The organism is Gilvimarinus sp. 1_MG-2023 (assembly GCF_030548285.1).
Window position 1 is genome coordinate 115,344 of record NZ_JAUOSC010000003.1, and the last position, 57,671, is coordinate 173,014.

The 57,671-nt window shown below is 50.1% G+C and carries 55 protein-coding genes (2 of these 55 cut by a window edge); 22 read left to right on the plus strand and 33 right to left on the minus strand.

Annotation, left to right across the window (positions count from 1 at the left end; all coding sequences use genetic code 11):
• The 4 genes in view from rfbA to Q4563_RS06000 are tightly spaced (at most 1 nt apart) and all read left to right on the plus strand, a layout consistent with a single transcriptional unit that may run on beyond the window.
• Nucleotides 1-68 carry the end of a glucose-1-phosphate thymidylyltransferase RfbA gene (gene rfbA / locus Q4563_RS05985; RefSeq protein WP_303603949.1) on the plus strand. It extends 817 nt beyond the left edge of the window, so only the last 68 of its 885 coding nucleotides appear in the window; its start codon lies beyond the left edge, outside the window; the stop codon is at nt 66-68.
• On the plus strand, nt 65-658 hold the full coding sequence (gene rfbC / locus Q4563_RS05990) for a dTDP-4-dehydrorhamnose 3,5-epimerase (protein ID WP_303603950.1): 594 nt from the start codon (nt 65-67) through the stop codon (nt 656-658). The genes rfbA and rfbC overlap by 4 nt, the downstream gene beginning before the upstream one ends.
• Nucleotides 648-1,520, plus strand: coding sequence for a dTDP-4-dehydrorhamnose reductase (gene rfbD / locus Q4563_RS05995; RefSeq protein WP_303603951.1), 873 nt, complete (start codon nt 648-650; stop codon nt 1,518-1,520). The genes rfbC and rfbD overlap by 11 nt, the downstream gene beginning before the upstream one ends.
• Before the next feature lies 1 nt (nt 1,521).
• Nucleotides 1,522-2,271, plus strand: a complete 750-nt coding sequence (locus Q4563_RS06000; protein ID WP_303603952.1) for a glycosyltransferase — start codon at nt 1,522-1,524, stop codon at nt 2,269-2,271.
• On the opposite strand, the gene Q4563_RS06005 is transcribed toward Q4563_RS06000, so the two are convergent.
• From Q4563_RS06005 to rpe, 18 genes are all read right to left on the minus strand, one after another.
• Complete coding sequence (locus tag Q4563_RS06005) at nt 2,201-2,998, minus strand: glycosyltransferase family 2 protein (protein ID WP_303603953.1); 798 nt, start codon at nt 2,996-2,998, stop codon at nt 2,201-2,203. The two genes, Q4563_RS06000 and Q4563_RS06005, sit on opposite strands and share 71 nt — an antisense overlap.
• 5 nt (nt 2,999-3,003) lie before the next feature.
• Entirely contained in the window at nt 3,004-7,755 is a 4,752-nt protein-coding gene (locus Q4563_RS06010) for a glycosyltransferase (protein ID WP_303603954.1), read from the minus strand.
• 406 nt (nt 7,756-8,161) lie between these two features.
• The gene (locus tag Q4563_RS06015; RefSeq protein ID WP_303603955.1) at nt 8,162-8,551 is read right to left on the minus strand and encodes a hypothetical protein; all 390 of its coding nucleotides are present in this window, start codon (nt 8,549-8,551) and stop codon (nt 8,162-8,164) included.
• A gap of 20 nt (nt 8,552-8,571) precedes the next feature.
• Complete coding sequence (gene gspD, locus Q4563_RS06020; protein WP_303603956.1) at nt 8,572-10,752, minus strand: type II secretion system secretin GspD; 2,181 nt, start codon at nt 10,750-10,752, stop codon at nt 8,572-8,574.
• Nucleotides 10,752-11,303, minus strand: coding sequence for a hypothetical protein (locus tag Q4563_RS06025; RefSeq protein WP_303603957.1), 552 nt, complete (start codon nt 11,301-11,303; stop codon nt 10,752-10,754). The genes gspD and Q4563_RS06025 overlap by 1 nt, the downstream gene beginning before the upstream one ends.
• 13 nt (nt 11,304-11,316) lie before the next feature.
• A complete protein-coding gene (gspM, locus tag Q4563_RS06030) occupies nt 11,317-11,871 on the minus strand; it encodes a type II secretion system protein GspM (RefSeq protein WP_303603958.1) in 555 nt (184 codons plus the stop codon).
• Nucleotides 11,868-12,878: a PilN domain-containing protein gene (locus Q4563_RS06035; RefSeq protein WP_303603959.1), complete on the minus strand. Its 1,011-nt coding sequence runs from the start codon at nt 12,876-12,878 to the stop codon at nt 11,868-11,870. The genes gspM and Q4563_RS06035 overlap by 4 nt, the downstream gene beginning before the upstream one ends.
• The gene (locus Q4563_RS06040) at nt 12,865-13,665 is read right to left on the minus strand and encodes a hypothetical protein (protein WP_303603960.1); all 801 of its coding nucleotides are present in this window, start codon (nt 13,663-13,665) and stop codon (nt 12,865-12,867) included. The genes Q4563_RS06035 and Q4563_RS06040 overlap by 14 nt, the downstream gene beginning before the upstream one ends.
• A gap of 1 nt (nt 13,666) precedes the next feature.
• On the minus strand, nt 13,667-14,248 hold the full coding sequence (locus Q4563_RS06045; RefSeq protein ID WP_303603961.1) for a prepilin-type N-terminal cleavage/methylation domain-containing protein: 582 nt from the start codon (nt 14,246-14,248) through the stop codon (nt 13,667-13,669).
• Nucleotides 14,238-14,621, minus strand: coding sequence for a prepilin-type N-terminal cleavage/methylation domain-containing protein (locus tag Q4563_RS06050; protein WP_303603962.1), 384 nt, complete (start codon nt 14,619-14,621; stop codon nt 14,238-14,240). The genes Q4563_RS06045 and Q4563_RS06050 overlap by 11 nt, the downstream gene beginning before the upstream one ends.
• A 2-nt stretch (nt 14,622-14,623) precedes the next feature.
• Complete coding sequence (locus Q4563_RS06055; protein WP_303603963.1) at nt 14,624-15,085, minus strand: type II secretion system protein; 462 nt, start codon at nt 15,083-15,085, stop codon at nt 14,624-14,626.
• Between the two features lie 9 nt (nt 15,086-15,094).
• Nucleotides 15,095-15,520 (minus strand): type II secretion system major pseudopilin GspG, encoded by a 426-nt coding sequence (gspG, locus tag Q4563_RS06060; RefSeq protein WP_303603964.1) that lies wholly within the window; start codon nt 15,518-15,520, stop codon nt 15,095-15,097.
• 20 nt (nt 15,521-15,540) lie between these two features.
• Complete coding sequence (locus tag Q4563_RS06065; RefSeq protein WP_303603965.1) at nt 15,541-16,740, minus strand: type II secretion system F family protein; 1,200 nt, start codon at nt 16,738-16,740, stop codon at nt 15,541-15,543.
• 156 nt (nt 16,741-16,896) lie between these two features.
• Nucleotides 16,897-18,588, minus strand: a complete 1,692-nt coding sequence (locus tag Q4563_RS06070; protein ID WP_303603966.1) for a GspE/PulE family protein — start codon at nt 18,586-18,588, stop codon at nt 16,897-16,899.
• Between the two features lie 31 nt (nt 18,589-18,619).
• A complete protein-coding gene (locus Q4563_RS06075) occupies nt 18,620-19,543 on the minus strand; it encodes a peptidylprolyl isomerase (RefSeq protein WP_303603967.1) in 924 nt (307 codons plus the stop codon).
• 107 nt (nt 19,544-19,650) lie between these two features.
• On the minus strand, nt 19,651-20,901 hold the full coding sequence (locus tag Q4563_RS06080) for an Ig-like domain-containing protein (protein WP_303603968.1): 1,251 nt from the start codon (nt 20,899-20,901) through the stop codon (nt 19,651-19,653).
• Nucleotides 20,902-21,157: 256 nt separating this feature from the next.
• Entirely contained in the window at nt 21,158-22,834 is a 1,677-nt protein-coding gene (locus Q4563_RS06085; RefSeq protein ID WP_303603969.1) for a hypothetical protein, read from the minus strand.
• 463 nt (nt 22,835-23,297) lie between these two features.
• Nucleotides 23,298-23,963: a ribulose-phosphate 3-epimerase gene (gene rpe / locus Q4563_RS06090; RefSeq protein ID WP_303603970.1), complete on the minus strand. Its 666-nt coding sequence runs from the start codon at nt 23,961-23,963 to the stop codon at nt 23,298-23,300.
• 134 nt (nt 23,964-24,097) lie between these two features.
• Between rpe and Q4563_RS06095 the strand changes: the two genes are divergently transcribed.
• Genes Q4563_RS06095 through Q4563_RS06115 form a run of 5 tightly spaced genes read left to right on the plus strand, consistent with a single transcriptional unit; the run spans nt 24,098 to nt 28,594 of the window.
• Nucleotides 24,098-24,676, plus strand: a complete 579-nt coding sequence (locus Q4563_RS06095) for a hypothetical protein (protein ID WP_303603971.1) — start codon at nt 24,098-24,100, stop codon at nt 24,674-24,676.
• A gap of 19 nt (nt 24,677-24,695) precedes the next feature.
• Nucleotides 24,696-25,541 carry a polysaccharide deacetylase family protein gene (locus tag Q4563_RS06100; RefSeq protein ID WP_303603972.1) on the plus strand — a complete coding sequence of 282 codons (846 nt, stop codon included), beginning with the start codon at nt 24,696-24,698 and terminating at the stop codon, nt 25,539-25,541.
• Nucleotides 25,541-26,284, plus strand: a complete 744-nt coding sequence (locus Q4563_RS06105; protein WP_303603973.1) for a glycosyltransferase family 2 protein — start codon at nt 25,541-25,543, stop codon at nt 26,282-26,284. The genes Q4563_RS06100 and Q4563_RS06105 overlap by 1 nt, the downstream gene beginning before the upstream one ends.
• On the plus strand, nt 26,281-27,912 hold the full coding sequence (locus Q4563_RS06110; protein ID WP_303603974.1) for a hypothetical protein: 1,632 nt from the start codon (nt 26,281-26,283) through the stop codon (nt 27,910-27,912). Before Q4563_RS06105 ends, Q4563_RS06110 begins: the two co-directional genes overlap by 4 nt.
• A gap of 1 nt (nt 27,913) precedes the next feature.
• On the plus strand, nt 27,914-28,594 hold the full coding sequence (locus Q4563_RS06115; RefSeq protein ID WP_303603975.1) for a TVP38/TMEM64 family protein: 681 nt from the start codon (nt 27,914-27,916) through the stop codon (nt 28,592-28,594).
• 197 nt (nt 28,595-28,791) lie between these two features.
• On the opposite strand, the gene Q4563_RS06120 is transcribed toward Q4563_RS06115, so the two are convergent.
• The 3 genes from Q4563_RS06120 to Q4563_RS06130 all read right to left on the minus strand — a co-directional run bounded on the left by Q4563_RS06120 (nt 28,792) and on the right by Q4563_RS06130 (nt 31,425).
• Entirely contained in the window at nt 28,792-29,574 is a 783-nt protein-coding gene (locus Q4563_RS06120) for a 2OG-Fe(II) oxygenase (RefSeq protein ID WP_303603976.1), read from the minus strand.
• A gap of 109 nt (nt 29,575-29,683) precedes the next feature.
• A complete protein-coding gene (murU, locus tag Q4563_RS06125) occupies nt 29,684-30,364 on the minus strand; it encodes an N-acetylmuramate alpha-1-phosphate uridylyltransferase MurU (RefSeq protein WP_303603977.1) in 681 nt (226 codons plus the stop codon).
• Nucleotides 30,361-31,425: an aminoglycoside phosphotransferase family protein gene (locus Q4563_RS06130; protein WP_303603978.1), complete on the minus strand. Its 1,065-nt coding sequence runs from the start codon at nt 31,423-31,425 to the stop codon at nt 30,361-30,363. Before Q4563_RS06130 ends, murU begins: the two co-directional genes overlap by 4 nt.
• 232 nt (nt 31,426-31,657) lie before the next feature.
• On the opposite strand from Q4563_RS06130, the gene Q4563_RS06135 reads away from it, so the two are divergent.
• Genes Q4563_RS06135 through Q4563_RS06160 form a run of 6 tightly spaced genes read left to right on the plus strand, consistent with a single transcriptional unit; the run spans nt 31,658 to nt 38,550 of the window.
• Nucleotides 31,658-34,195, plus strand: a complete 2,538-nt coding sequence (locus tag Q4563_RS06135) for an LPS-assembly protein LptD (RefSeq protein ID WP_215977908.1) — start codon at nt 31,658-31,660, stop codon at nt 34,193-34,195.
• Nucleotides 34,196-34,207: 12 nt separating this feature from the next.
• Nucleotides 34,208-35,539, plus strand: a complete 1,332-nt coding sequence (locus Q4563_RS06140; RefSeq protein WP_215977909.1) for a peptidylprolyl isomerase — start codon at nt 34,208-34,210, stop codon at nt 35,537-35,539.
• Complete coding sequence (pdxA, locus tag Q4563_RS06145; protein ID WP_215977910.1) at nt 35,536-36,537, plus strand: 4-hydroxythreonine-4-phosphate dehydrogenase PdxA; 1,002 nt, start codon at nt 35,536-35,538, stop codon at nt 36,535-36,537. Before Q4563_RS06140 ends, pdxA begins: the two co-directional genes overlap by 4 nt.
• Complete coding sequence (rsmA, locus tag Q4563_RS06150; protein WP_215977911.1) at nt 36,534-37,355, plus strand: 16S rRNA (adenine(1518)-N(6)/adenine(1519)-N(6))-dimethyltransferase RsmA; 822 nt, start codon at nt 36,534-36,536, stop codon at nt 37,353-37,355. Before pdxA ends, rsmA begins: the two co-directional genes overlap by 4 nt.
• Nucleotides 37,352-37,720: a Co2+/Mg2+ efflux protein ApaG gene (apaG, locus tag Q4563_RS06155; protein ID WP_215977912.1), complete on the plus strand. Its 369-nt coding sequence runs from the start codon at nt 37,352-37,354 to the stop codon at nt 37,718-37,720. Before rsmA ends, apaG begins: the two co-directional genes overlap by 4 nt.
• A gap of 17 nt (nt 37,721-37,737) precedes the next feature.
• A complete protein-coding gene (locus Q4563_RS06160) occupies nt 37,738-38,550 on the plus strand; it encodes a symmetrical bis(5'-nucleosyl)-tetraphosphatase (protein WP_303603979.1) in 813 nt (270 codons plus the stop codon).
• A 50-nt stretch (nt 38,551-38,600) separates the two neighbouring features.
• On the opposite strand, the gene Q4563_RS06165 is transcribed toward Q4563_RS06160, so the two are convergent.
• Nucleotides 38,601-39,902, minus strand: a complete 1,302-nt coding sequence (locus tag Q4563_RS06165; protein ID WP_303603980.1) for a GGDEF domain-containing protein — start codon at nt 39,900-39,902, stop codon at nt 38,601-38,603.
• 403 nt (nt 39,903-40,305) lie between these two features.
• Between Q4563_RS06165 and Q4563_RS06170 the strand changes: the two genes are divergently transcribed.
• The 3 genes from Q4563_RS06170 to Q4563_RS06180 are packed head-to-tail and all read left to right on the plus strand — an operon-like array spanning nt 40,306 to nt 42,784.
• The gene (locus Q4563_RS06170) at nt 40,306-40,758 is read left to right on the plus strand and encodes an ATP-dependent zinc protease family protein (RefSeq protein WP_215977915.1); all 453 of its coding nucleotides are present in this window, start codon (nt 40,306-40,308) and stop codon (nt 40,756-40,758) included.
• A 50-nt stretch (nt 40,759-40,808) separates the two neighbouring features.
• Complete coding sequence (gene rimK / locus Q4563_RS06175; RefSeq protein WP_215977916.1) at nt 40,809-41,714, plus strand: 30S ribosomal protein S6--L-glutamate ligase; 906 nt, start codon at nt 40,809-40,811, stop codon at nt 41,712-41,714.
• Nucleotides 41,711-42,784, plus strand: coding sequence for a succinylglutamate desuccinylase/aspartoacylase family protein (locus tag Q4563_RS06180; RefSeq protein WP_215977917.1), 1,074 nt, complete (start codon nt 41,711-41,713; stop codon nt 42,782-42,784). Before rimK ends, Q4563_RS06180 begins: the two co-directional genes overlap by 4 nt.
• Before the next feature lie 57 nt (nt 42,785-42,841).
• On the opposite strand, the gene Q4563_RS06185 is transcribed toward Q4563_RS06180, so the two are convergent.
• The gene (locus Q4563_RS06185; protein ID WP_303603981.1) at nt 42,842-45,118 is read right to left on the minus strand and encodes a putative bifunctional diguanylate cyclase/phosphodiesterase; all 2,277 of its coding nucleotides are present in this window, start codon (nt 45,116-45,118) and stop codon (nt 42,842-42,844) included.
• Nucleotides 45,119-45,594: 476 nt separating this feature from the next.
• On the opposite strand from Q4563_RS06185, the gene Q4563_RS06190 reads away from it, so the two are divergent.
• On the plus strand, nt 45,595-46,134 hold the full coding sequence (locus tag Q4563_RS06190) for an STAS domain-containing protein (protein WP_215977919.1): 540 nt from the start codon (nt 45,595-45,597) through the stop codon (nt 46,132-46,134).
• Here Q4563_RS06190 and hisC read toward each other — a convergent pair.
• Nucleotides 46,115-47,194 carry a histidinol-phosphate transaminase gene (gene hisC, locus Q4563_RS06195; protein ID WP_215977920.1) on the minus strand — a complete coding sequence of 360 codons (1,080 nt, stop codon included), beginning with the start codon at nt 47,192-47,194 and terminating at the stop codon, nt 46,115-46,117. The genes Q4563_RS06190 and hisC overlap by 20 nt on opposite strands.
• 130 nt (nt 47,195-47,324) lie before the next feature.
• On the opposite strand from hisC, the gene Q4563_RS06200 reads away from it, so the two are divergent.
• From Q4563_RS06200 to Q4563_RS06210, 3 genes are all read left to right on the plus strand, one after another.
• Nucleotides 47,325-48,512, plus strand: coding sequence for an amino acid aminotransferase (locus Q4563_RS06200; protein WP_215977921.1), 1,188 nt, complete (start codon nt 47,325-47,327; stop codon nt 48,510-48,512).
• A gap of 27 nt (nt 48,513-48,539) precedes the next feature.
• Complete coding sequence (locus Q4563_RS06205; protein WP_215977922.1) at nt 48,540-49,709, plus strand: EAL domain-containing protein; 1,170 nt, start codon at nt 48,540-48,542, stop codon at nt 49,707-49,709.
• Nucleotides 49,710-49,797: 88 nt separating this feature from the next.
• Complete coding sequence (locus Q4563_RS06210) at nt 49,798-50,484, plus strand: glycerophosphodiester phosphodiesterase (RefSeq protein WP_303603982.1); 687 nt, start codon at nt 49,798-49,800, stop codon at nt 50,482-50,484.
• Here Q4563_RS06210 and Q4563_RS06215 read toward each other — a convergent pair.
• The 9 genes from Q4563_RS06215 to mrdA form a co-directional block, all read right to left on the minus strand.
• Nucleotides 50,479-51,000 (minus strand): GNAT family N-acetyltransferase, encoded by a 522-nt coding sequence (locus Q4563_RS06215; protein ID WP_215977924.1) that lies wholly within the window; start codon nt 50,998-51,000, stop codon nt 50,479-50,481. The two genes, Q4563_RS06210 and Q4563_RS06215, sit on opposite strands and share 6 nt — an antisense overlap.
• Nucleotides 50,984-51,994: a lipoyl synthase gene (gene lipA, locus Q4563_RS06220; protein ID WP_215977925.1), complete on the minus strand. Its 1,011-nt coding sequence runs from the start codon at nt 51,992-51,994 to the stop codon at nt 50,984-50,986. The genes Q4563_RS06215 and lipA overlap by 17 nt, the downstream gene beginning before the upstream one ends.
• 10 nt (nt 51,995-52,004) lie before the next feature.
• Nucleotides 52,005-52,688, minus strand: a complete 684-nt coding sequence (gene lipB, locus Q4563_RS06225; protein ID WP_303603983.1) for a lipoyl(octanoyl) transferase LipB — start codon at nt 52,686-52,688, stop codon at nt 52,005-52,007.
• The gene (locus Q4563_RS06230; protein WP_215977927.1) at nt 52,688-52,960 is read right to left on the minus strand and encodes a YbeD family protein; all 273 of its coding nucleotides are present in this window, start codon (nt 52,958-52,960) and stop codon (nt 52,688-52,690) included. The genes lipB and Q4563_RS06230 overlap by 1 nt, the downstream gene beginning before the upstream one ends.
• 97 nt (nt 52,961-53,057) lie before the next feature.
• Complete coding sequence (locus Q4563_RS06235) at nt 53,058-54,206, minus strand: D-alanyl-D-alanine carboxypeptidase family protein (RefSeq protein WP_215977928.1); 1,149 nt, start codon at nt 54,204-54,206, stop codon at nt 53,058-53,060.
• A 127-nt stretch (nt 54,207-54,333) separates the two neighbouring features.
• Nucleotides 54,334-55,143, minus strand: a complete 810-nt coding sequence (locus tag Q4563_RS06240; RefSeq protein ID WP_303603984.1) for a septal ring lytic transglycosylase RlpA family protein — start codon at nt 55,141-55,143, stop codon at nt 54,334-54,336.
• Entirely contained in the window at nt 55,140-56,153 is a 1,014-nt protein-coding gene (mltB, locus tag Q4563_RS06245; protein ID WP_303603985.1) for a lytic murein transglycosylase B, read from the minus strand. Before mltB ends, Q4563_RS06240 begins: the two co-directional genes overlap by 4 nt.
• The gene (gene rodA / locus Q4563_RS06250; protein WP_215977930.1) at nt 56,150-57,295 is read right to left on the minus strand and encodes a rod shape-determining protein RodA; all 1,146 of its coding nucleotides are present in this window, start codon (nt 57,293-57,295) and stop codon (nt 56,150-56,152) included. Before rodA ends, mltB begins: the two co-directional genes overlap by 4 nt.
• Nucleotides 57,295-57,671 carry the 3' end of a penicillin-binding protein 2 gene (gene mrdA, locus Q4563_RS06255; RefSeq protein WP_303603986.1) on the minus strand. The gene runs 1,465 nt beyond the window's last position, so 377 of the gene's 1,842 nt are visible here — the last part of the coding sequence; the start codon falls outside the window, past its right edge; the stop codon is at nt 57,295-57,297. The genes rodA and mrdA overlap by 1 nt, the downstream gene beginning before the upstream one ends.

Below are 57,671 nucleotides of genomic sequence, written 5' to 3' on the forward strand. Positions count from 1 at the left end.
CTCCGCTGGCAAAAAACCAATACGGCCGATACCTGCTGCAGCGCGCGCAAGAGGAGTGGATTAAGTGAAGATTACGCCGCAAGCCATTGCCGATGTACTGCTAATCGAACCCAAGGTGTTTGGGGATGAACGCGGCTATTTTTTCGAGTCTTTCCGTCAGGACATATTCGAGCAGGCCACCGGCCACCCGGTTAACTTTATACAGGATAACGAATCGCGCTCCAGTCGCGGTGTGCTGCGCGGCCTACACTTCCAGCGCGCCCCCTACGCACAAAGTAAATTGGTGCGGGTAATCGACGGCGAAGTACTGGATGTAGCGGTCGATATACGCATGGGCAGCCCTACTTTCGGCCAAAGTATCAGCGCGGTATTAAGCGGTGACAATAAACACCAACTGTTTGTGCCGCGTGGCTTCGCCCACGGTTTTGTCGTGCTCAGCGAGACGGCTATTTTTGCCTATAAAGTCGACAATCCATACGCGCCCGAACACGACTGCGGTATTCATTTTGCCGACGAGCAATTAGCCATCGACTGGCAATTGACCCAGAGCGAGATTCAAACATCCGCCAAAGACAGCACGCTCCCTAGTCTCACACAATTGCAAACCGGCACGCCGGACGCCCTCTTCCAATACGGGAGTTCACTCTATGAGCAGTGAGATACGCATTCTGGTACTCGGCTGCAACGGACAAGTTGGCAGCGAAATTAAATACTTGCAGCGCCAACAGCCAGACCACAATGAGTGGATATTCTGGCAGCGCTCCGATTTGGATTTAACCGATACCGACGCCATCGAAACGGCGCTTACGCAATGCCGGCCAACGGTGGTTATTAACTGCGCCGCCTACACGGCGGTTGATAAAGCCGAGCAAGAGCCCGAACTTGCCGATCAAATCAACCATCTAGCCGTTAAGGCGCTGGCCCAAACCTGCCAGGCCTTAGGGGCTTGCTTAATCCACACCTCCACCGATTACGTTTTCTCAGGCACACACTGCCAGCCCTATCGCCCGCAGGATGCCACTGCCCCCGCTGGACACTATGGCTTGAGCAAATTGCGTGGCGAACAAGCGCTACGAGCATCTGGGGTGAACGGGGTCATTGTGCGCACCAGTTGGGTTTACAGCACATTTGGCAATAACTTTGTAAAAACCATGCTGAGGTTAGGCGCCGAAAAGTCGGCCTTAAATATCGTTGTTGACCAAGTGGGCAGCCCCACCTGGGCGCGCGATTTGGCAAGCGCTTTAATGCAAATCGCTCAACACCCAAACCTGATCCGAAAAACAGGCGAGATTTATCACTACAGCAACCGCGGTGTGTGCAGTTGGTACGATTTTGCCGCGCATATTTTTCTCAGGCAAAAAATTCACTGCCAGCTCACTCCGATTAGCAGTGAAGAATACCCAACCCCTGCAGCTAGGCCGCACTATAGTGTGCTCGAGTGCCGCAAAATCGAGCAAGATTTTGGTGTACGCATTCCACACTGGCACCAATCGTTACTCAACGCTTTACCCGATTTTTAACATGAAAGTCAGCGTCTGTCTTGCCAGCTTTAACGGAGCTCGTTTTATCGACGAGCAAATTGCCAGCATATTGGCTCAGCTTGGAATAAACGACGAGCTGATCATCGCCGATGACCATTCGCAAGACGCTACGCGAGATATTATTCAAAAATTTCAGGACCCGCGTATTACTGTCCTACTTTCCAGCAAACAGCGCGGGCACGTAGCCAGTTTTGCCAAGGCTATAGCCCACGCCACCGGCGACATTATCGTGTTAAGTGATCAGGATGACATATGGCTGGAAGGCCGACAAGACATTATCCGCAATGCGCTGGCAGACAAGCAATGCGCCCTTGTCGCCGGCAACTTTAGTTGCATTAACCGCAGTGGCACGCCCTTAGAAAGCCCTGCCAGCCAGTTGCACCCTAAAGATTCAGCCCGCCCCCTAAGTAATATTATTGGTATTTTCTTAGGTAAGCGCCCCTACTACGGCTGCGCCATGGCGTTTCGGTGCGAGTTAAAGTCTGTGATTTTGCCAATACCCGCTCTGGTGGAGTCACATGATTTATGGATTGCGATGGCCGCCAACTTAACCGCCCACGTAAAGCACATAGAGCAGCCTTTACTCGCCAAACGTTTTCACTCGGATAACCTTTCCAGCCAGGCTCGCCGCCGTTGGCCGGTACTGATTCAAAGCCGGGTTAAATTTTTAGCCGCGTTGCTAATTCTTTCCTACCGCGCCATACGGCAAAAAGTAAATAGCGCGCGGTAAAATAAACCGAGGTTAAACGGGAATACCTCAACTGCCTGAAATAGATATTCCAGAAATAAGCCACCACCTTCAATTTATTGGCAGAGACTGAACCGGCATGTTGACGATACCAACCCAACACCTCCGGCATCACACCCAAGACTGCTCCAGCCCGAGCCAACTCTAACCACAACAGATAATCTTCGTGCCCAAGGGGTTTGAAACGGCGCTCACCTAAAAAACTTTTTTTCAGCAACACTGTCGAGAGAATTAGAGGGTTGTGTTTTAGAAGCGATTGATAGGTCACCTTAGCCGTTGGTGCTCTGCGGCCGACAACTTCATTGCGAATATTCACCACATCTACCGCGGTCGCGCAGACCTCCAATGAATGCGATTGAACGAACTGTAACTGACGCTCAAGCTTGGCCGGCGTCCACTTATCATCGGCATCCAGAAATGCAATATACTCACCGCGAGCCCGGCCTATACCATGATTGCGAGGCGTTGCCGGCGACCCGCTATTGGATTGCAAGGTAATACAATGAATACGCGCATCAAGGCGACTGCAAGACTGCACCACACTCGCGGTAGCGTCGACCGACCCATCGTCAATAACAATAAGCTCCCAGTCGCAAAAGCTCTGTTGCAATACTGACTCAATCGCCTGTTCGATGGTGAGCTCGGCATTATAGGCCGGCATAACAATACTGACACACGGATTATTCTCGCTTACAGTATCCGCCGGCATCACAATCAACCTTGCATAATTCGGCACAGAGCCGGGCGAGCAGCATCGGGAGAAAAGTACGACTCCAGGTTGCGCACGCCTCCCGCGGATATCTTACGCCACAGTTCAGCGTTCCGGTAAACATCAGCGATATTTTGGGCGAAGGCTTGCGGCTCCTCGGCGACCAGTACATCTTCGCCGTGAACGGCGTGCATCCCCTCCACCGCACACCCGGTAGCCACCACAGGAATACCGTAATTCATGGCCTCATTCACCTTGCCTTTAACGCCGGCACCGTAACGCAGGGGCGCAATAGACACACGCGCCGATTGCAGTTCGGGTTCTATGTCTTCCACAAAACCCAACACCCTGACATCATCCGTCGCCAGGGCTTTAATGTCATCGGGCATATGGCTGCCAATAATCGTCGTGACAACACCGGGAAGTATTTTACGCAATTCGGGCAACACCTCACTTGCGTACCAATGCACGGCATCGATATTTGGCGGATGACGGAATCCACCCACAAACAGTATACCTTCACGCTGTTCATAATCTGGTCGCTCGGGGGTATGAGCATGAATGTTCGAGACAACCTCTACCCTCGCATCGGGTTTTATGTCAGCCAACAATGCCTTCTCGTATTCCGACACCACAATAGTAACGTCGGCATTATCAATCAAACCAAGTTCTTTGCGTTTAGTAATAGCAGCCTGAGCTTTTAGAGTTGAGTCATTAGCGATTTCGGCTTCGCGCTCTTCGCGTATATAGTGCAAATCAACCGTATCAAACACCAGTTTGGCCTGTGGCGCCACTGTGCGTACCAATGCCGCATACTGCGATGCAATATAGTGGCGGCTGATAAATACCGCATCCAAAGAATCACCGCGTTTGCGCAGCACATTGCGCACCGAACCGGCCCACTGGTTAAACAACACCTCTACGCCCATAGCGTTGAGCTGCTTAACTACTTTTTCCCGATACTCCAGGTTGTCGGCCACAAAAGTTACGTGGTAGCCCTCTTGGCGCAGCACTTTGAGTAGATTGAGCATGCGAATGGAGCCCGAATCCTGATCGGGCGTAATCATGCAAGCCTCGATTACCAACACATTGCCTTTACACTGGCGATGCGCCTCGTTATCTGGGTCAATCGCATTATCGTTATGGCTAGCCAGTACCTCTTGCCAACGGGTAAAAAACTTTTTACCGTTGGTTACCTGATGGGCTTTTATACCGGTGTTTTCATCTGTGCCGTGGCTCACGCCTTCAATATGGAAAACCTCAGCGGCAGGCTGATACAAAACCCGCAAACCCCGCTGCCGGATTCGAAACGCCAGATCCGTGTCTTCGTAATAGGCCGGCACATAGTGATCATCAAAACCGCCTAAAGATTGAAACAGAGACTGCTTAATGGCCAATACCGCACCGGAACAGTAATCCACATCGCGCACAAAATTAAATTTCGGGTCGGTCGAGTCTAAGCCGCGCCCCCAATTCCAACCACTGCCATCGCGCCAAATAATACCGCCGGCCTCTTGCAATGTGCCGTCCTGATTCAGCAATTTAGCACCCACTAAACCAACATTTGTGTGCTCGTTAAAAGTTTCAAGCAAACGATCAAAAGCATGCTTGCATACGACCGTATCGTTATTTAACAGCACCAAATACTCACCTTGCGCCTGCTCGGCGCCAAAGTTCATATTAAGCACAAAGCCCTGGTTGTTCTCGGCGCGAACCATTCTTACCCCGCCAACCACAGACAGTGCCTCGGCTGCCGAGTCGGGAGAACAGTCATCCGCAATCACTACCTCATAGGGAACACTTGGCGGATGTTTAGCAATACTTTGCAAACACTGATAAGTCACCTCGTGTTGGCCATAAACAGGAATCACTATAGAGAGAACTGGCTCACTGGCCGTCAATAAAGTGAGTGGCTTTAACTCGACACTGTTTTTTTGAATTGACTGGAAATCACGCACTTGTTCAGACGCCTGCTCTTGCAACTGCTGTTGAGCTTGCGCTTGCTTCTGTTGATAACCCGCCTCAAACAGGGCTCGCCTTACTAATGCCTTGAACTGGCCCTGGCTCAGCATGGAAAATAGGCGAGCGTATGAGGCCGGCCGAAATATGTGCCGGGCAAGGGTACGCACAACCGCCACGGCTTTAACGGTCGCCCTTTTAAATACACGCATAGGCCGTGTGATCTTCCAGGAAAAGCTGTTTAACAGGTCATCTCTTTCACGCTCCAATGTGGCTGCGTACTGCTCAAGCTGCAGGGCATGAGAGCGCGAGTCATCGCGCTCTTGCTCAAGACTATTAATATGCTGCTGGGCATGGCGCGCCTGATCTTGTAGATCTCCAATATTCTCCTGTGCAGCACTCAAATTCTGCTCAAAAAGCAAAATCGTTTCCGTACTTGAGCGCTCTAACTCATTATATTCGGCAGACTGGATGGCCAGCTCATTTTTAAGATTATCAATTTGAATGGCGCTATCATGCTTAAGGCTTTCTAAATCTTCAGATACTTTGTGGAATTTTGATAAAGCATCCCGGTATTGCTCCATACCCGCCACTTCAGTTTCCGTATCTGGAACAACCTGCAAACGGCGTCGAATTTCTTTAAAAATACCGCTATGCTTGGCGTTATAGGCAAAGTCATAGAGCGATTTAAATGGTTTATCTTCTGTCTTTGCCGCGCTTGGCAGTTTTTGCAGATCGTTAAGCAGCGGCAATGTACCTTGCGACACGGCAGGCTTATTGGTTCCCAACGGCTGACAATACCAAGCTTTATATTCAGCTGTGTTATCAAGATACAAAGAAGCAGGCTCGCTCTGATAGTCAACCGCGCCCTGCAATGCATTTAACCAGCTTTTAGTATCCGACGCTCTGGCCAACAATGTGGCATGCGGATAATCGCGCAGCCGACTCGCTAAAGCCCCCAACTCAGTCGCGACAATAGGGCAACCCAAAGCCATAGCCTGACTCAGTGTGTAGCTGTAGGTTTCAGCAACCTGTGCCGGGAACCAAACCGCATCTGGTTTTTCCGACGCCAGCAAACGTGACAGCTCATGTGACTGGTAGTCACCTGTAACCTGAATATTCTCGGCAACCGCTCTGGTAGGATACCCCACCAAAGTAATTTGCAGCTGTGGCGACTGCTCCGCACTCAGAGCAGCCACCTCTTCGACTACCTGCAGCCCTTTTTCATCCGTGAGCGCGCCGATTACTACAACTTTAAAGATCTTAGACGCCCGCTCAACTTTTTCCGGATGTGGCTGATATTCCACGTCGGTATCGGGGTAAGCTTTTTCACACTCGGCCTTTATGCTCAAAGATGGCGCAATAATTCTACTGGCGTGATCAACCAAAGGCATTAAGCGCTCTCGCCAAGAGACATCATATTGCGGCCAGCTCGTATCATCACAGCGTGGACCAGACACGATACCGTGATACTTGGGAGTCATCAGATAATGATCATGCAATGAAATATCAAGCGGTTTATTTAATGCCAATATAAAGTCGACAATTTCACTCGGCCAACCTTGCACATGATGCAAGTGCACTCGCTCGACGTTAAAGGCATTGATAGTATCCAGCCATAATGATTGATTGACGGCATTAAAACCACCCACCATTTGAGTAGCACACTGCCCTAACGCACTGTAAAAGCCTACTTCTACCGAACCAGACCCCATGCCTCGCAGTACTAATACATTGGCATTGGTCAATTCAATTAAAGATTGGATGTATTGCTCGACACCTCCACCCCAACCGTGTGAGATAAAAAGTAATGTGGGTTTTTCAGAGCGAAGTATTTCATCACACACCTGCGCTACAAATGGGGTAATCTCTAAACTATTAGCTGAACTATTCATCATCTTCTTTGAGTTATTCACATTCTGCGCGATATTATCAGCAAATGAATGTGAGTTTTGTTTTAAAGTGTTTACCAATCGGGTCACTCGATCGCGACTGAATTCCAGCGGGTCTAATTCAATAAAGCGCTGTACTTGAGAAAAAAACTGTGGGTATCGAGCAGAAATAACTTGTTCGGCATTTTGAGTAAGTTTACTTTTATCTCCCAAAAAGCTCACACTGCCTTTGTGGTAAACATAACAATCGGCAGCAATCATATGCTTCCAGCCGGCAAGCTTGGTGCGCTCACAAAAATCATTTTCCTCGCCATAGCCTTTACCAAAGGCCAATTCATCAAAATAGCCAACGTCATCCAGACATTTTCTTTTGATGTACATACAAAAGCCAACCGCGGTGGGTATCTCTTGACTTAAGCCACGATTGGCTGTCTGAAAAAGCGCATCCATAGCCGCAACATCGAAACCGGGCAAACATTCATTTTCTTGGCAGAAGGCGGGATAGGAACAAATAGTCGCGTTATTCGAAAATGGGGTGACAGTCGCTATCGATTCTTCACGATACGCGGCCTTTTGCAGGCGTAACAGCCAATCTGCGGAGACTTCAGTATCGCAATTAAGCAACACAACATCTCGATCAGCCGTCTTGCGCATGGCCTCGTTGACCGTTTTCACAAAACCTAGGTTTTCGCGGTGCTCAATTAAATCGAAATGGCTGAGTAAAGCGTATTCTCGACAGAGTTCAGCTACCCCAGCCTCCGGCGAACAATCGTTCACAATAATAACTTGCGTTGCAGGCGGTAATGTAGCGGCTACAGAACGTAAGCACGCCTGAATTTCGCTCAAGCCACGATAGACAGGAACAATAACGGTTATGGGTGAGGAAAGCTTATGCTTTGCTGTCATTGCTTAAGAAACCTCAAAGTCACATTATCATTCCAGGCTCAGGTTTTATTGATACTCCGCAGCTGGTTACTTCTGCCGCATAATTGCTGGCTCATTGTTTTCTGTGCAGTTAAGTTGGTTGGTATATTGCCCTCTCAACTTGTCTAACTTTGCCAATTTTAATTACCCAATAATAGGTAACAACCACTTGGGGGGGGGGCGTAAGCAGAACATCAGACCCTAGCTAGACACCAAGAAGCGTGAAACACTAACATTCACTTCCCGGGCAATTATCGATAAAGACTCAACACCGAAACACCGATCGCCTTAAAGGCAAGCACCACTACATTGAGTCTCACCACTTTCTCGAACCTCAACCAACAATTATTATTTGAATAGCCTGTATTGGCATTCCTTTAAATTGCAATTAATGATAGAGCCACCATTCTCCATCACTCAAAATCCAGCGCTCTTTATTAGTAAGCCGACCATAGCCGTTTTTAGTATTTTGCAAACGATGCCGCACATGGACAGTGACATCACACCGGGTTTCTTCGCACTCAGCCGATGCAACTTTTACACTATCCCAACCTCTAGACCCACCGAATTTCATACTGTATAGCGAAGGTGTCGTTCTAGCTTGATAACCAGCTGACGTATACCTTAAAGCTTTTACATAATTGCCAGCCATCAAAGCATCGTAACGCTCCAAAGCTCTCTCCGTCACTCGCTCCTCAGCTGTTTTAGGGGAGACAAGAGCACAGCCACCGGCCAACAATACAGCTAATGTTATTAACGAGGAAAAAGTTTTTTTCATTAATTTCACCTATTGCCTTTCTAAAAATTAGGGTCGATTAACTTGCTATTATCAATCGACTGCTCAAATGCTTTTAGCCCTTTCATTCGACTGCGCATTTCTTTGTTTACCGCACGAATATCTTGGTCGGTTTTCATAACATGCGGAGTAATAATTACCAACAGCTCGGTACGCCTTTCATTAGCAGTGGTACTACCAAACAAGCCACCAATAAGGGGTAAATCTTTTAAAAATGGCAAACCAGTTCGCCCTTTCGTTTGGTTGTCGCTTATCAGCCCACCTAATACCACCGTATGGCCGGATCGCACCGCCACACGGCTTTCAATATTCCTTTCGAAAAAGCTGGCTTGGTCAGTTGCTGCATCCACAGGCCCAATATCGGTGACAGACTGAACTAAATCCAAGGTCACTAGGCCTCCGGCATTAACCGAAGGTACGACATCAAGCTTAACCCCGGTATCCCGGTAGTTAACAGAGTTTGAAATCACACCTCCGTCTGAAATAGTTTGCGAACCCCGGATAGGCTGTTGCGTACCAACATGAATTTTCGCTGCATGGTTATCCAGCACCATAATAGAAGGGTTAGACAAAACCTTAACTAATTCTTTGGTAGACTCTGCACTGAGCAATGTTTGTACGCTACCTAATGCATTCGTGAATGCATAGCCAAACGAAGGGACGCTTACGGTACCGTTGGGCGATAAGCCAACATAGCCGTCGCCAGACCAACCGCCACTTAAGTTATTATCAAAATACCACTCAAGTCCATATTGCAAGTCATCGTTTAAAGTGACCTCTATAATACTTGCCTCAATGAGAATTTGCGAAGGCATAACATCCAATTGCTCTAATGCAGCTTTGATTTTTTTATACTCATTGGCAGTAGCATAAATAAGCAACGAGTTATTAAAATCATCCGCGACAATTTTAATTTCTTCGCCCAAGGAGTAACTGGAGGCACTTGAATTCTTTTGTCGAGATTGCTGGTTAGATGTGCCGCTCGCGCCATCGGACGACAAGTTGCTTGGGGTCAGCCCGGGGGCTACCCCTGAGTTACCGCGGTTTGATGAACCAACACCACCGCCACCAAACACATTGCCAATTAATTGCGCAAGGTGACCCGCCTCACTGTTTTGCACCTCATAGACATACAACTGTGGCTCAGCGCCCTGCGAAGGCGTCCGATCTAAGCGTTCAATCCAGGTCTGAACTTTTCCCAATAGCTCTTTGCGCGGGGTAACTACCATTACCGCGCCCAGCGACTCCAGAGGTACTGTACGAATCAAGCCGCTTAGCGGGCTCGCTTTCTCGCCCACGGAAGTTGCCATTAGGGTGGCTAGTGCCAACTCAACTTCAGCAACTGACGTATACTCGATTGGGAATACCCCCACAGACATGCCAGCCAAAAAATCCACATCAAAAGTGTCGATAATATCCAGCCAGCCGTTTAACTGGGTACTGGTCCCTCCCAGAATCAAAAGGTTTCGCACTGTATCGACTCGAACAAAAGCGTCATCCGGAGCAACTGGCCTCAAAATTTCAGCCATTTGTGCGGCACCAATAAACTGCAAGGGCACAATTACATTGTTATACCCTGGCTGTACATTCGCACTATTGTTAAAAGAAGGGTTAGCCGATCTAAACCCTTTATTTACGGTCACCAAATAGCGCCCATCAGTACGTTTGACCAGTGCTGCGCCATTAGCCTGAAGCATACTCTCAAGGATAACCAATAACTCATCACGAGGAATTGGCGCCTGAGTTCTTAAAGTGACAACACCGGGAATATTGCCCTGCACCTGATACTCTTGAGCTAAAATATCCCCCAAAATACCGTGAACTACATCTATTAGTGGCGTATTTTCAAAATTTAAGCTGACACCGTCACCCACCATTTTTGTGGTCGGTTCAGCTTTCGGGGTAGAAATGGTTTGATCTGACCCCGCATACACTATGTTCTCAAAGTCGTCGTCCACGTCAGTAGCTGTTTCTGAGGTGCCGCCAAAACTTGCATCTGAATTATTTGCATTCTGCTTCAAAACGCTACTAAGTGAGCTATTAGAGCTCTCACTCTGTACCTGACCGTCAACAGTGCTGTTTAACTGTGTACAGGATGACAGCAGTAAACAAATCATTGAGGCCGTCACGCTACCGTGCACAGACATACGCACCTTTTGGGCCAAATTAAATATAGTATTCATCAATTCTCCGAAAAGTCTTGTTCGCTGCCGGTCCATGTTTTGGGCAAGGGCTGGCGGGGCTTGAACTCAATTTCTGTAACCGTAGATTCACCGGGAACGCGGCCGCCCAACAACAAAAACACAGCTTTGTTTTCTGTCACATCAGCTAAACGCCAATCCTCATACACTTCTTCGACCATAATACGGTGCACATCTTCACCAATTTTAAGCACGACACTCGATGACTCTTGGGCGACCATCACACCTAAAATTTCGGCACCATCTAAAGCCGTATTAGGTTTCCTTTTAACAGGTTTGGGATCTGGTTTAGGTTCGGGTTTGGGTTCAACATAAGGCTTGCGCTCGGACCAAAACACCGGGCGCTCGTTAATAACCGGATTCAGCTCTTGCTGGGACATTAAGGCAAACTCAGTAAGCTCAAACATAGAAGCGTCAGCCGGTGCAGGGTCGATATCAACAGCGCGGTTCATAAGTCCAATCACCACCATTGACAACATCAATACGATCGCAGTCAATGCAAAAACAATACGTTTTATTTTTTGAAATAACATAACGACCCAGCGCTTAGTTCTGAATGACAGCAAAGCTAGTTAACACGACAGCCACTTCCAATGCCTGTGGATCGGCATTTCGTCTACGCTCGGGCCGTAAATCTATGGAATCTACCACAACTATTGGCTGATGATCAGCGACTAACATTAACAGCTGTGTGATTTGCTCCATTTGCATCGTCGCGTCTATACGCACCCTCACTCGCTGCAAGCTATCCTGCTCCACAAACGGTAAAACACGGCTCCCCTCTACAGAAACACCCACCTGAGTAAAAAGGTCCCGCATTGCATTCTGCATACTATTGCCAATGACGTTCTCGTCCTCACCCGTTAGGATTAAACGAGCTAAAGTTCGCTCGGAATCCTCAGATGACGCTAAAATTTCTGCCTCGGCCTCATGCAACCCCTTAAGGCGAGCTATCCTTGGCTCAATTCGTGCCAAAGAGCTGTGTGTTTTATATGCTGTTACCAACAAGGTCAAACTGGGGACTGCAACTGCCGTTACCACTAGTGTCAGTATGATTACCACAACCCACTGCGAGGGGTTCAAGCCTTTTAGCCACCTCATAGCTCACCTGCATTATTTGTAGCAAGCTGTAATTCCAGCTCAAACCGCTCCACATTACTTCTACGTACCTGCCTAATCGCCGAAACGGGTTTTACTCCCTTAAAATCGCCGCCCTCAGTAAGCTGCTGTATAAGCTCCGCCGCATTGTTAGCATAACCGCTGACTTCTATTTTGCCCCGCTCCTGCTCGTACCCACCGAGCCAAGCGTCATCACCCAGCTGATCACTCAATATCGCCAAAGGAATCAAAGGACTAATGGTCTCAGTTTTCTCTCGCTGCAGAGCCTCTAGAGTGTTATTGTTTTCTAATAATTTGTTGCGATATCGCATCGCAACCGCTGCGGCGTCTTCGCTCGCTTCCAACGCCTGCTGCACTTCGGCATACCTATGGTTTTGATAAATAGCAGGAAGAGCCAATAGCAGTGAAAGCGAAAACAGGCCCAAAATAAAAAAACCGCCTAACGAGAATAATCGCTTCTTATACAACTTATTGCGATGGTGCTCACCAAACCCCTCCAGCACAACCGGTTGGCCCTTATGTTCTGCCCAAATTTCAAAATCATCCTGCTTGATATCGGCATGGGTTTGATGCAACAACGTCATAACGCTAGACCGACTGACTATTGCCAGAACCAACTCCACAGAGCGATTCCCGGTATCATTTAAGCGCGCCCCGACCATGCGGTCTTCTGCTAAAAAAGGACTCGATGCATCAACTTCCGCAGAGATGACCCCAGGCAAGTTAGCCAACGCGGCCCGCGGCAACATTAAACTACGTGCCAACACAAAATCATCAGGTAACACTATCGCAGCCAATCCGGCTCCTTTAGCTGCTGTTAACTCAGGGGCTTTCCCTTTATCCCAACGGTATGTGGTTACTGATTTATCGAGAGCTTCTCTAACCGGTGAACTATAAGCCCAAAACACCTCCTGCCAAGCACGCTTAAACAGCCAGCCAAGCTGACGCAAGTCAACACCGAACAATTCCCATTGATTACTCTTCGACAAAACTGTCACTCTCAAATTGTAGATTTTGTACTTTGAAGGCTGGGTAGCGCCGCCCAATCCCCTTCCCTGGCTGTAACCATGCGCTGCGCTGAAAAATCGCATCTCCACCAAACGACAGTCGCGTATCAACACGCGAAGGTTCTCTCAGTCGCAACTGATCATGAGCGGAGCCATCATTTTCCGGCTGGTTTTCAGCGCCCGTGGCCTGCAACATCACCCTTAGCTCGTCGGACATTGTCGCAGGATCTAGTTTTCCGCCATTACAATCCACGCACAGATACCATTTGGCATACTCAAACACAGTACGAGTGAAGCCGGGGGCACCCATGACATCCTCTAGCACCCCAACTGTCGGCGGCCCTTCTCTCTCATTGCCCTCACCAGACGGCGCACGCCACTCTACCACAGATTCGGCTAATGCCAGAGCCTCGGCAGCTTCCAGGTTCGCAGCGCCGGTAAAAACCGCGGCCAAAGTCTCAACATCAGCGGCTAGCACATCAACCAAACCTGATTGCGGCACTATCCGGACCCAAATACGATAACCATCTAGCAAAACCTCCCCCTGTAGAGGAGTGTCAGCGCCAGAAACCTCAACTAATCCACTTGCGACCAGACGCATTGCAGCATCGCCAAGTGACTCTGCTCTCGCTTGGTTCATGTACATACGCACCGATTGCGAATCCAGCCGCGACAGCCCCATTAAACCTGCCACTAAAATTGCCATTGCGGCTAAAAACCACAGCAACAATGCCAGCGCCACACCGTTCTGTTTAGTAAGAGCCGGCACGCTATAGCCTCCCCACCTCAAGGATAAGTTCCGGCCAGTAACGTCCCGCAACTTTCAACTGAAACTTTACATGTGAGGGCATGCCGGCAGACAACCCCTCACCCCAAGCTTCAAGCCACTCAGAGTAAGCATTCGCCCGAAAGGCAACGTTAAACTCTTCAACGTCTTTCACCAAAATGTAACTTGCGTCTTCTTCGGTCCAGTGCTGGTTGCTTTTATCTTTGCGATAGCGGAGCATCAAGTCCGTATCCAGCTTGGACAGCTTCAATTGCCACCCCCCCCCGGAAGCACCGGGAAACGGTACCGGTGCAAGCCACTCGACCTCATTCTCGTCACCAATGAAATACTGCCCTGCCGGTAACCCATGCCTGGACTTCATGATTGCCTGATTAGATCCAAGACTTCCCCGCAAAAAGCGGGTGACCGCCACCATCGAAGAGGTGCCATCAGACTTTCTCTGTAAGGTTTCCTGGGTTAGCGCCAATGTGCGCATCGCGGTGACCGTTGCCAGCACAATCATCGACAAAATGGCAATAGAGACTACTACCTCTACGAGGGTAAAACCGCGACTGTTAGAGGTCATCAGGCACCATCTCGACAGGCACAACAGATGGCAAGTGTACGTCTTTGGCCAGTTGATCCCCCCAACGTACCCACACATCTATTTTATGCAAACCAGTCTCTTCACCATCAGCGTTCAGCAGCGGTTGCGATTTCGCCTCCCAGCGATACCCATCTTCGGCGCCACCTTGTACAGACACCCCTTCAGGGGGGACCACACTATAATTTGCTAATAGAGACTGCGCCATGGTTACCGCATAAGCGTAATCCTCGGTGGTACTGATACTGCGGGTAGCCCCGCCCGCCGCCTGATACAGCATACCCAGTGATATGCCCAAAATAGCCACTGCCACCACCATCTCGAGCAGCGAAAACCCACCTTGCGGCTCTTGCATTTTCACGACTCATCCACCGTTTGCTCTACCCGCCCCAAAAGCCATCCCACATGTAATCTCACCCAGCGATTGTTCCGGCCTATTTTTACCGTGCCTCCGGTGGAGCTACCATCTCCAAAAAAACGTATTGTGGCTGCATCTGGGGTTGCCATTTGCTCCTGTGCCGTTTGCGTTTCGAGGTCGACAAACTCTGGTAAATCACGGGACTCGCCATTGGCGTAAGTTAAACGTTTAATGCGGGGCGTTAAGATCACATCGGTGGGCTTACCCTGCAACATTGCCGTATAGCGGGCAGATTCTAAAGCTTGGCGAACGTCCCGCACCGCTTCACGGTACTGCATAGACTGATACATTTTGTACGACGCAGGCACCGAGACCGCAAGTAACAGTCCCGCGATACTAAATGCAATAAGCAACTCAAGCAGGGTAAACCCCCGCTGGCCGGCCGAGGTTTTAATGGCCATTCAACTCACTTAACGCACTTGCCAATTGCCAATATCGGCATTTTCGCCCTCTCCGCCAGGGCGCCCATCTGCGCCGTAAGAAAGGACATCAAACTGACCGTTTTCACCCGGAAATTTATACTCATAATCGTTATTCCAAGGGTCTTGTGGCAGCTCATTACGACGCAAATAAGGGCCGTCCCAACCCGCCACACCGCCTGGGTCTTTAACCAATGCCTCAAGGCCTTGTTCGGTGGCGGGGAACTTCCCGGTATCCAACATATAAATCTCAAGCGCTTGCTCAAAATCTCGAATTTGCACCCCAGCGGTATCCGTTTTGGCGCCACCTAACTGGTTGAGCACTTTTGGACCGACCAAACCGGCCAGCAAACCAATAATAGCCAGCACCACTAATAATTCGACCAATGTAAAACCAACTTGCTGTTTTTTTCTCATAGGATTACCTTTTAAACACACTACATAGCCAAATCGTTGACAGACAAAATCCCCATCAATATCGCTACAATAATAAAACCAATCATACCGCCCATGCCTAAAATTAAAATAGGCTCTAACAATGTTAGGCTGCGCTTGATACCGGCCGACACTTCATCATCGTAGACTCGGGCCAATTCAAGCAGCATATCCCCTAACTGGCCCGACTCCTCACCTACCCGCACCATTTGTATCATTAAGGGCGAGAATTCCCCGCTATCGGCCAGTGCCTGCGATATACGCCCACCACCTTTTACTGCGGGAGCCAGAGCTTCTAGAGAGTGTCGCACTATAGTGTTAGAGACTGTATCTGTTGCAATATTAATTGCCTGAAGCACTGAGACACCACTTTCGAGCAAAGTTCCCAAAGTACGCGAAAAGCGCGCCACCTCATATTTATACACCACAGGACCAAACACCGGTAACTTTAGCAAACGGGCATCTAACACAGCTTTGCCTTTTGGAGTTTTCAGCCAGCGTTTTATGCCGTAAACCGCCAAACCCCCAATAACAACAAGGTAAATACCATTACTTTTAATTGCCTCGCCACCGGCAATCACCAACTCAGTCACTAGCGGCAACGACTCACCCATATCGGCGAATAACGCCTCAAACTGCGGCACCACAAAACCCAACATAACCAGCACGGAAATTAAGGATACGGCAGCCAATATGGCAGGGTAAATTAGTGCCGATACGACGCTTGAGCGGACTTGCTTAGCATTTTCTAGCTGCTGCGAAAGCCGCGCTAAAATCGCCGCCAGGTTGCCGCTGGCCTCCCCTGAACGAATCATGCTGACATAAAAATCATCAAATAATTCGGGCTTTTGTGCCAGCGCTACGCTAAAACCCTTCCCCCCTTTTACCATTGCCAGTATATCCTCATAAACCTGGCCGGCAGCGGCATTGGGTGCCATGTCAATCAGCACTTTCATGGCTCGGTCTATAGGTAAGCCGGCACGCAACAATACCGACAGCTCACTGGTAAACGATAACACCTGATTTTTACCAAAGACGCGACCACTCGCCGCACCGGAAGTGGCTGTAACCGGCCCTAGCGAAATAACCACCAAGCCCTGACTGCGCAAGCGGCTGTTAGCCGCCGGCTCAGAGGGGGCTTCGAGCACCCCCTCAGTTAATGTACCGTCGCGCTTGGCGGCTTTGTAAGAATATTCAGGCATAATTATCAATAACACCGTGACGCATAGCTGTAAACGTTACGCATAGTAGCAGAGTGACTGAGTGAATGGGCGAACTCAAACAAGGAAGTGCACAACAACAGCAGCTGGAGCACAGCGTCAAGCCTGCACTTTACGCAGCACCATTTGGTCTAGCGGCTAAATAATGTCGGCCGTTTCGGTTTGATCCTGGGTGACGCGCAGCACCTCATCGAGCGAAGTTACTCCAGCCGCCACATTGCGTAGCCCGTCTTCGTACAAAGTGCGCATACCACCGGCGCGGGCAGTGGCGTGGAGCTCGGTAGCATCGGCGCCCGATTGCACCGCCTTGTGCATCGCTCCGTCCATCACAAACAGTTCATGGATCGCAGAACGGCCCTTATAACCACTATTTTTGCATTCAGCGCAGCCTTTTGCCTCGTATATATGAGATTGTCCCGGCTTTAAAAATTCTGCCAGCCCAAGCTGCTCTGCCTCACCCTCGTGCAGATCGCGCGAGCTTTTGCAGTGGCCACATAAAGTTCTAATAAGACGCTGAGCGAGCACACCGTTTACCGAAGAGGTAATTAAATAACGCTCGATACCCATATCTTCTAGCCGGGTAATTGCACCTGCGGCGGTATTGGTGTGCAAGGTCGACAACACCAAGTGCCCCGTTAAGGCCGACTGCACCGCAATTTGCGCCGTTTCGCCATCACGCATCTCACCGATCATTATAATATCCGGGTCTTGACGCAAAATTGCGCGTAGTGAGCGGGCAAAAGTAAGATCTATTTGCGACTGAACCTGGATTTGATTAATACCGTCAATCTGATACTCGACCGGATCTTCAACAGTAATGATTTTTAACGCCGTTGAGTCCAGCGTTGAGAGTGACGCATTGAGAGTCGTTGTTTTACCCGAACCAGTTGGCCCTGTTACCAGCAACACCCCGTGCGAACGATTTAACAACTCAGTGTAAGTTGTTAAATTATCCTCAGCAAAACCCATACGAGAAAGACTGAGCTGCACGCCATCGCGATCGAGCACACGCATTACAATGCTTTCGCCATGTACAGTGGGGATAGTAGACACGCGCAAGTCCAGCTCGTGGCCCTTAACCCGAGTCATAATACGCCCATCTTGCGGTAAGCGTCGCTCAGCAATGTTCATACGCGCCAGTAGTTTCAGTCGCGAAGCAATCGCAGGAGCCAAGCTTAAGTCGGGCTTGTTAGCTGCATCCTGAATAACGCCATCTACGCGATAGCGCAAGTGCAGGTCATCCTCAAACGGCTCGACGTGTATATCCGAGGCACCCATATCTAGCGCTTGATGAATGATCTGATTCACCAGGCGAATTACCGGCGCCTCGCTAGCCAAATCCTTTAGATGATCGACAAATTCTTGCCCATCTACTTCGCCCAAAGCCAGCTCATCGACATCTGACTCTTCGGCTTCGACGTGTTGGCGCAGCTTTATCGCCGCAGCAATGTCGGCTGCGGCCCCCAAATGAACGGTACACTCACAACCGAGGGCCAAAGTCAGCGCCTTTTTTAAAAAAACATCTTGCGGCACACATGCGGCAAACTCAGGCTTTACACCGATTTTTAAGGGCACGACACGATTGCACTCCCAAAAGCCCTCTGGCACTTGCGATACAGCAACAGGCTCATCGGGGTAATCGCCCGGGGCTAGCAACTCGACGTCCAACTGGCGGGATAATACCGCCAGCAAATCTGGCTCGCCAATTAACCCTAAGCTTACCAGTATCTCGCCAAAGTACCCGCCCATCTCGGTTTGCGCCAAAAGCGCACGTTCGACATCGCGCTGGGTTAAGCGGTTTTCCTGAACTAAATGTTCACCTAACTTCATGTATTAAAGTTCTTCCAAACAATGGCCATGGTTATGACTCGTCTTCACCAGCTGCTGGAGCTAGCTGCTCGCGAACGGCTTCAAACAGCTCGGTATTGATTGTCATATTCTCCTTATTTAATGCTCGGGCCTGTAGAGTCGTGTTACTATTTACCTCTCTGAGCAACTCGCGTTTTTGCTTGGCAATGATTTCATCTTTTACAGCCTCAAAAGGCAACTGCTCAGCCTTGGCCTTCTCATTAAGCTGGATAATGTGGTAACCGAACTGGGTTTTTACCGGGTCTGAGATATCCCCCACCTCGGCCAGAGCAAATGCGGCTTTCTCAAACTCAGGGACCATCTTACCCTTTTCAAAAAAACCTAAATCCCCTTTATTTTGCTTAACCGAAGGGTCGCCGGAAAACTCCAGAGCCAAATCGGCAAAGGGTTCACCCGCTTGCAGTTTCGCCTTGACCTGCTCGGCTGTCGCCAATGCAGCCTCAGGCGTTTCATTAATTTTAATAAGAATATGACTTACCGACACCCGGTCCGCCTTATAATAACGCTCGGGATAGGCGGTATATTCCTCTTTGGCGGACTGCTGCCAATCCACCCCCGCAAAAGCCTCACGTGTTGTGTAGCGGCGATAAGCCTCGGCTTTTAATTTTTCGCGATAATAGTCAGACTGCCACTCCAACAGCGCACCGTCTACCTTCTCTAAGCCGTCGTATTGACGAGCCAACAGCTTGGTTAAAAAAATCGCATCCGTCACACGATTCAATAATTTATCAGTCTCAAGTATTTCTTGGCGCTGCTCAGCCTTTAAGTTCACAATCGCATAATTCACAATATCTTGCACCGTTACGGTGACATCGCCTTCGGCCAGTATGACCTCACCCTGAGCATCTTGTTCTGCAGTCGCCAGTGGAGACACTAAAATAACGGCAATCGCCGCTACACGTTTACAGACTTTCATCAACATCAAACACCTAATTCAATTAAACAGTAACAATAATAATAAAACGCAGGCCGACGGCCTGCGTTTATGGTCTAACTTGTCTAACTTTCTTTAACTAACGAGTACTACTTATTGTGATCTTCGTGGTTAGGATAGTAAGACATAGTCATTGCGTCGCACTTAGACCCCGCTTTACAGGTTACGTTCTCAATATTAATGTAATAAGTTGTGTTAGTCTCCAAGGCACAATAGCTGCGCGCCGGGCCTTGTTGCACACTGATCGACAATTCCGCGGAACCTTGATCCTCACAACGCTGAATCCAAGCGCCCTCATCCAGCGCCGGGCCACCGGCACACTCTGAAATCCACACATGGCGGGTATTGTCATAAGCGCGGAAAATAAAGCCCACCTGATAGTCCGGATTGTTGCCAGTTGTAAATTCCAGCGCCGTTATCCCGTCATGCTTACCTTTGTTGTTCAGTAAGGATAATGGTACATCCTGCATGGTCGACTGCTTGCCGGATGCGTAGGCATATGCACCATCCTGACCAAAGGGTAGGTCATCATTGGTGTAGGCAATGGGGGCGCAAGCGTCCGGCACACCGCCTGCCAGGGTCAGCGACAAGGTGCGGTTATCTTCACCACTAACCTCTTTAACATCCTCATAATCACTGCCCTGTAGGGTAATCACCGCGGTACCTGTATCGCCATCACCTTTAGTGTAGGTGGCTTCCCACTCGTTAAGGTTGCCCGTTGGCACGGGTGTACTCACCGTACCCTTAGTGGCCGACAAGCTGCCGACAAAGCTAACCGCCTCGTTAAACTTAATGGTAATGGTGGTACTGGTATCGCCTTCCTCTAGCGTTGATTCGGCTGCGGTAAAGCTCACCACCTCTGGGGGGTAGTTCACCACACAAACGCCACCGTCTAGCTCAGTGCCGGGGCCGCAGTGCTCCTCTGTTGCTGAGTCACTGCCGCCGCCCACACCAACACACATGCCTCCCACTAGGTCAGCATCAACACCGCAGAAATCACCTGGGTTAACCGGGTCAGCCACACAAAGGCCGCCACTAATGTCAGTGCCACTACCACAATAGTCTGCTGGGTTGACCGGATCGACTGGCTCAGCTACACACTGGTCACCTGCTGCGTTTACATCAGTGCCTGGACCACAAGCGGTGCCCGTGCTGCCAGCAGCTATATCCGCATCATTAAGAGTAATGGTGCCATCAGGCAACACCTCCACTGAACCTACATCGTAGGTTATGCTGGAATCTGCCCCATTAACCGTCAACTGCCACTGGGCCGCTGCAGGCATGCCACTTAGCGCCGCACCCAGTGCGACCACGATAGCCGATTGCTTGAATAAAGTCATAATCACCCTCAATACCTATAGTTTTAGATTCTTACAGGGCGCCTTTTATATTTCAAAATAGCATATCACTTAACACCCTTTAATGATCCTATTAAGCGTTGTTCGCGCCTGATTGTCAACGCCCAAATACTCGAAACCTGCACCATTCACCCCTTAATTCGAACCGCTCGCCTCCTTTATTTACCCTCAAAAATTGAACAAAAAAAAGGCGCAGCCTAAGCTGCGCCTTTATCACCACTTAACTTGCAGCTAGTGGTTAGTCACTACCTACAGAGCGAGTGTATTTGTGCTCAACCAAGCCGCTATAAGCCTGTGCCACATCGTACTCTTCGCCTTCGTGCTCAACGGTAACGCTAGCATTAATGAAGGTTTGCAGCGCAAAACCAACCACCGGCAAACCGTTAATCACGGTAGGACCGTCAGTTAGCTCATTTACAGCCAGCTCACGACCTGGCGATGCAACATCAACACCGAAGGCATCAACAGTCAGGTCGATGGTAGCCCAACCGGCATCAAAGATAACGGGCAGAGCTTCAAACAGGTAGCCGTCTTCGTGGCCACCAATCGCTGGACGGTAAGTAGTGTCGTCCAGAGTCTCTACGTCGTCCAGGTCAGTTTCCGAAGCATCCCAGAAACCAATCACGTTAACTTCTTTACACAGGTTAAAGCCAACAGGCTCAGAAGTTTCTACTGAAGGACGTGGAGAGAAGTCCAAGCCGCTGGTAGGATCTTCAGGAATAGTTTCTTGCTCTTCACGATCCCAGTAGCGAACATTGATTGGCTCACAAGCGCCTTGAGCTTCATCAGTCCAACCAAACTCAGAAGTGAAAGGGGCCTGCTCAGCAGCAGTTCCAGTCTCTACGTAGAAACGCTTAGTCGGGAAGGTAATAACCCAGTCGGTCGCACTGTAACGATCTTCGTCCAACACATAGTCGTTCGACAAAGTGTCGCGCATCAGGGCTACAGATACCGCATCACCCGCAGTAGTGTCGAAGTCATAAATGCGGGTACCACCAAACACTTGCGCCACGTCGGTAGCAGCTGCCAAAGTAGGCTCAACACTGCCAGGTTCGGTGTGGTTTGGAGCGTCGCCATCAAAGTCATCCAGAGCTACTGCACTGTAGGTGGCTGTAGTACCGGCATTGGCGTTAACAACAGAGCCGTAACCGTAAATACCACCAGTTGCAGCGAACACACCGTCAGATGGGTCACCCTCATCAGCTGCGGGCAACGGGTTACCATTGGCATCTACCTGAGCCCACTCACCGGTACCTTCGATACCATCTTCAATACCGGTACCATCGATACCAGCAACCAACCATGCGGCAGACAGCGCGTCACAATCGGTAGGAATACCAACATCGGTGTGATCGGCAGCGTCGGCCCAATCGGTGTCAAGAACACCCATTTCGATGACTTCTACGTAACCCTGACGTACACGATCAAGAGTTTGCGGGCCATCATCCGCATCGGCACCAGAGGTACTACCACCGGTATATTCTAAGTCACGGAAAGGAACGAATATAGGGTCACTGCTTCCGTCTGAGCTCAGCTCGTGGAAAGCGGCAAAGTTAGGTACGGTACAGGTGGTATCACCCGCGTAGTTACCATCAGCATCGCTTGGCAACACCAGGCCAGCGCCTTCACCGTTAGCCTGAACAGCCACACTCCAGTGATCGTAAGGTGACATATACAAGTTAAAGTCGAGCACCTCGCGGCTGTTAACACCTTCAATAAAGCGCACTTTAACGGCTTTTGCTTCACTGCTGGTGTTAGTCAGGTTAATGGTGGTGTAGTTGCCGCCATCCGCTGAGTAGTAAGGGAAAATCAGCGCCGAGCCAGTGCCATCAGAATTGATGTGCACAGCCTGAGCGGTACCTGCTGCACCAGCCAGTCCAGCCAGCATTGCCAAAGGTAGAAGTTTTTTCTTCATTGTCTAGCTCCTAGATTTACAAAGTATCGTATTGTTTTCTGTAAGCGGGCCGAAAACAGCCCTACAAACTCGATTTACCACCAGCACATGACCGGCCGGATGCTCAGTGAACACCCAATCGCGTTCTAAATTAACACACCCTTTCGACCTTAACAATAGTCTCGAAGGGCGATTTAAGCTCAAACCCAAACGCGGGCTAGCGCCATATTCAAAGTTAGACCAACATCACACCCGAAATAAAGAGGTGCCTAACGTGTTAACTAATTCTAACTTTACCAGACGCCAGCAGTTTACCTGCTGTTTTCACGACTGGGAAGGCCTAACTTAAAAAAATTCCCACAAACAACTTGAGGCACTGCAAAGCCTTAGACCAACAACCTCAACAAGCCTGTGAAAATCTACCCATAAACAGGCAAAACACGTACCAGCAACAGCTCTTTGCCTCGCCACCCCCGCCATCGCATCATAAAATAGCGCTTTGAGCCTCTGATCGCAAACGCGAGACTACCGACTGATACTCACTCGCTGCAAATATTTCAGACCCGACCACAAACGTATCCGCACCAGCACGAGCCACATCAGCGATATTGTGCACCTTTATGCCGCCATCAACCTCCAGAGATATCGGCAAGCCACTGCTATCAATCATGCGTCGGGCACTGCTGATTTTCTCCAGCGTGTAAGAAATAAACTCCTGCCCCCCAAAGCCCGGGTTAACAGACATTAATAAAAGCATATCCAATCTCGACAATACGGGCTCAGCCACTGCCACCGGCACCGCTGGGTTAAGCACTAAGCCGGCCCGGCACCCCAAGTCCCGAATCAAGGTCAGAGATCTGTCCAAATGTCGTGTTCCGTCAGGGTGTATGCTTATATAGGTCGCCCCCGCGGCGGCAAACTGCTCAATCAACGAGTCGACTGGCTCCACCATAAGGTGCACATCTATTGGCGCACTGACACCGTACTCGCGCAATGCACGACACACCATAGGCCCCATGGTTAAATTGGGCACATAATGATTATCCATAACATCAAAGTGGATCATATCCGCCCCGGCAGCCAGCACGGCATCACACTCGGCGCCCAATCGGGCAAAATCGGCACTTAAAATAGAAGGCGCTATTATCATACTCACTCTCTCAGCGTTAAATCATCAAACCCAATCAGTACTGCATACTACCTTATGCTAGCGCTATAGGAATACTAGCCAAAATTTGGCTATAATGCGCCCCATCCGCAACGCACCCTTTATATGCACCTATTATGTTCAATTTGTTTACCAACAAAACTCGCAGCAAACATTATTCACCTGCCGCATTGGTTGCGCCGCACGATTACAGCGCCATTGACACATTGGTCAAAGTTATTGAGGTGTCAGATGCCGAGCCTTTTATTGGTCGTTTGTTTGCACGTAAATTTGGAAGCCCTGCGCCCGACTACCCACGTCACTTTGTGTCATTTTACGCTCCGAAAGAAGCGGAGCAACCGATTGCGCTTGGCTATTATCACCAAAGCCCCTTCGAGCAGTGCTACCTAGGAGGAGGGTTAGTGATCGACGAGCGCGCCTACCGCCGCCTGCCAGCCGCGCACCGTAAAATTATCAGAGCCGCTGGCGGCATTGCCGAACATTTATCCATCAAAACATTCGAGTTACTCGGTGATCACGTAGACGCGATCTGGGGGCATGTCGGCAACCAACAGGCTAAAAAAGTCGACTCACGGGTAGGCGGCCTGAGCGTCAGTAACTCAGAGCACTTAATGGTGCTGTGGCGCAATCAGGCGCTATCCCAGGCGCAAAAACAGCAAATCACACGAAAGGTCTCAGACCTACCGCCGTTTTAACACAAGAGCTGACAAAGCAATGAGCCGACCAAGTAACAGCACGCAACGTATACCCGTACTTTGCTATCACGGTATGATTGCCAACACTCGCGACTACCTCGGCAACGATCATATCGCTCTCGCGCAGGACCTGGACACTTTAAAGGAGCTAGGTTTCCGCCCCATTAGCACCTTTGATCTAATACAGTTTATAAGCCATCAACGCTCTTTGCCTGCAGACAATGTATTTTGCCTGACGTTTGATGACGCCCCACCACATGACTTCTACGATTATACTGATCCTAAAATAGGGCCAGTCCCCAGCATAAAAAGTATTCTTCAAGCCTCCGACCTGTTTAGACAGCATCCTGTACCGGCCACTTGCTTTGCCATTGCTTCTGAGTCGGCACGGCGGGAGCTCGCCCAAACCTGTATGAATGGTGAGCGAGCTTGGGGCAGTGAATGGTGGCAAACGGCCATCGACGAAAGAGTATTTTCCATAGGCAATCACAGCCTGGACCATATGCATGACACATTAACTCAAACCGCACATTCGACCGGCAAAAAAGGAGAGTTTTATTCGGTCGATAATTATCGTGACGCGGACCTTCAGATAAGGCGGGCACAGGATGAGCTAAATACACTCACGAACCAGCGTACCGCCCGAGTATTTGCCTACCCTTACGGCCATGTAAACCGCTACCTGGCAGAAGACTACCTGCCCAATCACCAAGACGAACATCAACAGCTAGCAGCATTCTCGACCGATGGTGATTTTGCTCACAATGACAGCTCCATTTGGCGAATCCCCCGGTTTGTTTGCGGCGACCACTGGAAAACGCCCGACCAACTCAAACAAATTTTGACCGACGGACGACGAAACTAATGATTAACGAGCAAACGGTAGCAGTGGTTCTGCCCGCTTACAATGCCAGCAAAACCCTTGAGACGACTTACCGCGAAATTCCCATGGATATAGTGGATATTGTGGTTCTAGTAGACGATGCCAGCAAAGACAACACCTCAGAGGTGGCCCGGCAATTGGGCATCGAGCATGTTATTGTGCATGAATCCAATAAAGGTTACGGGGGCAACCAAAAAACTTGCTATCAAAAAGCCCTCGTTCTAGGGGCAGATATTGTGATTATGCTCCACCCCGATTACCAATATACCCCTAAATTAATCACCGCAATGGCTTCCATCATTGCCCAAGGCTTGTACCCGGTGGTACTGGGCTCGCGTATCTTGGGCGGCGGCGCCTTGCGCGGCGGCATGCCCATTTACAAATACATTGCCAACCGCCTGCTTACATCATTTCAAAACTTGTGTACGGGGGCCAAACTGTCGGAATACCATACTGGGTACCGCGCCTTCTCTGCCGAGGTAATCCGTAGCCTACCACTCGAGCAAAACAGCGATAATTTTATTTTTGACAACCAAATGCTGTCACAAATTATTGCACAGGGTCACACCATCGGCGAGATTACCTGCCCCACCAAATACTTTCCCGAGGCATCATCGATCCGCCTACTGCCCAGCAGCATTTATGGCTTAGGGGTTATTAAAGTGTCGCTGTTACACGCCATAAAACGCCTCAAAGGGGCCCTGCAAAGGTCGCCAAGCGTATGAAGTTACCAGCAAGTTATACAACAGAACGGCAGAAGCTGGCACTTTTATTGGTAATAGCCGCGTTTGCCTGTGCCGCAGTTTGGTTTCGATTGTGGCAACTACCTTTACAGCTGATTGCAGATGATGAATGGCACGCATTACATAAATTAACAGCCTCGGATGCATGGGGAATATTTACCTCGTTTGGTCACGCGGACCACAGCATACCCGTCACTTTGTACTATTACGGCATTTCACTTTTCACTCCTCTCACAGAGGGTATTTTACGCGCTCCGATGGTGGCCGTAGGTTTGGCCACTCCTATTGTCATCCCCCTGCTATGCGGTCGATTTTTAAGCCGCCAAGAACAGATACTGCTGTTTTTGTTGCTGGCGCTATCGCCCATTCTTATTTACTACACACGCACGGCCCGTCCCTATGCCATTTCTACGTTTTTGACGGGCATTGCAGTTATTGTTTTCTATTTGTGGACAATTCGCCCCTCTGTCGGCAAAGCAGTGGTTTATTTATTGTGTTGCAGCTTATCCGCCTGGATGCAACCAGTTACGCTTACTTTTTTATTAACGCCTTTTTTATTTTACGGTATAAAAAGTTTGTACTTATGGGGCAAGCGCGGTCACCACCGGCTGTTTTGGTTGCTACTCGCCCTCGGACTTTCACAACTCGCGGCGCTAGCACTACTATTGGGCCCACCAATTTACTACAACATTCATGAGATAACAGGTAAAACTGGTAGTGACTCGCCTACCGTGACCAGCCTTATCGACACTTTTAGGCTGCTGTTAGGTAGCGCCTCCAACTTTTACGGTGCTCTTGCACTCGCAGCTACAATATTTGGCGTATATACCCTATGGCAGCGCAACCGGGAGGTGACGCTTTATATTGGACTGTGTATCGCTCTACCCTTTATAGTTATAGCCAATAGCGGAGCAGCCTGGATTCAGCACCCGCTGGTCTCGGCCAGATACGGCCTTCCTGCCCTTTTATTTTTGGGTATATTTTTAGCTACGGGCATCGCTCAGGCCACACGCATAATGCACCGACAGCTTTTCACCCCTCTCGTGGTTGCCACAGCGGCTGCAATATATTTTGCTGGCCCCTTACCCAGGATATATGCACCCGATATTAATCAGTTTACCAACCATATGGTGTACCAAGCTGATTACCGCTGGGAAGAAAACTACTACAACGTCGAGCTCGATAACCGACCTATATCTGAATTCTATCAAACCCTCGGTAGCGGCAAGCCCAAAGAGGTCAATATTGTCATAGCTCCTTGGTTTTTAGAATGGCACTGGGACCGTTGGTACATTGACCAGGCAGTACACCAACAACAAATAACTGCGGGCTTTCTCGACGGCTTTTGTGGCAGCCGGTTTTATGGCGAATACCCCCCTGAGAATCAGCAAATTGCTCTAAAAAATATTGTGCACATAAGTGCGCTTGCCACCAAGAGCCATCATTCAAAGCATGACTACTTGATTTATCACAAAAATGCCTCAAGGGGCGACCGGGATGCTGCTCGCTATCGAGAATGCGGCCAAAAAGTGCGTGAAATGTTTGGCCCCCCAACTTACGAAGATGATGTGCTGGTGGCTTACCCCCTTAACCATACAGTAGGGCTTTAAGATGCAAATACTGGCCAAGAGCCTAGTAGTCGTCAGTGTAGCTGTCTTTTTGGCGGGCCTAACCTTTGCCAGCTCACTGGCTCACTGGCTCTTGGCAATGACCGCCCAGGCCAGCGCTTTTATGCAGAGCGCACCTATTATGTTTACCTTATTGTTTTTCATCAGTTTTGTTGCGATCACCTGCACCGGCCTTCCAGGCGGGGCTGTATTTTCTATTTTAAGCGGCTATTTTTTTGGTGCCGGACCGGGGTTTGTCATGTGCATGTTAAGCACCTCGTTAAGCGCTTTTTGTATATGGATACTCGTACAACACTCAGGTTTACAAGTACCGGAAAGTATTTTTGCAAAACAACGCCTGATAGTGATGAAGTTTATACAGCAACATGCCTTTGGCACTATTTTGGCAATTCGGTTAATCCCAGTTATCCCGTTTTATTTGGCCAGTTTACTATTATCTTATTCTGGGGTGCGTTTGAGTGTGTATTGGGGGGCAACTATCTTAGGGCTAATACCCAGCGCTCTGGCGTTTTGCTGGATCGGAAAGGGGTTACACAGTGCAGTGGTAACTGAAACTACATCTTGGCAAGATTTGATCAGCTCTCCCTTGTTTTACATTCCAGTGCTGGCACTATGCTTGATGAGCCTAGTCGCCACCCTATTGAAGCGGCGACTTAACGCTTAGAAAGATCGCCCACCCGAAACGCGCCGGGCCTAGAGCTGATCTAATGTAAGCTAGAGAATTTGACTCTTTAGGGTGAAAATGGCTATCAATACTGCAATCGTTTGACTTGCACCAGTCCATTACTACAACGTAGCTTACGCGTGCATAAGCTCAGCCCAACTCCAGCATAGCCAAGTTAAATGAACCACACCCTGCGATTAATCGATGGCCGGGCGCTCTTTAAAGAGCGTAAGGTGCTGTTCACCCGACTTTTCATGGTCGGGACGGCCATTAGAGTAATAATAAAGTGCCAGCGACTTTCGATACCTGTCTGCCGGACAGGTCAACTCCAGCGGATGGCCGTGGAAGGTAAAATCGGTTGTACCAAAAATCACTACCCGATTAAACACGGGCAGAATCTTTTGCGGGGGCAAGGCTAAGTCTTTATCCCACAATTCTAAGTGGCCGCCGTAACTTTCAGGCCAGTTTTTGTTGAGAAACATAATGAGGTTAAGGCGACGATCCAAGCCATTGCGCAAATGAATATTAAAATCGGCGTGCAGGTCCAGCTTGCCACCGGGCAAGGTGCTGTGAAACCCTCCACCGGTGAACTCACTGTCGGCGATAAGCCCGCTAATCCCTGTTAGCTTTTCTAGCCAAGCTAAAAAAGTGCGCGAATTTAAGGCATACAAAAAATGACGGGTAAAAAACGGAATATGTGAATCATCACCAGTCGCATTTTTTAACCATTCTGTACCGCGCCGAAACTCCTGCCACTTTTTTTGCTCACCAATACTGGGGAATTCATCATTGAGACTGCCGGCAATATCCGTATCAAAAAAATTATCTAACACAATGTGCCGAAAAGGTTTGGCGTGAACATATTGCTGGTGCCATTCTTTCAGGTGGTTTTGCATTTTTTGCTCCGGCAGAAAACGATCTTTCGCCATTACATCCAGCATTAAACGCTGCCTGTCATCCAATAACTTTATACGTTTCATAGAGTAGTTTTCATCCTGTCACTTCTAGCCAATAACCTTGGTGCACCACCATTACTGCCGACGCACTGATCTGTCATTTAATTTGTCTGCCAGTCACGCTAAAATCACCTCACCCCCAATCCCGCTTTTCAATTTGAGCTAACCTTTCCAGAGTACCCACGTCGCTCCACTGTCCGCGATAGACACTGCCCGATAAGTGCTGCTGTCCAATCGCCCAGTTGAAAGCCTCTACTAAAGGAAATAGACGGCGACTGCGAGGGTAGCGCATTACCAACGCGGGGCTAAGCAGGCTTATTCCCGCAAAAGTATAACCGGATACCGTGTTTGCGCACTCTGTAATAAAGTGGTCTCTTAAGTCAAAGTCACCTCGCAGCTTAAAGTCTGGATTCGGCACCAGTATCAAATGGCCAAGTTCATTTTGCTCCAGCCCACTCTGAATCAATGGCATCATCTCAAAGTCGGTAAACACATCGGCATTAACCAGCAAAAACGGCTCGTCACCCAACCAGTGGGCGGCATAGCGAATAGCCCCGCCGGTTTCCAAGGGCTCTGGCTCTTCTGAGTAGGTGATCTGCAGCCCCCAGCGGCTGCCATCGCCCAGTGCTTGGCGGATTTTATCGCCCAAGTAGGCGATGTTAATTAACACCTCTTTCACATCAGCCGCGGCCAAGCGCTCTAGATGCCATTCAATCAGCGGTTTCCCCCGCACCGGAATCAACGGCTTGGGAAGTGTGTCGGTTAACGGTCGCATGCGCTTGCCGAGGCCCGCTGCGAGAATCATAGCTTTCATTGGACTGGCCCTTGCACCGAGGTAAACGGGTTGTTGTCATCCGCCGGCTGATACCACGACTGCTGGCGGCAGATGGGCATTAAATCTTGCTCAAACCATTGCTGAATTGAGGCAAATTCGGGGTATTGGGACAATATTTGACGAACATAGCTCAATACACGCGGCAAATCGGCCAAGTAGCCCGACTTAGCGTCGCGCAGATGCAGCCGGGCAAAAATGCCCAGCACTTTGATATGACGCTGCAGCCCCATCCAATCAAACGCTTGTATAAAAGCCTCGTTGGAAATGGGCTTTAGCAGCCCTAAGCTCTCTGCCTGCTTTTTATAGTCGAGCGCCCAGGTGGTGACTTGCGCCTGTGGCAAAACCAGATAACAATCTTTGAGCAGTGACACTAGATCATAGGTGAGCGGGCCCACCACGGCGTCCTGAAAGTCGATAACGGCAATCTCGCGATCGGTCAACAATAGGTTGCGCGAGTGATAATCGCGATGCATAAACACTTGCGGTTGCCGGAGGGCACTCTGAGCGAGGGCCGCATCCAAACGATCAAGCTTTTGGGCTATTGCTTCATTAATATGCACCCCGAGCAACTGCTCGACGAACCAATGGCGGAAAATACCCAGCTCACGCACGATAAACGCGGCATCGAATATAGGCAGGTAAACGCTATTGGTTGGCAGTTGTGCCATTTGGCTCAGTGCGTCAAGCGCGCGCGGATACCAGCTGGCGGCACCGGCCTGCCCCACTGCCCCGGCCAGCAGTTGCCGGCCTAAATTTTCCACCAACAAAAAGCCGTTGTCCTCATCCACATGATAAATAGCCGGTACCCGTACTCCACCAGCCGAAAGGCATTGGGCTATGGAGACAAATTGCCGCGTATCCTCACTGCAGGGCGGGGCATCTACCGCCAACCAATCGGGATTTTCCGCCAGTGTGTAGTAACGCCGTCCACCAGCATCGCCTCCGCATGGTGATAAATGAGGTCGGTCCCCCAAGGTGGCCGCCAGCCATTGCTGGAGAGCTTGCTTTCGCGCGGCCGGATCAATACTGTGTGCAACCAAAATATTGTTATCCTGTATGGCTTACTAAACGCCCAGTGCTTTACGGCTATTCTACCTTTAACCACCGAGGCACTGGCAAGTAGTGCATAACGATTCGTAAGGTCTGAGGCCTCTGCGAAAGCACACTTTGTGATGCCATTGGGCATCAGCGCGGTAAATGCCCGTTATAATTGGTCTAGCGCCCCCTTTATGCAGTAGAATTGCCGGCACATTGAGAGGCCGAGAACCACGAATGACCGCTTACCGCCGACACCACCGAAAGCTCCTGCCCTGTCTGGCGGCATGTGGCGCATTAACCTCGCCTCTCATTATTGCTCAAACCGAACCAGCGTCGGGCCAAGAGTTGGACTGGGTGGATGCCGACCAGCTAACCGAAAGCCAACAAAAACAATTGCCAGCAGGCTGCTGCGGCGCCTTTATCGACCCCTATACGGCACCTGCCGACGCCCTGCCCGTTGAGCAAACCCCCATTTCCGCCACTGCCCAAAGCATTCAAGCCGATGGCAATCGTGCTTTTGAGCTACATGGCGGTGTACGCCTTGAGCAGGGCCCGCGCCTACTGGAAACCGAGAGCGCCACCCTGGACCAGGTAAGTGGCGAGATTGTATTGGATGGCAATGTCACTTTGCGTGAGACCGGATTGCTGATTCGCGCCGACAATGCGCAAATGTCCACTACCAATGAAGATGCCAGTGTCGACAATGCCCGCTTTGTTCTGCACGAAAGTCGATTGAACGGCAGCGCGGGCCACCTGCAGAAATTTGGCGACCGGTTATTAAGGATGCGCCACGGTGATTTCACCACCTGCGAGCCCGACAACGCCTTTTGGCGCCTGAAAGCCAAAGAATTAACTCTGTATTCGGATAAAAACTACGGCGTGGCCAAAAATGCCCGTCTAGAAGTGGCTGATATCCCGGTGCTTTATATTCCTTATTTGGCATTCCCGATTGGAGATGAACGACAATCGGGTCTGTTATTCCCCTCGTTTAGTCAAAGTACCAACAACGGGGTGGAATACGCCCAGCCCTTTTACTGGAATATTGCCCCGCAACTGGACGCTACGCTGACGCCCAGTTATATGGAAAAACACGGCACACTGCTGGACATCAATGTTCGACATTTATCGAGCTTTTTTAGCAGTGAGCTCAACGCCAGCTATTTACCCGATGACAGGGGCGGCTATGATCAACAATCAGACAGCGCCATTGCCAGCGGCGAGTTAACCGAGGAGGAGGCCTACCCTCACCGAGGCGAGGATCGCTGGCTACTGCAACTGAACCAGACCGGCGGGGCTCAATCGCGATTAAAAACAGTGATTGATTATACCGACGTGAGCGATGTGGATTACTTGCGCGACATTACCAGCGGCGAAACTGACTTGGAGTACGCGGCCAGTATTCGCAAATTTGGCCAGGTCAGCTACACCGGTGATCACTGGAACTTGGGCATAAGCGCCAATGAAGTGCGCTACCTAAATGAAAGCGCCCAACAACCCTATAAAGAGCTGCCCCACGCGTTTGCCCGCGGACAGTATTCACTCAGCGACTTGCAACTAAGCATCGATAGTCATTACTCGAAATTTGATTTAATCAGCTATTATCAGCGCCCCAGCCATGAATTAGTGGTGGGTGAAAGACTGCATACGGCGGTGAATTTAGCGTGGCCCACGCGCTGGCAGTGGGGCTATGCAACTCCCACCGTAGGTGTACGCGACCTGCGCTATCAGCTGGAACAGGCGCCGATTATAAACACTGACAGTACCCCTGACCCCACGATAAACAATCGCAGTCCGCAGTTGAACGCCCCGCAGGCGAGCCTCGACTTGGGTATGTTCTTTGAGCGCTGGACACAATGGGGCGATACACCGCTGATTCAAACCCTAGAGCCACGCTTGTTTTACCTGTACAGCGAGTATGTCGATCACCAGGCGCTGTACAACCCTTTAAACGACAGTAACCAGGCACTTGATTTCGATACTCGTCTGTTTCAAATGGACTACAATCAGCTGTTTCGCAGCACCCGCTTCAATGGCTTAGACCGCCTAGACGATGCCAATCAGCTCAGCGTAGGCCTTACCACTCGCTTTATATCCGCCCGTACCGGCGAAGAGCATTTAGCGCTTAGTTTGGGGCAGATTTATCGGTTTGAAACACCTAAAGTTGTGCTCGACCCCAGCGCACCTAGTGAAGCCTACAGCTACCGCCAATCGGAATATGTGGGGCGAATCAGTGCGCGAGCCTCAGAACATTTTCGCCTCAGCTCCGATGTGGTTTACGACCATCGAAACAACGCCCTGACCAGTGCCAGTGCCTCGGTGGAGTACAGCGATGATAGCCAGCGCTTAGTGAATCTAACCTACCGCTACCAACGCCAGACGACCGATTTGGCACTGAGCGCAGACCCAGACACCGACATCGTTTACAATCAGCGCTTGAACCAGCTGGATGTCGGCGCTTTTATACCGCTCGATGGCAACTGGAGCCTGATTGGCCGCAGCCACTACGATTTTAATTTTGACTTGGAACTCGACACCTTTGCCGGGTTCGAATACAACGACTGCTGTTACCGCGTGCGTTTGTTATGGCGCGAATGGCTTAATTTCGATTACAACAGCGGCTATGATCTGGAAAGCGCCAACAGCGACGATTACGATCGTGGCTTTTTTATTGATTTACAGTTAAAAGGGCTGGCCAGCATCAGTGACCGGGTCGGGAATTTATTACGCAAAACCATTCCCGGCTATGCCGAACGTGAAGACAACCTCCAATAATCAGTGACTTATATGCAATTAAAAGATTTCGCTCATAAACACCTCCGCCTATCATTGACCTTAACGCTCGGCTTACTGGCTTTTGGCATTGCCAACAGCAGCCAGGCGCAAACCCAAATACTGGATAAGGTCATCGCGGTCGTTAACGAAGGTGTGGTACTGCAAAGTGAGTTTGAAGAGCGCAAAGCGTCTATTGTGCAGCGCCTACAAGGCCAGTACGGCCAGCTGCCACCAATGGAAGTGCTGGAAAAACAAATCTTCGACACCTTGATATTGGAGCAATTACAGCTCGAAGAGGCTAAGCGCTACGGCATGGAGGTGAGCGACCAGCAAATCAACGCCACCTTACAGCAAGTCGTTACCAGCAACGGCCTGAACAGTATGGACGAGTTGGCCGCCAGCCTGGCCCAAGACGGTTTAAGTATCGCCAGTTTACGCCACCGCATAAGTCGCGACATATTGCTTAACCAAGTTCAGCAAGGCGTGGTCAACAGCCGTATTCGCGTTACCGAGCAAGAAATCGATAATTTTCTCGAATCCAGCGACGGTAAGTTTGCCACCTCGCCCGATTACAACTTAGGCCATATCTTGGTCGGTGCCTCCTCATCGGCTGAAACCGACGAGTTGCAACAGGCCCAACAAAAAGTGGACGATCTCTACCAACAATTGCAAGACGGAGCCGATTTTAACCAGCTTGCCATTGCACACTCGGATGACACCACGGCCCTAGAAGGCGGCAATTTGGGTTGGCGCAAGCTGGCTCAGTTGCCAGAACTGTTCGCCGAAGCGGTGAGCCAGCTCAACGTCGGTGAGGTATCTGAACCTTTGCGCTCCGGGGCCGGTTTTCACTTGCTGAAAATTATTGACCAACGCGGTGGCGGCGAACAACTGGTTGAACAAACCAAAGCCCGCCATATTCTGCTGAAAACCAGTGAAATCATGGATGACGAGACCGCGCGCGAAAAATTACTCGAGATTAAACAGCAAATTATCGACGGTGCCGATTTTGCCGACATGGCGCGCGAGCACTCAGAAGATATTGGCTCGATGCTAGAAGGTGGCGATTTGGGCTGGTCTTCTCCCGGTATGTTCGTACCCGCATTTGAAAGCGCTATGGCCAAGACCGCCATTGAAGAGATAACCGAGCCGTTTAAAAGCCAGTACGGCTGGCATATTTTGCAGGTGGAAGATCGCCGCCAAGAAGACATGAGCGGTGTGGTTATTCGCAATAAAGCCGCCCAAATGTTGCGCGAAAAACGCTTTGAGCAAGAACTCAAAGTCTGGCAGATCGAACTGCGCGAGGGTGCTTATCTCGATATTAAAAATAAGGACTTTGAAGATTGAACCAACCTCAGCGTCTGGCGATAACACCGGGTGAGCCCGCCGGCATTGGCCCCGACCTAGCCCTGTCGTTGGCGGCGCACCCCTGGCAGGACGAGCTGGTTATTATTGCTGATCCAGACTTATTAGCTGCACGTGCTAAAGCGCTCGGCCTAAACGTTAACATCCATACAGTGGCACTGGATGCCCCACCCAAGCCTGCAGCCGCCGGCACGCTGCACGTATTGCCCGTGACTTTACGGGCGCCAGTGGTAGCGGGCAAGCTCAACCCAGCCAACAGCCACTATGTACTGGACACGCTTGATAGCGCTATTGCCGGCTGCCAGCAACAACACTTTGCCGCTGTGATTACCGGCCCGGTTCATAAAGGCGTTATCAATGATGCCGGTATTACGTTCTCCGGCCACACCGAATATTTGGCAGCCAAAACCGACACTCCGCGCGTGGTCATGATGTTAGCTACCGAAGGCTTACGGGTCGCGCTAGTGACCACCCACCTGCCTTTAAAAGATGTGGCAAGCGCTATCACTCGTCCGCTGTTACGGGAGATTATCGATATTCTCAGGCGCGATTTACAAGAGAAGTTTGCCATCGCGGCCCCCTCAATTTTAGTGGCGGGGTTAAACCCTCACGCTGGCGAAGGTGGTCACATGGGGCACGAAGAAATCGATACTATAGAACCGGTACTGGCCGAATTTAGACAACAAGGGCTCGATGTATCGGTACCGCTACCGGCCGACACTTTATTCACGCCCAAGTATTTAGAACAAGCCGACGCCGTACTGGCGATGTATCACGATCAAGGCTTACCAGTACTGAAATACAAAGGCTTTGGCCAAGCGGTGAACATCACCCTCGGACTGCCTATTATTCGCACCTCGGTTGACCATGGCACTGCGCTCGATTTGGCCGGCACCGGCCAGGCCGATAGTGGCAGCTTATATACAGCTATACGCTACGCGCAAACCATGACTCAAGCCCGCAAGAGGTTAACCTCGTGAAGCAGAACTTTAATCCCGGCGCACCCCATAAAGCGCGCAAACGTTTCGGCCAAAACTTTTTGATTGACCATACCATTATCAACCAAATTGCGCGTTCGGTTGCCCCGCGTGCAGGCGATATCGTGGTAGAAATTGGCCCGGGCCAAGGCGCGCTTACCGAGCCTTTGGCCGAAAGCGCGGAAACATTACATGTCATTGAATTGGATCGCGACTTGGTGCCTTGGCTAAAAGTGCGTTTCGAAAAATATCCGGGCTTTGCCCTACACCAAGCCGATGCCCTAAAGTTTGACTTTGCTCAATTGGCCGAAGATGATCGCCCGCTGCGTATCGTTGGCAACCTGCCTTATAATATTTCCACTCCGCTGATTTTTCATCTCATCAGCTACGCGCAGCAAGTACAAGATATGCACTTTATGCTGCAAAAAGAGGTGGTTAAACGCTTGGCCGCCCAACCCGGCAGCAAAGCCTATGGTCGCCTTACGGTAATGGCGCAGTATTATTGCGACATTAATTGGTTGTTTGATGTGCCGCCAGGCTCCTTTGACCCAGCGCCCAAGGTCGACTCGGCGATTGTGCGCTTGGCGCCGTATAAACAACTACCCCACCCGGCTCGCAATGTAGCGGTACTGGAAAAACTGGTAACGGCCGCGTTTGGCCAGCGCCGCAAAACACTGCGCAATGCGTTAAAAACATTGTGCGACCCAGAACAACTACAAACAATGCCCGTCGATTTAAGCAAGCGGGCTGAAGCGCTATCGATTGCGGAGTTCGTTGAACTCAGTGATGCCATTGAACCCTACATACAGAAAGAATCATGAGCAATATACACATTGAAGTGGAAACCGGTTATTTGCCGGAACAGTCACAACCCGAGCAAAACCGTTTTGCTTTTCGTTATACTGTTACCATTCACAATCAGGGCAGCGAATCGGCGCAGCTGTTAAGCCGTTACTGGCGCATCACCGATGCCGAGGACCAAGTGCGCGAAGTGCGCGGCGCTGGTGTGGTCGGCGAGCAGCCAACCATTGAGCCCGGCTCGTTTTATCGCTACACCAGTGGTGCGGTTCTACATACTTTTGCCGGCACCATGGAGGGCAGCTATCAAATGCGTACCGCAGATGGCACCGAGTACGAAACAACAATACCGACCTTTGCCCTGGTCGAACCCAACGCCCTACATTAACACCGAGATTGCGCATCGTGAGTACCTACGCTGTTGGCGATTTACAAGGTTGCCTCAAGCCTTTACACAAGCTGCTCGACAAGGTTGCCTTTGACCCCAACGTTGATCGATTATGGCTAGCGGGTGACCTGGTCAATCGCGGCCCCAAATCTCTGGCCACTCTGCGCTTTTTGTATTCTATTCGCCACTGTGTAACAGCGGTTTTAGGCAATCATGATTTGCATTTGTTGGCGGTGGCTTGGGGCAAAAAAAGGAGCGGCCCATCCGACACACTGGATGCCATCCTCACCGCACCCGATGGCCCTTTATTGATTAACTGGCTGCGCCATATGAAATTGCTGCACACCGACCACGAGCTCGGTTACACCATGGTGCATGCAGGCATCCCCCCCAACTGGACACTACCCGAGGCCACAGCCCACGCGCGCGAGGTAGAAGCCGTACTGCAAAGTGACTATATCGAAGAGTTTCTAAGTGGTATGTACGGTAATCAGCCCAACAAATGGAAAAACAAAATAATCGGCCAAGACCGGCTACGGCTGATTACCAATTACCTTACCCGAATGCGCTTTTGCAACGCCGAGGGCGAGCTGGAGCTGACCAACAAATCGGCACCATGCAGCAGTAATACGTCAGAGTTTTTACCTTGGTTTGAGCACCCCAACCATCTGTGTGGCGGGCAGCGCATTGTATTCGGCCACTGGGCTGCGCTTGAGGGCAAAGCTGAGCCCGAGCACGTGACCGCACTGGACACCGGTTGCGTATGGGGCGGCTGCTTAAGTGCTATGCGATTGAACGATGGTGAAATATTCCGAGTAAAATGTAAGTAGTTATCACATAAAGTCAACGCTACTGCACATCATCGCCTGCACCATTCAGGTTAGTCATTATCGGACACTTCTACCCGATTCCGACCCTTTCTTTTGGCTCGATACAATGCTTCATCTGCTTTTTTAAACAGATCATCAACATCTGCATCACCCTGCAAACTCGCCACCCCAAAGCTTGCCGTCACCCCCTTAACATCAGCAAAAGAGCACTCTTCAATTAACCGGCGAAGCTTTTCGGCAATGTGCGCCGCATAATTCATGCTTGTATCACGACACACTAAAACAAACTCTTCCCCGCCCCAACGAGCAAACAAATCAGAAGAGCGTATTCGCTCTTGCACTAACTGCGAGATACCGGCCAATACCGCATCACCCACCGCATGCCCATGGTTATCATTAATCGCCTTGAAGTAGTCGATGTCGATCATAACTACCGACAACGATTTACCATCACGGCGCCATTCCGACAACCCACTTTTGATGGCGCCTTCTATGCCCTGACGATTAAAGGCGCCTGTTAGATGGTCTGTTTTACTTAACACCTCCAACTCTTGACTGCGAAAATCCAATAGCTTATTTATCGCCAACAATTCTTTCTCGCGCATTTGGCGCTCACGAACCTCTTTTGAAAGCACAACAATCCGATACGCCAAAAACCCAAGTATTAAAACAGACCAAATGCTAATAATGGCAAGATACCAGTCTGCAGTGTCTATGCGTTGACCAATGAACTTCACTTTTTTGAGGTGAAAGTTATTAACCCCAAGCTTATGCTCCGACCCGGTTTGCACATCAAAACTGATAATATTATCGAATTGCGGGTGCGAGAGATTAGGAGGAATGTCATTTTCTAACAACCACCAATTGGCAACAAAGAAATCACTGAAGCTAAACTCATAGTGCTGATCTTTTCGATCGGCAGAAAACTCTATTTGATTATGCTTGGTGGAGGTTTCGTCATTCGGGTTGGAATAACGAATGTCATAATTACGTAGAAATATACGAATTGATTTATTGCCCCCGCTGTAATCCAACCACAGCTCGACTTTATCAAAGCTGGATAAATCTAGGCCATCCCAGCCTTGCACCAACCGGATCTCAAAACCACAGTATGGGTATTGATAATCGGCCCTTAAATCACACTGCCACTGATAACCGCTTTGATTGTCCGGCAACATGACAGCCTCAGTGCTACCGCCGTCGCGACCATCATCATAAAGTCGTACGCTATAGTCTTCTCCCGGCTCAATGATCAAAGTTTCACGCAGCAACGTATCACGCGCGAATATACTCAGCGCAGTGGCCAGAACCAACAGCAAGAGTACCGTTTCTAATCGCCAGCTATGGGGCATACCGGATTCCAAAGCTTGTTATTGTTACTTTAAGCTTATACCAAATTCAGCAGGTTTGTCGCATAGATACACCAACAGCTGTGCACACTCAGGACAATGCGCGCACTATCCCTTGCACCAATGGCTAGCCTCTAGCGCCTATCTCAGCGGGTTTATCCTTAAATATTGTCCGCATAACGGCTTTAGCTTAGTCAACACTTAAGGTAGGTTGCCAGCGTTGTAAGCGGTCAATAAAGAGCCGCTCAAACCCCAGCGACCTTAAACACTAATAATCCCCCTTAAATTCATTAGAGCTCTATTGTTTTCTCTTTACAAAAGGGAATTGCTTTATCTGGGTTTGACCTTCAAGCTATACCCGCTACAGTTATGGGCACTCCTATGTTTTCTGTATTGAGATCTGAATATGCATGAAAAGCAATCTGTTGGTTGGCGAGAATGGGTGCATTTACCCGATTTGGTCGATTGCCCAGTCAAAGCCAAAATAGACACAGGCGCTAAAACCTCGGCCATTCACGCTTTTTTTGTTGAGGAGTTTAGCCGCGATGGGGAACCGTGGGTACGCTTTGGCCTACACCCCATGCAAAAAACACTAGACCCAGAGTACACCTGTGAAGCTAAGGTGGTTGAAACGCGCAGAGTCACCGACTCTGGGGGGCATCAAGAAGAGCGCTATGTCATTGAAACTGCTCTGCGTATTGGCGGCCATACTTTGGTTACCGAGATGACCTTAACGAACCGAGAAACTATGCTGTTTCGTATGTTGCTGGGCCGCAACTCTCTTGCTGGACGCTTTGTGGTAGACCCTCAGGCATCTTTTTTGTGCGGTGGCGATACCGACTCAGGGCCTAAGGCATAAAAAGACCGTTTTTTTTCAGCGTAAATATTCCAACTTCTTTAGGACACTAAATGAAAATTGCCATACTGTCACGCAACGCGCGACTTTACTCCACCCGCCGATTGGTAGAGGCTTGCCTGGAGCGCGGGCACGAACCTCACGTCATCGATATCCTAAAGTGTTATATGGACATTACCCCATCGAAGCCGGCTATTTGGTATCGCGGTGAAGAGCTGGAAGGGTTTGATGCCGTCATCCCGCGTATTGGCGCTTCGGTCACCCACTACGGTTTAGCCGTTATCCGTCAATTTGAAATGATGGGGGTTTACTGCCTCACAGAGTCAGTTGCGTTGGGCCGCTCGCGCGACAAGCTGCGCGCTCTGCAATTATTATCGCGCAAAGGTATTGGAATGCCCCGAACCAGCTTTGCCCACAACGTCCACAACACCAAAGAATTGATTAAATTGGTCGGTGGCGCCCCCTTGGTAGTAAAACTGTGTGAAGGTACCCAGGGGCGCGGTGTGGTCTTGGCCGAAACCGCCAAAGCCGCCGAAAGTGTGATCGAGGCCTTTCGCGAACTGCGCGCCGAGTTTCTAGTGCAGGAGTTTATCAAAGAGGCCGGCGGCAGTGATATTCGCTGCTTGGTTATTGGCACTAAGGTTATCGCGGCCATGCAACGCACCGCCCCCGAAGGTGAGTTTCGCTCTAACTTGCATCGTGGCGGCAGTGCCGAGCTGGTTAAATTGCGCCCCAACGAGCGCAGTACTGCGATTAAAGCGGCGCAAACCATGGGGTTAAAAGTGGCAGGGGTTGATGTATTGCGCTCCACCCGTGGCCCGTTAATTATGGAGGTTAACTCTTCACCCGGGCTCGAGGGTATTGAAGGAGCCACTAATAAAGATGTAGCTGGCGCCATTATAAAATTTATTGAAGAGAATGCCAGGCCACACGCCAATAAAACCAAAGGTAAGGGATGAACGAGAAAAATACTCCGATTGTTATTGGCGGAGAAACAATTGCACCCGGAGAAACTCGCAGTGTCGATATTCCCCTGGCAGCCATGTACACGCACACCGATGTCGGCTTAACCGTTCACGTTATCCACGGCAAACGTCCAGGGCCATGCTTATTGGTAACGGCCGCTGTGCACGGTGACGAGATTAATGGCGTGGATATTATTCGCCGGGTACTCGGCATTAAGCAGCTGAATAAACTGCGCGGTACGTTACTGGCAATTCCGGTGGTGAATGTACACGGGTTTTTAAACCAGTCGCGCTATCTGCCCGATGGGCGCGACCTCAACCGCTGCTTTCCGGGCAGTCAACGCGGCTCACTGGCGGGCCGGGTGGCCCACACCCTAGTCACCGATATTTTGCAGCACTGTACACACTGTATCGATTTGCACACCGGAGCACGTCACCGCGCGAATTTGCCGCAAATACGCGTTGACTTATCTCTCGAAGAAAACCGCGACCTTGGTTTGGCCTTTGGCTCCCCTGTTGTACTGGATGCAAAGCTGCGAGAGGGATCACTGCGAGAAACGGCCGCCCAACAGGGTATTCCATTGCTACTGTACGAGGCCGGTGAAGCGCTGCGCTTTGACGAGTTCAGCATACGAGCGGGCACCCGTGGCATTATCAATGTGATGCGTCACCTGAATATGCTGCCCAAAAAACGCCGTATCGGAAAAGAAACGAAAGTGACTATCGCCGATGACAGTCGCTGGGTTCGCGCACCCATGAGCGGGGTGATGCGCCCTCTGGTACAACTGGGCGCCAAGGTCGAAAAAGGCACCACACTAGCCTATGTATCCGATCCCATTGGCATGACTCAAATTCCGGTAATCGCACCGGCCGAATCCATTGTGATTGGGCTAACCAATCTGCCTTTAGTGCATGAAGGCGAAGCTTTATTTCACCTTGCTAACTACAGCAAGCAAATCCATCAAGTGGCCGACCAGGTGGTAGATTTTCACGAAACGTTTGACCCCTCTCAAGACGAAGATGAGCCCTTTTTTATTGGCGAAGATGAGTCTTTGCTTAATTAGAGTGCCGACTGAGCCAAGTGTGTAATCAAGGCTATTTCATATCCGCAGAATTAGAGGTTAGGTTTGAGCAAAATCTTTTAGCGAGACGACATTTGCTGTGACATCAAACTCGCCCCGCGCACAAAAATGGCTGGCAAAGCTACTCGCCGGCATAGGCTTGGCAAATAAATAGCCCTGCACCTGGTCGCAGTCATTGTCTCGCAGCCAACTGGCTTGCTGTTCTTGCTCGACCCCTTCCGCCACGACAGTTAATTGCATATTATGCGCCAAACCAATAATAGATTTGGCGATAGCGGCGTCGTTTTGATCGATGGGAATGTCGTGAATAAAACTGCTATCGATTTTTAGTTTATCGATCGGAAAGCGCTTAAGATACGCCAGTGAAGAATAGCCTGTACCAAAATCATCAATAGACAGTGACAGCCCCATTTGATTGAGCTGATTTAATTGATTAATGGTTTCTCCGGCATGCTCCATGGCGCAGCTTTCGGTAATTTCCAACTCCAGAAACTCCGCCGGCAATCCCGTTTCTCGCAGGACTGTGGCCACTTTGCCAGGAAAATCTCTTTGTCGAAACTGACGCGTGGATAAATTTACCGCCATCTGCGGAACATTTAACCCCGCATTAAGCCATTGCTTTTGCTGTTCGCAAGCGGCTTTTAACACCCAGTCACCCAGAGGCACGATAAGTCCCGTCTCTTCGGCCAGCGGAATAAAGTGAGCAGGTGAAACCACTCCACGTTCAGGGTGCTGCCAGCGCACCAGAGCTTCAACGCCCGTCAACGCACCGGTGCGCATATCGATTTGAGGTTGATAATGCAGTATCAGCTGATCTTGCTCGATACCACGACGTAAATCATTTTCCAGCAGTAAAAAATTAACCGCCGAAGCGCTCATACCTTTAGCGTAAAACTGGCAGTTGTTTTTCCCAGCCTCTTTCGCTTTATACATAGCGATATCGGCATTTTTCAATAACTCATCGGTATTGTCGCCATCGGTAGGATAAACACTGATACCAATACTGGCGGTAATGGAAATGTCATGCCCCGCTATTTCCATCGGACGAGAGATGTGCGCCAATAATTTATTGGCGACAAAACGAACATCGTCCAAATCTTGAATACCTTCCAACAAAACGACGAACTCATCCCCCCCCAAGCGGGCTACGGTATCCATTTCTCGAACGCCTTCGCTCAAGCGGCCGGCAATCGCTTTAAGCAGCAAGTCACCCGAATCGTGTCCCAAGCTATCATTAATGTTTTTAAACCGGTCGACATCCAGTAACATTAAGGCGAGTTTCCCCCCCGAGCGAGTAGCCCGTGCGACGCCATTATTAATACGATCATAAAATAACGAACGATTGGGCAACGCGGTTAATGAGTCGTGAAAAGCCATGTAGTTTAATCGTGACTGCTGTTCACGTAGGGCACTTTCTGCCATTTTTCGGTCCGACACGTCGGTACAAATAGTACACACACCGAACACTTCTTCATTGCAATCACTAAGCGGGAACTTCACCATCAAATAGGTGTGAAGAGTGCCATCTTTGTGCAGTAAATCTAGCTCTGTTTCATAGGGACGGCTATTATCGAGCGCCGCCGCTTCCATGGTTGTCAGAGATTCCACGAGACTCTCTGGATAAATATCCAGCGCGTTTTTTCCGACCAGGGAATCATCTTCGATATGTGCCAATTGTTTGTAATGATCGCTGGCCATTACCACATTGCCATTGAGGTCTTTGACAGCGATCAAAGCCGGCGAGTAGCGCAATATAGCGTTCAGATAGGTTTCGTTGGCCCACAGTGCCTGTTCCGACATCCGATGGCGTTCGGCTTGCTCGTCCAGACACTGTCGATCCGACACCTGACGAGTCATCAGCGATGCCATCAACCATATCGGCTCCAGCTGCTCAACAACAGAGCTTAGCTTAGCTGCCTCTACACTTGCCTCTATATAAAAAGCAGCTAGACAAGTTTCCACTTCTAAAATAGGAATAACAATGCCGCTTTGTGCAGCAAAAGGTTGCAGCTCGCTGGCGGACAGACTGTAATGCTGACCACTGTGTAAAACCGAGGAAATAAGGTCGACCGGAAGATTGCGAGAATTAGACAGAGGCACCGTTAAGCTGCGCGATTCGAGCGTATCATCGTTGTGCATCGCCAGAGCGCACAATACCGGCTCGCTCTCTCGTTTCAGAACGAGAGCGACTCGGTTAATACCTTGTTTTGCCGCCACCATGCAGACCAATCTTTCAGCAATTTGATGATGGTCGTATTGCTGAAATAATCGTTGGTACTTTTTAATGAGCGATGCGGCTGTTAACTTCTCTTGCATATACTTCCACAGGACACTGTCAATTCGCAAGCGGCGAATGACCCGTTAATACACTTATCGACATTAAGTCAGTACAAGAAACGTGCGGCCACGCTCTGTGAATACGGCTGCCTCTTAGGCAACACAGCCCAATGCCCATGATATTTGGGCTTTTATGCATATTCACGCTGTTATCTATAAGGGCTAGTAATAAAACCCAATCTATTAGAATAATGCCGACTAAGCAAGGGGGGATTTTAGATATTTTTGAATTAACCAAAGAACAGAGTTGCCAGCAGCCTTAACTCATATATCCACTGACAGTAAAAATCACAATATATAGTTCATTGTTTTATAAAAAACCATAATTGACATTTATTGTTCGCACTTGGTTAAAAAACTACAAGTCTGGTTAAGTATTAAGCTAAAGTGGCGCTATAATAAACATTACACAAAGTTTATTCGCCGCTTTCAAGCGGCGAACGCGAGAACACTCTATGAAGAAGCAAGTGCCCTTTATAGGAGAAGAATTTTTCGCCCGGGACGGTGACAATCATGCCTTTAGCGATGAGACTGCTTTGCTAAATGAGCTATTGCAAGCTGATCATTGCAGCGACAGCCTAGACGATAAAGCACATAAAAATATACCTGCGCGCCCCCATAAAACCAAGCCCAGTATTACTGTGCCAGCATCCAACAAAAAAAAACAAGTGCAGGTCACACGGGTTGATTGGCACCCAATCAACCACGGCCACGGTATTCGCGTCAGCATTCATGGCGATATGGATTTAAAAATGATCAACCAGTGGCAGCAATTACTGCGAGAAACCGCCGGTAACGGCATTCACCAGTTTGAAATCGATCTAAAAAACACCGATAACATGAGTTTGTCAGGCCTGGCGATGCTATTGCTTTTTAAAGATCAAAAAAAAGCGGGCAGCGGTGATATTTCTCTCAATCAATGCAGTCGTGAACTGTATAAAAGACTGATTTGGAGTGGCCTGACCGAAGAATTTATTATTCGGCCACGCCAGTAAGTTCAAGAATCTCGCGCACACAGACAAGCAATTGTTGCATCTGTTCGTCGGTGCCGATGCTGATTCTAAGGTAATCGCTAATACGCGGCTTGGCAAAATAGCGAACAATGATTTTTCGCTCTCGCAATTTTTCGGCCATGTGTTTTGCGGTTATGTGAGCGGGTGGTTTCGCCATAACAAAGTTGGCCTGAGAGGGTAAAACATCAAACCCTAATTGCACTAAAGCATCGATGGTCGTAACACGGGTTGCAATAACTTTGCGACAACACTGATCAAAGTAATCACGATCTTCCATGGCCGCCTGAGCAGCTAGCTGGGCAATCGCATCCAGCGGGTAAGAATTAAACGAGTTTTTAACCCGCTCCAACCCTTCGATTAAAGCCGGGTTACCCAGCGCAAATCCTACTCGCATACCCGCCAGGGCACGGGATTTTGAAAAGGTCTGCACTACCAATAAATTTTCAAAGCGCTCTAACAATGATACCGCACTGGCTCCGCCGAAATCGATATAGGCTTCATCCACGACCACCACCGATTCGGTATTATCCACCAGTAGCGCTTCAATAGCCTCCAGCGGCGTTAGCTGTCCGGTGGGAGCGTTAGGATTGGGAAAAATAATGCCGCCATTGGCCTGACGGTACTGTTCCAAACCTAAAGTAAAATCTTCTGTCAGCGGTATTTTTTTCGATTCAATACCAAACAACTGACAATAGACTGGGTAAAATCCGTAGGTAATATCAGGAAACAACAGCGGTTGTTCTTGCTGAAAAAAAGCCATAAAGGTTTGCGCCAGCACTTCATCGGAGCTATTGCCGGCAAATACATAGCCTGCATCCAGGTCGTAATAGCGGGCAATCGACTGGCGCAATTCGGTTGCATTTGGGTCGGGATAAAAGCGCAATCGATCGACAACCTCTTGCGACAAAACGCGGTTGACCTCAGGCGATGGTGGGTAGGGGCTCTCATTGGTGTTGAGCTTAATTAAGCCATCCACTTGCGGTTGCTCTCCGGGCACATAGGGCTCGATGGTTCGAACAACTTCACTCCAGTATTTGGACATACAATAAGCGCCTTTAAAAAGCTCGATTATAACAACCCTGAAGTGCTCGCGGCGAATAAGGAATGCCACCTTTTGGGATAAATTACGCTATCATCAGCACAGTTTCACTCACAGCACTAAGGAACCCCCCATGTTTAATGAGCTGCCCCTGCTCCCCGCCGACCCCATTTTGGGGCTCAGTGCCTCCTATAAAGCCGACCCTAATCCCCTCAAGGTCGATTTAGGCGTGGGGGTTTACAAAACAGAAGCGGGGCTGACTCCAGTTCTGGCGGCGGTAAGCCAGGCCGAAGCTCAGCTGCTGACCGAGCAAACCAGTAAGTCTTATACATCACCTGCAGGCATTGATGGTGCCAATTTCGCCTCGCAGCAACTCGCTTTTGGCACCGGACACCGTGTATTAATAGAGCAACGAGTTGCCACAGTGCAGACCCCCGGTGGCTGTGGCGCCTTAAGACTGGCGGCGGAATTAATAAAAAAATCCCGCCCCGATGCGCGCATTTGGGTGAGCACCCCCACTTGGGCCAACCATATCCCTCTGTTGGGCAACGCCGGGCTGGAATTGATTGAATACCCCTATTACGACTTTGCCCAACACGCGATCGATTTTGATGCCATGCACAGCGCCCTAAGCCATGCCCGAGCCGGCGACCTTGTCTTACTGCACGCTTGCTGCCACAACCCAAGCGGCGCCGACCTTAACCGCGAACAGTGGCAAAGCATAGCCGAGCTTGCGCACCAAAAGGGCTTTACCCCCTTTATTGATATGGCCTACCAAGGCTTTGGCGAGGGCATTGAGCAAGACGCCTTCGGTGTTCGCACCTTGGCCGAACAGTTGCCAGAATTAGTCTTAGCCACCTCTTACTCTAAAAACCTAGGGCTCTATCGCGAGCGAGCGGGCAGTTTAAGTGTAGTTAGTCAATCCGCGAGCCAGGCTCAAGCGGTGCAAAGCCAAGTATTGAGTATCGCCCGCGGGCTCTATTCCATGCCACCTGCTCACGGCGCCGCGATTGTGGATAGGGTTTACCACGACGACACTCTCAACGCTTTATGGCTGGAAGAGTTAACCGCCATGCGCCAACGCATCCAGCAATTGCGCCAGGATTTGGTCGCGGCCCTCGCGCAGGAAAGTGAACGAGATTTTTCGTTTATTCAACGCGAACAGGGTATGTTTAGCTTTTTGGGGCTAAGCTCTGGCCAAGTGCAGCGCCTAAAACAAGAGTTCAGTGTGTATATGACCGACAACAGCCGCATTAATATTGCGGGAATTTCGGCGAGTAACCTGCCGTACTTAGCAAGAGCAATTAGCAAAGTTTTATAAAAGCTTGAATGCTTATGACGATTAGACATGAGCGCTGCCGCTATTACCCACAGAAAAACGCTACTATTAAAAGGCATCTCTAATAACGACAGGAGCTTGGAGCACGCGGTGAGTATTCACTACTATCTGGAAGGTTATTCGGCCGACAGTTTGAAGTCGCGACGCTATGAACTGCGCCAATTGCCAGCGGTGGCAGGCCGGCATGCCGATTGTGCTCTGCAGTTGAATATGGAGAGTGTCTCTCGCCAACACGCTCGCTTTGAGCTCCTCAACGGCAAGTTGCTGGTCACCGACTTGGGCAGTACCAATGGTACTTTCGTCAATCGACAGTCGATCACCGAGCCCACTGAACTCGATCCCGGGGATGTACTGCATTTAGGTGATCACGAATTTCGCTTAATGGTCGAGTCCGACTCGCACACCCAGATTGCCCGTGACTCTACCCGGGTCGGTATCGGCAACCTTCCCAGCCAATTCCCGCTGCACACCCGTGAATTTTTTGAATTGCTGCAACAGCGTCTGGTTCACGGCTATAAACAGGTCATTACTCATAATGACGGCACCCCTTTTGGCTATGAACTTTTGGGGCGAGGGGCGCACCCTGTCATAGGTGAAAGTCCGGCGGTGTTGTTTAATTTGGCCGAAACCCTCGACTCTGAGGTAGCTCTAAGCCAGCTTTTCCGGCAAGAATGTTTTGCAGACGCCGCCAAAGCAAAGCTCGATGTGCCATTATTTTTTAATACCCACCCCAATGAATCGAAGGACTTCGATACGCTACTGAGTGAGCTTACCCGTTTGCGCACACTATTCCCCATGCTCACGCTAGTGTTCGAGGTGCACGAGGCGGCTATTACCGACCTCGATGCCATGGCCGAGGTTAGGCGTGCTCTAAATAAGCTCGACATCGGGCTGGCCTATGATGACTTTGGCGCGGGCCAAGCGCGGCTATTAGAAGTGGTAGAGGTTCCCCCAGATTACCTAAAATTCGATATTGCACTGGTGCGCGATCTCGAAGGGTCCACCACTGGCCGCTACCAACTGCTATCGACATTAAATGAGCTTATTTGCGGGCTGGGTATAAAAACTCTAGCCGAGGGCGTCGAAACCGAAAGAACGGCTCAGTTGTGCCGGGAGATGGGCATTCATTTAATTCAAGGGTTTCTCTACGGTCGGCCCGGCCCCATAATTGAGTCGTAATCAAGCCAAACCACATGTAGGTTCAGCCCTGTTGAGCCCCACCACGCCACATTGGTAATACATAACGAATCGGGGCCAAGGCTCGAATATGAAATGCATCGCTCATCGCGGATACAGTGCACCAGATAGACCAGAAAATTCATTAGCGGCTATCCAAGCTGCCCTGGATTTAGGTGCGGACGGTATTGAAATAGACCTTTGGTTTTATCAAAACCGTTTTTGGGTCTACCACGATCGGCGCCTGCCGCAATCTAACAACGCCCGAATTGACACGCTTACCCGAGCTGAGCTGAATTCTGTTCGCCTTAGTAACGGTGAGCCGCTGGCTGACCTTTACGACGTATTACGTCTTGTTAAGGGCCGCTGCCTGCTTAATTTGGAGATAAAGAATGCCGGCGGGGCCAATGCTTTAGCCAAGGCGCTAGACAGCGCCTGCCGCGAGCATCAATTAACTCGGGAGCATTTAATACTCTCAAGCTTCAATCACCACGAACTATTTGCCTGCCAACAAGCCCTACCCAACATAAAAATTGGGGTATTAATGGCGGGGTTAAGTCTGGATTATTCTGCTTGCGCCAGCGCCCTGCAGGCTTATTCGTTTAATAGCCATATCGACCTAACGACGCCGGCATTGATAAACGATATTCATAGAAGGGGTATGCAAAGCTGGGTTTATACGGCGAATTATCCGGAGGAATGGCGCGAACTGGCCCAGTGGCGCGCCGATGCGGTTTTTACCGACCGCACAGAGCAATGTCTTGCCACAAAATTATAGCGCGCGACGCATCACATTGACCGGCTGCTTAGCAATGCGAGCTTGGCGCACAAGCTGCCAGCCGCGCTGGTGATAAAACTCGGTCTGTTCACTGGCCATTAACCACAACTCTGACTCACCGACACCGCGTGCAAACGCGGCCACAAAGTCCACCAGTTGTGTTCCCACCCCCGTGCAGCGAAAGTCGGGTTGCACATACAAATTGCTCAACCATAAAGGTTCGGGCTCAGGCTCTTGGCTCGCAATGGGTGTTAAGTGGTAGCTGACTAGACTGATGCACCCCACCAGATGGCGAGCATTTAGTGCCAGCCATGTTTGGGGGATAGCGTTGTCGGTAGACAAATGTTTGTGCAGGCGAGTCTTGCGCTTGGCAAGAGTGGTCTGAATGCCCTGACGCAGGCATTCACGATGGTGCCAAGCGGCAACCTGATCGAGCAAGTCCGGCCTTTGGCGTAAGGTTTTAATGGCGACGTTCGTCCCTGAATCGAACGCCACGACATTATGACTTGGTGTCAAACCACTGCACATCTTCACCGTGCGCCTGTTTATCGGCGTGATAAGAGGAGCGTACCAGTGGTCCGCAAGCGGCGTGTTTAAAACCTAGCTCATTGGCAAGTTCGGTGTATTCGGCGAACTCATCCGGGTGAACATAGCGTTCCACCGGCAAGTGATCCCGCGAAGGCTGTAAGTACTGACCGATGGTAATCATGTCGATTTGATGCTCACGCATATCGCGCATCACCTCGATAATCTCTTCTTTGGTTTCCCCTAAGCCGACCATTAAGCCCGACTTGGTTAAGACATCGGGACGGCGTTTTTTATATTCCGCCAATAGCTTAAGGCTCCACTTGTAGTTGGCGCCAGGGCGAGCCTGGCGATACAAGCGAGGAACGGTTTCCAAATTGTGGTTAAACACATCCGGCGCTTCGCGCTCCAGAATGTCCAGCGCAGGCTCCATACGACCACGGAAATCTGGCGTCAGGATTTCCACCTGAAGTTTGGGTGAGCGCTGGCGCGACTCGCGGATGCAGTCGGCAAAATGTCCCGCTCCGCCATCGCGCAAATCATCGCGATCGACCGAAGTAATCACGACATATTTAAGCCCCATATCGGCAATAGCCTCGGCCAACTGGGTGGGCTCTTTGCTGTCTAACGGGTTGGGTTTACCATGGCCTACATCACAAAAGGGGCAGCGGCGGGTACAGATGTCACCCATAATCATAAAGGTGGCTGTACCGCCCGAGAAACACTCACTCAAATTGGGGCAGTTGGCTTCTTCACACACGGAAGATAGGCCATTTTTACGCAGCAATTTTTTAATTCTATCCACCTCTGGCGAAGCGGGTACTCGTACCCGTATCCAGTCGGGTTTGCGAGGAATGTCGTTGGAATCGCTGGCGATCACTTTTACCGGTATACGCTCTACTTTGTCAGCATCGCGCAGCTTCTCACCTTGCTTGTGGCGGCGAGTACGTTTCACCGGTTGAATATCGGGGATATCGGTGGTCATAGAAAACTCTTTAAATAGTAGACGGGTCGGCGTTTTGCGCCGCGAGCATTATACCGGTTTTGTCGAACAATTTCTGTACAAAACAATCCACCCAGCGCGACTGCACTTGCTCCATAGAGGGCGCAAGCCCGAGCTGGCGGGTCATATCGGTCATCGCCATGCCCGCATACCCACAGGGGTTAATTTGGGCAAAAGGCGATAAGTCCATATCCACGTTAAGCGCCAAACCGTGAAAGCTGCAACCGCGGCGCACTCGTAAGCCTAGCGAGGCTATTTTGCTATCATCGATATACACACCGGGTGCATCGGGTTTGGCGTAAGCGTTAATATCGTAGTGTTGGAGCAGCGCAACCAAGCTCTGCTCCAGCACGGTCACCAGGTCACGCACCCCCAGCTTGAGCCGGCGTAAATCCAGCAGCGGATAAGCCACCAGCTGGCCTGGACCGTGGTAAGTAACCTGACCGCCGCGATCAGACTGGACAATCGGTATATCATTTACCGAGAGTAAGTGCTCACTTTTTCCAGCCTGGCCTTGGGTAAACACCGGCGGGTGCTCAACCAACCAAAGCTGATCGAGACTCTCGGAAGTTCGCTGGTTGGTAAAATCCTGCATGGCTTGCCAGACCGACGGATAGTCGCGCAGCCCGAGAGACTTTACCGCAAGAGACTTCGCCACAGAAGAAAACTCGTTCATTAGAGAACGATTTTCACAACTGGATTGGCCCGCAAATCTTGATGAATCGCTTCCAATTGCTCAATGCCTGTAGCGGTAATATAGACCGTTATCGATTGATAACGCCCTTTACCACTGTCTTTGATTTTCAGTCGAGTAGCGTCGAAGCTGGGTGCGTGCTTTTGCATCACCTCGATTACGGTGGATTTCAAGCTCTCGCCAGCCTCACCCAATACCTTAATCGGGTAGCCGGGGCAGGGAAATTCAATTTTAGGGGGTTCTTGCTGAGTCATGCGGCCTTCAACAGTCTTTAACGAGCCCGCTATTGTAGCAGGTTTATAGCCATTAGCCGTATATCGCCGTGGGCGTGCGCCCACGGCTCAAGGGGTGTTAGCTCAATAAACTGGCAATAAAGAGTTTGATTGCGTCAATCAAACGGGCAAATAAACCGGCCTGTTCCACCTCGTGGGAGGCAACCACCGGCAAAGTCGCCAGTGTTTCACCGTTGAGCGTTAGAATCAGCTGCCCCAGCTCGTCGCCCTTAGCAATGGGCGCTTTTAAGGTTTCAGCAACGGTCAGGTTAGCCTCAATGTTGTCGCGGCTGCCTCTGGGGATGGTCATAATGACATCTTCGTCCACCGATAGCGCCACTCGATCGGACTTACCATACCAGACCGGCGCGCTCTCCAGTTCGGCGCCCGCGCTGTAGAGGGTGGCATTCTCAAAATAACGAAACCCGTATGCGAGCAGCTTTTGGGTTTCTGCCGCCCGGGAAGATTCAGTTTTGGTGCCCATCACTACCGAGATTAAACGCATATTGTTGCGCTTAGCCGAAGCCACCAAGCAGTAACCTGCCGCTTCGGTATGACCAGTTTTCAAGCCATCGACGGTGGCATCACGAAAGAGTAAGCGGTTCCGGTTGGGCTGGTTAATTTCGTTGTATTCGAAATACTTCTCCGCGTAGAGCGGATAATACTGAGGGTGGTCTTCAATAATGGCTTTGGCCAGCAGCGCCAAATCCCGAGCCGTGGTCAGGTGCCCCTCAGCGGGCCAACCGGTGCTATTCACAAAGTGCGTATTATTCATACCCAATAAACGGGCTGACTGGTTCATCACATCGGCAAAAGCATCTTCACCTCCGGCGATATGTTCTGCCAAGGCGACACTGGCATCATTGCCCGATTGAATAATAACGCCACGGAGCAAATCCATGACCGGCACCTGTGTACCCTCGCGCACAAACATTTTGGAGCCACCCATTTTCCAGGCTTTTACACTCACATTGACGAGGTCTTGCTCTCCTAACCGGCCGTGCTCCAGCTCATTGGTGACGATATAACTGGTCATCATTTTGGTCAGGCTTGCTGGTGGCAACTGCTCATCTGCATTATGCTCAACTAAAACCTCACCGGTATCGGCATCCAACAGTAAATAGCCAGTCGCCGCTAATTGTGGTGGTGCCGGGATCAATACCTGCTGCGCGTGAGCGACGACAGAGAGTGTGAAAATTCCTGCGAAGGAGAGTATTTTGGATAGCATGTCTCGACCGTTTACACCCGTTTCATTGATTAAAAGTATCACGTAGTTTACCGCAATCTAGCGCCATTCGGCACCCGCCCGCCTCACATTTAAAATTTTTGCTGCCCTAAAGCACTCATTTGTCATACTAGTCGTTAACAATATGACTGGTGCGATAGCCCACCTCATTAAGACGCTCACGTACTTGGTTGACTTCTGTCATCCCCTTTAACGGCCCTATACGGACACGGTACAGGGGTTTGGCCGCCATAAACTCGCTGATAAATACGCGCGCATCTAACAGATCGGTAATATCATCACGCAGCGCCGCTGCATTGTTCGAACTGCCAAAAGCCCCTACCTGTAAGTACACACCACTGGCCTCGGTTGCAGCTCGATGCTCGGGGCGCAATGGCGGGGGCGGTACATCGCCGGGAACAATAATCTCCACTTCAACCGGCCCCGTACCCGCGCTGGCAATACCCAGCTTTTGCGCTGCAGCATAACTTAGATCAATGATTCGCCCTTCGTGAAACGGACCACGATCATTGACGCGAACCACAACGCTGCGGTTATTATCCAAATGTGTCACCCGCACGTAGGAGGGGATCGGTAGGGTTTTATGCGCTGCGGTCATACCGTACATGTCATACACTTCGCCATTGGAGGTGTCGTGACCGTGGAATTTTTTCCCATACCAAGAAGCAATACCGCGTTCTTTGTAGCGAGTTTCATCTTCTAACAAGTAATAAGTTTTGCCTAAAACCGTGTAAGGGTTTTTATTACCAGCACGGGTACGCGGCTCATATTTAGGTACGGCGTCGGGAATATGGCTAACATCGATATGTTCATCGGGGCCAGTGTCATGTTTCATGGAATAGCGAGAGTTTTGACTTTGCGAGCAAGCCACCAGCGTTAGTACCATTGCCCATACGACCCACTGCAAACAAACCTTCATTGTGGCTTTTTCTCCTGTATTTTCTCAAACCCCTGCCGATAAATAGCTTGCGCCAATTGGTGTACGGCCATAGCATAAAGCGCACTGTGGTTATAGCGAGTGATGACATAAAAGTTATTAAAGGTGAGCCAGTATTCAGTGCCCAACTCCCCCATCAATGCAAGGCTGTTGGCTTGGCTGGCGGCATCAACAGCAATGACCGGTTGTAAGCCCCGAGCTTGCCAGTCGGCAACAGTAAGTGACGGCGGAGCGATGGAAAGAGGTTCATCCAGCACAATTTTGTTTTCAGGCCTTGCTCGCACGCCCACCCACTGCCCTGCTTGCCAACCGTGCCGGTGCAAATAATTGGCCACAGAGGCAATGGCATCTGCTTTATTTTGCCAAATGTCAGGCCAGTCGTCGCCACTAAAATCGACCGCATACTCTCGATAGCTGGAGGGCATAAATTGCCCCAACCCCATGGCGCCGGCGTAGGAACCTTTGTTTATCAGTGGGTCTTGATTATGCTCACGGGTAAGTAGGAAATATTGCTCTAGTTCTTTGCGGAAAAAATCACTGCGCGGCGGATAGTCAAAAGCCAGTGTACTCAACGCATCAATTACCCGATGCTTACCGGTAAATTTTCCATACAGGGTTTCCACCCCAATAATGGCGACAATATATTCAGCGGGTACGCCATAAGTGCGTTCCGCTCGCTGTAAGGCTTGTTGGTTATCTAACCAAAACTGCACACCGTTATCGATACGCTGGGGTTGCAAAAAAATCGGGCGATACTCGGCCCAGGTTTTGGTTTTTTCCGCCGGACGGGCTATGGCATCAAGAATAGATTGTTGTTGTTTTGCTTCAGCTAAAATGGCCAAAACTGGCTCGCGCTCAAAATGATGTTCCTGCACCATACGGTCGATAAACACTTGAGCATTTGAGTGTTGAGTATAGTCAGCATTAGCACAGACAGGCCAAAAGCAAAGCCATACAGCCCACAGCCAATAAGGGCGTTGGTATATTTTCATCGAATCACCTTACGCGGCTCGGTGGCAATAGCCATTAAAATACCAAAGCCAATCATTAGGGTCACCAGGGAGGTCCCGCCCTGACTAACCAAAGGCAGAGGCACACCCACTACGGGCAACAAACCAGATACCATACCGATATTGACAAAGACATACACAAAAAATGTCAGAGTAATGCTTGCAGCCAACAGCCGACCAAAACTATCCTGCGCCCGCAGTGCAATCGTCAAACCGCGCGCAACGACCAATAAATACAAACCCATCAACATCAACACACCGATCAAGCCAAACTCTTCAGCGAGCACAGCAATAATAAAATCCGTATGCCCTTCGGGCAAAAATTCTAAGTGTGACTGAGTGCCCTGCAGCCACCCTTTGCCTGGCACACCGCCAGAGCCAATAGCGGTTTTGGATTGGATAATATTCCAACCGGCTCCTAAACGATCAGCCTCTGGATTCAATAAAGTTAATACCCGGCGTTTTTGATAATCATGTAAAACAAATTGCCACAACGGCCAAATACTCAATACCGTAGCGCACAGGGCCGCCAATATATAGCGCCAAGAAATACCAGCGTAAAACAATACCATCAGGCCCGAAGCCGCCACCAAAATTGAAGTACCCAAGTCTGGCTGTTTAATGATTAGCACCACAGGCATCGCTACAAAAACAAGTGTCCAAAAAATGTGTTTGAACGCAGGAGGAAGATGGCGCTGCCCCAGATAGGCCGCAATGGCGACAGGCATGGCTAATTTCATTAATTCCGAGGGCTGGAAACGAAAGCCGCCGATACTCAACCAACGCTGCGCACCTTTGGCGCCAACACCATAAAAAATCACTAACACTAGCAAACCCACTGCCACCACATAGGCCCAAGGTGCTAAACGCCGCATAAAATGCACGGGCACTTGCGCGACAACAAACATCGCAATATAAGCGATAATAAAATACACCCCTTGGCGCTTTATCGTTCCGGTCGACTGATCACTGGCACTGAATAAAACAACCAACCCTCCAGCGGTGATGGTTATAAGCAGCAACAGGAGCCAAAAGTCCAAATGGATGCGCTGCTGCAGACGATCTCGCCGTCGCAAGGTTTGATCCGATTCGGGGAGGCGGCGTAAGAAATCTTGGTTAGGCATTAGCGACTCTCACGGTTCAGCCAGTTGTCGAACAATCGGCGCGAAATTTTTGCCGCCGATGAGCTAGACTCGGCGTTTTCCAGAATAACAGCCACAGCAATCTCCGGCTTATCAAAAGGGGCATAGCCAACAAACAGCGCATGATCCCGATTGCGCTCCGACAGCGCGTCTGAGTCATATTTCTCTCCCTGCGCAATCGCCACCACCTGGGCGGTACCAGTTTTACCGGCCATTTCATAGCTTGCTCCACCACTGATACTTTTGGCTGTGCCATGTCGTCCGTGAATTACTTCGCGCATGGCGTCGAGCACGACATCCCAATGCTCTTGTGCGACATCGACACTTTGTACTAACTCAGGCTGTTTGGCCTCTGCGC

What these genes read in the sequence shown, in the direction of transcription:
- rfbD (WP_303603951.1), top strand. Translation starts at nt 648, where the DNA reads ATGAGCAGTGAGATACGCATTCTGGTACTCGGCTGCAACGGACAAGTT.
- Q4563_RS06000 (WP_303603952.1), top strand. Translation starts at nt 1,522, where the DNA reads ATGAAAGTCAGCGTCTGTCTTGCCAGCTTTAACGGAGCTCGTTTTATC.
- Q4563_RS06005 (WP_303603953.1), bottom strand. Translation starts at nt 2,998, where the DNA reads ATGCCGGCGGATACTGTAAGCGAGAATAATCCGTGTGTCAGTATTGTT.
- Q4563_RS06010 (WP_303603954.1), bottom strand. Translation starts at nt 7,755, where the DNA reads ATGACAGCAAAGCATAAGCTTTCCTCACCCATAACCGTTATTGTTCCT.
- Q4563_RS06015 (WP_303603955.1), bottom strand. Translation starts at nt 8,551, where the DNA reads ATGAAAAAAACTTTTTCCTCGTTAATAACATTAGCTGTATTGTTGGCC.
- gspD (WP_303603956.1), bottom strand. Translation starts at nt 10,752, where the DNA reads ATGAATACTATATTTAATTTGGCCCAAAAGGTGCGTATGTCTGTGCAC.
- Q4563_RS06025 (WP_303603957.1), bottom strand. Translation starts at nt 11,303, where the DNA reads ATGTTATTTCAAAAAATAAAACGTATTGTTTTTGCATTGACTGCGATC.
- gspM (WP_303603958.1), bottom strand. Translation starts at nt 11,871, where the DNA reads ATGAGGTGGCTAAAAGGCTTGAACCCCTCGCAGTGGGTTGTGGTAATC.
- Q4563_RS06045 (WP_303603961.1), bottom strand. Translation starts at nt 14,248, where the DNA reads ATGACCTCTAACAGTCGCGGTTTTACCCTCGTAGAGGTAGTAGTCTCT.
- Q4563_RS06050 (WP_303603962.1), bottom strand. Translation starts at nt 14,621, where the DNA reads ATGCAAGAGCCGCAAGGTGGGTTTTCGCTGCTCGAGATGGTGGTGGCA.
- Q4563_RS06055 (WP_303603963.1), bottom strand. Translation starts at nt 15,085, where the DNA reads ATGGCCATTAAAACCTCGGCCGGCCAGCGGGGGTTTACCCTGCTTGAG.
- gspG (WP_303603964.1), bottom strand. Translation starts at nt 15,520, where the DNA reads ATGAGAAAAAAACAGCAAGTTGGTTTTACATTGGTCGAATTATTAGTG.
- Q4563_RS06065 (WP_303603965.1), bottom strand. Translation starts at nt 16,740, where the DNA reads ATGCCTGAATATTCTTACAAAGCCGCCAAGCGCGACGGTACATTAACT.
- Q4563_RS06070 (WP_303603966.1), bottom strand. Translation starts at nt 18,588, where the DNA reads ATGAAGTTAGGTGAACATTTAGTTCAGGAAAACCGCTTAACCCAGCGC.
- Q4563_RS06075 (WP_303603967.1), bottom strand. Translation starts at nt 19,543, where the DNA reads ATGAAAGTCTGTAAACGTGTAGCGGCGATTGCCGTTATTTTAGTGTCT.
- Q4563_RS06080 (WP_303603968.1), bottom strand. Translation starts at nt 20,901, where the DNA reads ATGACTTTATTCAAGCAATCGGCTATCGTGGTCGCACTGGGTGCGGCG.
- Q4563_RS06085 (WP_303603969.1), bottom strand. Translation starts at nt 22,834, where the DNA reads ATGAAGAAAAAACTTCTACCTTTGGCAATGCTGGCTGGACTGGCTGGT.
- rpe (WP_303603970.1), bottom strand. Translation starts at nt 23,963, where the DNA reads ATGATAATAGCGCCTTCTATTTTAAGTGCCGATTTTGCCCGATTGGGC.
- Q4563_RS06095 (WP_303603971.1), top strand. Translation starts at nt 24,098, where the DNA reads ATGTTCAATTTGTTTACCAACAAAACTCGCAGCAAACATTATTCACCT.
- Q4563_RS06100 (WP_303603972.1), top strand. Translation starts at nt 24,696, where the DNA reads ATGAGCCGACCAAGTAACAGCACGCAACGTATACCCGTACTTTGCTAT.
- Q4563_RS06105 (WP_303603973.1), top strand. Translation starts at nt 25,541, where the DNA reads ATGATTAACGAGCAAACGGTAGCAGTGGTTCTGCCCGCTTACAATGCC.
- Q4563_RS06110 (WP_303603974.1), top strand. Translation starts at nt 26,281, where the DNA reads ATGAAGTTACCAGCAAGTTATACAACAGAACGGCAGAAGCTGGCACTT.
- Q4563_RS06115 (WP_303603975.1), top strand. Translation starts at nt 27,914, where the DNA reads ATGCAAATACTGGCCAAGAGCCTAGTAGTCGTCAGTGTAGCTGTCTTT.
- Q4563_RS06120 (WP_303603976.1), bottom strand. Translation starts at nt 29,574, where the DNA reads ATGAAACGTATAAAGTTATTGGATGACAGGCAGCGTTTAATGCTGGAT.
- murU (WP_303603977.1), bottom strand. Translation starts at nt 30,364, where the DNA reads ATGAAAGCTATGATTCTCGCAGCGGGCCTCGGCAAGCGCATGCGACCG.
- Q4563_RS06135 (WP_215977908.1), top strand. Translation starts at nt 31,658, where the DNA reads ATGACCGCTTACCGCCGACACCACCGAAAGCTCCTGCCCTGTCTGGCG.
- Q4563_RS06140 (WP_215977909.1), top strand. Translation starts at nt 34,208, where the DNA reads ATGCAATTAAAAGATTTCGCTCATAAACACCTCCGCCTATCATTGACC.
- apaG (WP_215977912.1), top strand. Translation starts at nt 37,352, where the DNA reads ATGAGCAATATACACATTGAAGTGGAAACCGGTTATTTGCCGGAACAG.
- Q4563_RS06165 (WP_303603980.1), bottom strand. Translation starts at nt 39,902, where the DNA reads ATGCCCCATAGCTGGCGATTAGAAACGGTACTCTTGCTGTTGGTTCTG.
- Q4563_RS06170 (WP_215977915.1), top strand. Translation starts at nt 40,306, where the DNA reads ATGCATGAAAAGCAATCTGTTGGTTGGCGAGAATGGGTGCATTTACCC.
- rimK (WP_215977916.1), top strand. Translation starts at nt 40,809, where the DNA reads ATGAAAATTGCCATACTGTCACGCAACGCGCGACTTTACTCCACCCGC.
- Q4563_RS06180 (WP_215977917.1), top strand. Translation starts at nt 41,711, where the DNA reads ATGAACGAGAAAAATACTCCGATTGTTATTGGCGGAGAAACAATTGCA.
- Q4563_RS06185 (WP_303603981.1), bottom strand. Translation starts at nt 45,118, where the DNA reads ATGCAAGAGAAGTTAACAGCCGCATCGCTCATTAAAAAGTACCAACGA.
- Q4563_RS06190 (WP_215977919.1), top strand. Translation starts at nt 45,595, where the DNA reads ATGAAGAAGCAAGTGCCCTTTATAGGAGAAGAATTTTTCGCCCGGGAC.
- hisC (WP_215977920.1), bottom strand. Translation starts at nt 47,194, where the DNA reads ATGTCCAAATACTGGAGTGAAGTTGTTCGAACCATCGAGCCCTATGTG.
- Q4563_RS06200 (WP_215977921.1), top strand. Translation starts at nt 47,325, where the DNA reads ATGTTTAATGAGCTGCCCCTGCTCCCCGCCGACCCCATTTTGGGGCTC.
- Q4563_RS06205 (WP_215977922.1), top strand. Translation starts at nt 48,540, where the DNA reads ATGAGCGCTGCCGCTATTACCCACAGAAAAACGCTACTATTAAAAGGC.
- Q4563_RS06210 (WP_303603982.1), top strand. Translation starts at nt 49,798, where the DNA reads ATGAAATGCATCGCTCATCGCGGATACAGTGCACCAGATAGACCAGAA.
- lipA (WP_215977925.1), bottom strand. Translation starts at nt 51,994, where the DNA reads ATGACCACCGATATCCCCGATATTCAACCGGTGAAACGTACTCGCCGC.
- lipB (WP_303603983.1), bottom strand. Translation starts at nt 52,688, where the DNA reads ATGAACGAGTTTTCTTCTGTGGCGAAGTCTCTTGCGGTAAAGTCTCTC.
- Q4563_RS06230 (WP_215977927.1), bottom strand. Translation starts at nt 52,960, where the DNA reads ATGACTCAGCAAGAACCCCCTAAAATTGAATTTCCCTGCCCCGGCTAC.
- Q4563_RS06235 (WP_215977928.1), bottom strand. Translation starts at nt 54,206, where the DNA reads ATGCTATCCAAAATACTCTCCTTCGCAGGAATTTTCACACTCTCTGTC.
- Q4563_RS06240 (WP_303603984.1), bottom strand. Translation starts at nt 55,143, where the DNA reads ATGAAGGTTTGTTTGCAGTGGGTCGTATGGGCAATGGTACTAACGCTG.
- mltB (WP_303603985.1), bottom strand. Translation starts at nt 56,153, where the DNA reads ATGAAAATATACCAACGCCCTTATTGGCTGTGGGCTGTATGGCTTTGC.
- rodA (WP_215977930.1), bottom strand. Translation starts at nt 57,295, where the DNA reads ATGCCTAACCAAGATTTCTTACGCCGCCTCCCCGAATCGGATCAAACC.